At 60.8% G+C, this 52413-nt stretch carries 67 protein-coding genes and 2 tRNA genes (1 of these 69 running past the window's edge); 30 read left to right on the top strand and 39 right to left on the bottom strand.

The annotated features are described in order from the left end of the window. Nucleotides 1–91: 91 nt before the first annotated feature. The 15 genes from J2X35_RS19815 to J2X35_RS19810 form a co-directional block, all read right to left on the bottom strand. Nucleotides 92–703, bottom strand: coding sequence for an HNH endonuclease (locus J2X35_RS19815; RefSeq protein ID WP_405023179.1), 612 nt, complete (start codon nucleotides 701–703; stop codon nucleotides 92–94). 227 nt (nucleotides 704–930) lie between these two features. Then, complete coding sequence (locus J2X35_RS05525) at nucleotides 931–1554, bottom strand: hypothetical protein (protein ID WP_310182836.1); 624 nt, start codon at nucleotides 1552–1554, stop codon at nucleotides 931–933. After that, nucleotides 1487–1810 (bottom strand): hypothetical protein, encoded by a 324-nt coding sequence (locus tag J2X35_RS05520; RefSeq protein ID WP_310182833.1) that lies wholly within the window; start codon nucleotides 1808–1810, stop codon nucleotides 1487–1489. Before J2X35_RS05520 ends, J2X35_RS05525 begins: the two co-directional genes overlap by 68 nt. Before the next feature lie 238 nt (nucleotides 1811–2048). Further along, on the bottom strand, nucleotides 2049–2516 hold the full coding sequence (locus J2X35_RS05515; RefSeq protein WP_310182832.1) for a hypothetical protein: 468 nt from the start codon (nucleotides 2514–2516) through the stop codon (nucleotides 2049–2051). Beyond that, on the bottom strand, nucleotides 2513–3025 hold the full coding sequence (locus J2X35_RS05510; protein WP_310182830.1) for a helix-turn-helix domain-containing protein: 513 nt from the start codon (nucleotides 3023–3025) through the stop codon (nucleotides 2513–2515). The genes J2X35_RS05515 and J2X35_RS05510 overlap by 4 nt, the downstream gene beginning before the upstream one ends. Next, nucleotides 3026–3904, bottom strand: a complete 879-nt coding sequence (locus J2X35_RS05505; protein ID WP_310182829.1) for a hypothetical protein — start codon at nucleotides 3902–3904, stop codon at nucleotides 3026–3028. Then, nucleotides 3901–5457, bottom strand: a complete 1557-nt coding sequence (locus J2X35_RS05500) for a DnaB-like helicase C-terminal domain-containing protein (RefSeq protein WP_310182826.1) — start codon at nucleotides 5455–5457, stop codon at nucleotides 3901–3903. The genes J2X35_RS05505 and J2X35_RS05500 overlap by 4 nt, the downstream gene beginning before the upstream one ends. 310 nt (nucleotides 5458–5767) lie before the next feature. Then, nucleotides 5768–6514, bottom strand: coding sequence for a DNA methyltransferase (locus tag J2X35_RS05495; RefSeq protein WP_310182825.1), 747 nt, complete (start codon nucleotides 6512–6514; stop codon nucleotides 5768–5770). Then, nucleotides 6514–6678, bottom strand: coding sequence for a hypothetical protein (locus J2X35_RS05490; RefSeq protein WP_310182823.1), 165 nt, complete (start codon nucleotides 6676–6678; stop codon nucleotides 6514–6516). Before J2X35_RS05490 ends, J2X35_RS05495 begins: the two co-directional genes overlap by 1 nt. Next, a complete protein-coding gene (locus J2X35_RS05485) occupies nucleotides 6679–7410 on the bottom strand; it encodes a DUF5131 family protein (RefSeq protein WP_310182821.1) in 732 nt (243 codons plus the stop codon). Nucleotides 7411–7461: 51 nt separating this feature from the next. Continuing rightward, the gene (locus J2X35_RS05480) at nucleotides 7462–7788 is read right to left on the bottom strand and encodes a hypothetical protein (RefSeq protein WP_310182820.1); all 327 of its coding nucleotides are present in this window, start codon (nucleotides 7786–7788) and stop codon (nucleotides 7462–7464) included. 818 nt (nucleotides 7789–8606) lie between these two features. Then, complete coding sequence (locus tag J2X35_RS05475) at nucleotides 8607–8879, bottom strand: hypothetical protein (protein ID WP_310182819.1); 273 nt, start codon at nucleotides 8877–8879, stop codon at nucleotides 8607–8609. Next, entirely contained in the window at nucleotides 8876–9595 is a 720-nt protein-coding gene (locus tag J2X35_RS05470) for a hypothetical protein (protein WP_310182818.1), read from the bottom strand. The genes J2X35_RS05475 and J2X35_RS05470 overlap by 4 nt, the downstream gene beginning before the upstream one ends. Further along, nucleotides 9596–9895 (bottom strand): hypothetical protein, encoded by a 300-nt coding sequence (locus J2X35_RS05465; protein ID WP_310182816.1) that lies wholly within the window; start codon nucleotides 9893–9895, stop codon nucleotides 9596–9598. Beyond that, the gene (locus tag J2X35_RS19810; protein ID WP_405023178.1) at nucleotides 9892–10113 is read right to left on the bottom strand and encodes a helix-turn-helix domain-containing protein; all 222 of its coding nucleotides are present in this window, start codon (nucleotides 10111–10113) and stop codon (nucleotides 9892–9894) included. The genes J2X35_RS05465 and J2X35_RS19810 overlap by 4 nt, the downstream gene beginning before the upstream one ends. Nucleotides 10114–10206: 93 nt before the next feature. Here J2X35_RS19810 and J2X35_RS19805 point away from each other — a divergent pair, with 93 nt between their 5' ends. After that, the gene (locus tag J2X35_RS19805) at nucleotides 10207–10623 is read left to right on the top strand and encodes a helix-turn-helix domain-containing protein (protein ID WP_405023177.1); all 417 of its coding nucleotides are present in this window, start codon (nucleotides 10207–10209) and stop codon (nucleotides 10621–10623) included. Here the strand turns inward: J2X35_RS19805 and J2X35_RS05460 are convergent. Next, on the bottom strand, nucleotides 10520–10759 hold the full coding sequence (locus tag J2X35_RS05460; RefSeq protein WP_310182813.1) for a hypothetical protein: 240 nt from the start codon (nucleotides 10757–10759) through the stop codon (nucleotides 10520–10522). The two genes, J2X35_RS19805 and J2X35_RS05460, sit on opposite strands and share 104 nt — an antisense overlap. A 65-nt stretch (nucleotides 10760–10824) precedes the next feature. Here J2X35_RS05460 and J2X35_RS05455 point away from each other — a divergent pair, with 65 nt between their 5' ends. The 15 genes from J2X35_RS05455 to J2X35_RS05385 all read left to right on the top strand — a co-directional run bounded on the left by J2X35_RS05455 (nucleotide 10825) and on the right by J2X35_RS05385 (nucleotide 18592). Then, nucleotides 10825–11010 (top strand): hypothetical protein, encoded by a 186-nt coding sequence (locus tag J2X35_RS05455; protein WP_310182811.1) that lies wholly within the window; start codon nucleotides 10825–10827, stop codon nucleotides 11008–11010. Next, a complete protein-coding gene (locus J2X35_RS05450) occupies nucleotides 11010–11405 on the top strand; it encodes a hypothetical protein (RefSeq protein WP_310182810.1) in 396 nt (131 codons plus the stop codon). Before J2X35_RS05455 ends, J2X35_RS05450 begins: the two co-directional genes overlap by 1 nt. Before the next feature lie 192 nt (nucleotides 11406–11597). Further along, nucleotides 11598–11813: a hypothetical protein gene (locus tag J2X35_RS05445; protein WP_310182807.1), complete on the top strand. Its 216-nt coding sequence runs from the start codon at nucleotides 11598–11600 to the stop codon at nucleotides 11811–11813. Further along, a complete protein-coding gene (locus J2X35_RS05440) occupies nucleotides 11810–12082 on the top strand; it encodes a hypothetical protein (RefSeq protein WP_310182805.1) in 273 nt (90 codons plus the stop codon). The genes J2X35_RS05445 and J2X35_RS05440 overlap by 4 nt, the downstream gene beginning before the upstream one ends. Then, nucleotides 12079–12354, top strand: a complete 276-nt coding sequence (locus J2X35_RS05435) for a hypothetical protein (protein WP_310182804.1) — start codon at nucleotides 12079–12081, stop codon at nucleotides 12352–12354. The genes J2X35_RS05440 and J2X35_RS05435 overlap by 4 nt, the downstream gene beginning before the upstream one ends. Nucleotides 12355–12536: 182 nt before the next feature. Then, nucleotides 12537–12824: a hypothetical protein gene (locus tag J2X35_RS05430; protein WP_310182803.1), complete on the top strand. Its 288-nt coding sequence runs from the start codon at nucleotides 12537–12539 to the stop codon at nucleotides 12822–12824. A gap of 126 nt (nucleotides 12825–12950) precedes the next feature. Next, nucleotides 12951–13616 carry a hypothetical protein gene (locus tag J2X35_RS05425; protein WP_310182800.1) on the top strand — a complete coding sequence of 222 codons (666 nt, stop codon included), beginning with the start codon at nucleotides 12951–12953 and terminating at the stop codon, nucleotides 13614–13616. Next, nucleotides 13613–13930 carry a hypothetical protein gene (locus J2X35_RS05420; RefSeq protein ID WP_310182798.1) on the top strand — a complete coding sequence of 106 codons (318 nt, stop codon included), beginning with the start codon at nucleotides 13613–13615 and terminating at the stop codon, nucleotides 13928–13930. The genes J2X35_RS05425 and J2X35_RS05420 overlap by 4 nt, the downstream gene beginning before the upstream one ends. A gap of 14 nt (nucleotides 13931–13944) precedes the next feature. Next, the gene (locus tag J2X35_RS05415; RefSeq protein WP_310182795.1) at nucleotides 13945–14850 is read left to right on the top strand and encodes an ATP-binding protein; all 906 of its coding nucleotides are present in this window, start codon (nucleotides 13945–13947) and stop codon (nucleotides 14848–14850) included. Next, nucleotides 14850–15473 carry a hypothetical protein gene (locus J2X35_RS05410; RefSeq protein ID WP_310182794.1) on the top strand — a complete coding sequence of 208 codons (624 nt, stop codon included), beginning with the start codon at nucleotides 14850–14852 and terminating at the stop codon, nucleotides 15471–15473. The genes J2X35_RS05415 and J2X35_RS05410 overlap by 1 nt, the downstream gene beginning before the upstream one ends. A 2-nt stretch (nucleotides 15474–15475) precedes the next feature. Then, nucleotides 15476–15988, top strand: coding sequence for a hypothetical protein (locus J2X35_RS05405; protein ID WP_310182792.1), 513 nt, complete (start codon nucleotides 15476–15478; stop codon nucleotides 15986–15988). Beyond that, on the top strand, nucleotides 15985–16197 hold the full coding sequence (locus J2X35_RS05400) for a hypothetical protein (RefSeq protein WP_310182791.1): 213 nt from the start codon (nucleotides 15985–15987) through the stop codon (nucleotides 16195–16197). Before J2X35_RS05405 ends, J2X35_RS05400 begins: the two co-directional genes overlap by 4 nt. Before the next feature lies 1 nt (nucleotide 16198). Then, nucleotides 16199–16576, top strand: a complete 378-nt coding sequence (locus J2X35_RS05395) for an HNH endonuclease signature motif containing protein (RefSeq protein ID WP_310182790.1) — start codon at nucleotides 16199–16201, stop codon at nucleotides 16574–16576. Then, nucleotides 16573–17067, top strand: a complete 495-nt coding sequence (locus J2X35_RS05390) for a dATP/dGTP pyrophosphohydrolase domain-containing protein (RefSeq protein WP_310182789.1) — start codon at nucleotides 16573–16575, stop codon at nucleotides 17065–17067. Before J2X35_RS05395 ends, J2X35_RS05390 begins: the two co-directional genes overlap by 4 nt. Nucleotides 17068–17566: 499 nt before the next feature. Continuing rightward, nucleotides 17567–18592, top strand: coding sequence for a tyrosine-type recombinase/integrase (locus J2X35_RS05385; RefSeq protein WP_310182788.1), 1026 nt, complete (start codon nucleotides 17567–17569; stop codon nucleotides 18590–18592). 68 nt (nucleotides 18593–18660) lie between these two features. Here the strand turns inward: J2X35_RS05385 and J2X35_RS05380 are convergent. Together J2X35_RS05380 and J2X35_RS05375 are read right to left on the bottom strand one after the other, a co-directional pair. Beyond that, nucleotides 18661–18737: transfer RNA gene (locus tag J2X35_RS05380), tRNA-Arg, on the bottom strand. Nucleotides 18738–18775: 38 nt separating this feature from the next. Continuing rightward, complete coding sequence (locus J2X35_RS05375; RefSeq protein ID WP_056109506.1) at nucleotides 18776–19081, bottom strand: ETC complex I subunit; 306 nt, start codon at nucleotides 19079–19081, stop codon at nucleotides 18776–18778. A 130-nt stretch (nucleotides 19082–19211) separates the two neighbouring features. Between J2X35_RS05375 and J2X35_RS05370 the strand changes: the two genes are divergently transcribed. Beyond that, a tRNA-Pro gene (locus J2X35_RS05370) sits at nucleotides 19212–19288 on the top strand. 22 nt (nucleotides 19289–19310) lie between these two features. Here J2X35_RS05370 and hdaA read toward each other — a convergent pair. From hdaA to J2X35_RS05355, 3 genes are read right to left on the bottom strand one after another with little or no spacing between them, the layout of a single operon-like run. Then, nucleotides 19311–20000, bottom strand: a complete 690-nt coding sequence (hdaA, locus tag J2X35_RS05365) for a DnaA regulatory inactivator HdaA (RefSeq protein ID WP_310182785.1) — start codon at nucleotides 19998–20000, stop codon at nucleotides 19311–19313. A gap of 8 nt (nucleotides 20001–20008) precedes the next feature. Next, entirely contained in the window at nucleotides 20009–21181 is a 1173-nt protein-coding gene (locus J2X35_RS05360; RefSeq protein ID WP_056109502.1) for an AI-2E family transporter, read from the bottom strand. Next, entirely contained in the window at nucleotides 21156–21782 is a 627-nt protein-coding gene (locus J2X35_RS05355; RefSeq protein ID WP_310182783.1) for a CDP-alcohol phosphatidyltransferase family protein, read from the bottom strand. Before J2X35_RS05355 ends, J2X35_RS05360 begins: the two co-directional genes overlap by 26 nt. A 135-nt stretch (nucleotides 21783–21917) precedes the next feature. Here J2X35_RS05355 and purM point away from each other — a divergent pair, with 135 nt between their 5' ends. The 3 genes from purM (at nucleotide 21918) to J2X35_RS05340 (ending at nucleotide 24160) form a co-directional block, all read left to right on the top strand. Next, entirely contained in the window at nucleotides 21918–22982 is a 1065-nt protein-coding gene (gene purM, locus J2X35_RS05350; protein ID WP_056115474.1) for a phosphoribosylformylglycinamidine cyclo-ligase, read from the top strand. Next, complete coding sequence (gene purN / locus J2X35_RS05345; protein ID WP_056109500.1) at nucleotides 22979–23686, top strand: phosphoribosylglycinamide formyltransferase; 708 nt, start codon at nucleotides 22979–22981, stop codon at nucleotides 23684–23686. The genes purM and purN overlap by 4 nt, the downstream gene beginning before the upstream one ends. A gap of 69 nt (nucleotides 23687–23755) precedes the next feature. After that, the gene (locus J2X35_RS05340; protein WP_056115471.1) at nucleotides 23756–24160 is read left to right on the top strand and encodes a host attachment protein; all 405 of its coding nucleotides are present in this window, start codon (nucleotides 23756–23758) and stop codon (nucleotides 24158–24160) included. A 40-nt stretch (nucleotides 24161–24200) separates the two neighbouring features. Here the strand turns inward: J2X35_RS05340 and J2X35_RS05335 are convergent, their stop codons facing one another. Beyond that, nucleotides 24201–26312, bottom strand: a complete 2112-nt coding sequence (locus tag J2X35_RS05335; protein ID WP_310182781.1) for a molybdopterin oxidoreductase family protein — start codon at nucleotides 26310–26312, stop codon at nucleotides 24201–24203. Nucleotides 26313–26508: 196 nt separating this feature from the next. On the opposite strand from J2X35_RS05335, the gene J2X35_RS05330 reads away from it, so the two are divergent. Then, the gene (locus J2X35_RS05330) at nucleotides 26509–27750 is read left to right on the top strand and encodes a glycosyltransferase (protein WP_310182780.1); all 1242 of its coding nucleotides are present in this window, start codon (nucleotides 26509–26511) and stop codon (nucleotides 27748–27750) included. Between the two features lie 109 nt (nucleotides 27751–27859). Here J2X35_RS05330 and J2X35_RS05325 read toward each other — a convergent pair whose 3' ends face one another. From J2X35_RS05325 to J2X35_RS05315, 3 genes are all read right to left on the bottom strand, one after another. After that, nucleotides 27860–29737, bottom strand: coding sequence for an ABC-F family ATP-binding cassette domain-containing protein (locus J2X35_RS05325; protein ID WP_310183742.1), 1878 nt, complete (start codon nucleotides 29735–29737; stop codon nucleotides 27860–27862). Between the two features lie 116 nt (nucleotides 29738–29853). Next, nucleotides 29854–30519 (bottom strand): hypothetical protein, encoded by a 666-nt coding sequence (locus J2X35_RS05320; RefSeq protein ID WP_310182777.1) that lies wholly within the window; start codon nucleotides 30517–30519, stop codon nucleotides 29854–29856. 228 nt (nucleotides 30520–30747) lie between these two features. Continuing rightward, nucleotides 30748–31260, bottom strand: coding sequence for a DinB family protein (locus J2X35_RS05315; RefSeq protein WP_056109495.1), 513 nt, complete (start codon nucleotides 31258–31260; stop codon nucleotides 30748–30750). A 62-nt stretch (nucleotides 31261–31322) separates the two neighbouring features. Here J2X35_RS05315 and J2X35_RS05310 point away from each other — a divergent pair, with 62 nt between their 5' ends. Next, entirely contained in the window at nucleotides 31323–32012 is a 690-nt protein-coding gene (locus J2X35_RS05310; protein ID WP_310182774.1) for a glutathione S-transferase family protein, read from the top strand. 82 nt (nucleotides 32013–32094) lie between these two features. Then, complete coding sequence (gene ndk, locus J2X35_RS05305) at nucleotides 32095–32517, top strand: nucleoside-diphosphate kinase (protein WP_056109492.1); 423 nt, start codon at nucleotides 32095–32097, stop codon at nucleotides 32515–32517. A 68-nt stretch (nucleotides 32518–32585) separates the two neighbouring features. Here ndk and J2X35_RS05300 read toward each other — a convergent pair whose 3' ends face one another. The 6 genes from J2X35_RS05300 to J2X35_RS05275 form a co-directional block, all read right to left on the bottom strand. Then, the gene (locus tag J2X35_RS05300) at nucleotides 32586–33002 is read right to left on the bottom strand and encodes a YbaY family lipoprotein (RefSeq protein ID WP_310182771.1); all 417 of its coding nucleotides are present in this window, start codon (nucleotides 33000–33002) and stop codon (nucleotides 32586–32588) included. A gap of 101 nt (nucleotides 33003–33103) precedes the next feature. Continuing rightward, the gene (locus tag J2X35_RS05295) at nucleotides 33104–33598 is read right to left on the bottom strand and encodes a molybdenum cofactor biosynthesis protein MoaE (RefSeq protein WP_310182769.1); all 495 of its coding nucleotides are present in this window, start codon (nucleotides 33596–33598) and stop codon (nucleotides 33104–33106) included. A 4-nt stretch (nucleotides 33599–33602) separates the two neighbouring features. After that, the gene (gene moaD / locus J2X35_RS05290; protein ID WP_310182768.1) at nucleotides 33603–33854 is read right to left on the bottom strand and encodes a molybdopterin converting factor subunit 1; all 252 of its coding nucleotides are present in this window, start codon (nucleotides 33852–33854) and stop codon (nucleotides 33603–33605) included. 6 nt (nucleotides 33855–33860) lie between these two features. Further along, nucleotides 33861–34457: a CDP-diacylglycerol--glycerol-3-phosphate 3-phosphatidyltransferase gene (pgsA, locus tag J2X35_RS05285; protein ID WP_056109487.1), complete on the bottom strand. Its 597-nt coding sequence runs from the start codon at nucleotides 34455–34457 to the stop codon at nucleotides 33861–33863. Between the two features lie 146 nt (nucleotides 34458–34603). Continuing rightward, nucleotides 34604–36649 carry an excinuclease ABC subunit UvrC gene (uvrC, locus tag J2X35_RS05280; RefSeq protein ID WP_310182767.1) on the bottom strand — a complete coding sequence of 682 codons (2046 nt, stop codon included), beginning with the start codon at nucleotides 36647–36649 and terminating at the stop codon, nucleotides 34604–34606. Next, on the bottom strand, nucleotides 36646–37410 hold the full coding sequence (locus tag J2X35_RS05275) for an SDR family oxidoreductase (protein ID WP_310182765.1): 765 nt from the start codon (nucleotides 37408–37410) through the stop codon (nucleotides 36646–36648). The genes uvrC and J2X35_RS05275 overlap by 4 nt, the downstream gene beginning before the upstream one ends. Before the next feature lie 407 nt (nucleotides 37411–37817). Here J2X35_RS05275 and J2X35_RS05270 point away from each other — a divergent pair, with 407 nt between their 5' ends. Further along, complete coding sequence (locus J2X35_RS05270) at nucleotides 37818–38468, top strand: outer membrane protein (RefSeq protein WP_056109481.1); 651 nt, start codon at nucleotides 37818–37820, stop codon at nucleotides 38466–38468. 61 nt (nucleotides 38469–38529) lie between these two features. Here J2X35_RS05270 and J2X35_RS05265 read toward each other — a convergent pair whose 3' ends face one another. The 7 genes from J2X35_RS05265 to J2X35_RS05235 form a co-directional block, all read right to left on the bottom strand. Continuing rightward, nucleotides 38530–39126, bottom strand: coding sequence for a glutathione S-transferase family protein (locus tag J2X35_RS05265; RefSeq protein WP_310182762.1), 597 nt, complete (start codon nucleotides 39124–39126; stop codon nucleotides 38530–38532). 86 nt (nucleotides 39127–39212) lie between these two features. Continuing rightward, nucleotides 39213–39977 (bottom strand): ribonuclease T2, encoded by a 765-nt coding sequence (locus tag J2X35_RS05260; protein ID WP_310182760.1) that lies wholly within the window; start codon nucleotides 39975–39977, stop codon nucleotides 39213–39215. 14 nt (nucleotides 39978–39991) lie between these two features. Next, nucleotides 39992–40435 (bottom strand): hypothetical protein, encoded by a 444-nt coding sequence (locus J2X35_RS05255; protein WP_056109475.1) that lies wholly within the window; start codon nucleotides 40433–40435, stop codon nucleotides 39992–39994. Between the two features lie 51 nt (nucleotides 40436–40486). Further along, nucleotides 40487–41380, bottom strand: a complete 894-nt coding sequence (locus J2X35_RS05250) for a 23S rRNA (adenine(2030)-N(6))-methyltransferase RlmJ (protein ID WP_310182757.1) — start codon at nucleotides 41378–41380, stop codon at nucleotides 40487–40489. Beyond that, nucleotides 41380–41997 carry a hypothetical protein gene (locus tag J2X35_RS05245; protein ID WP_310182755.1) on the bottom strand — a complete coding sequence of 206 codons (618 nt, stop codon included), beginning with the start codon at nucleotides 41995–41997 and terminating at the stop codon, nucleotides 41380–41382. The genes J2X35_RS05250 and J2X35_RS05245 overlap by 1 nt, the downstream gene beginning before the upstream one ends. A 45-nt stretch (nucleotides 41998–42042) precedes the next feature. Further along, complete coding sequence (locus tag J2X35_RS05240) at nucleotides 42043–42492, bottom strand: DNA polymerase III subunit chi (protein ID WP_310182753.1); 450 nt, start codon at nucleotides 42490–42492, stop codon at nucleotides 42043–42045. Nucleotides 42493–42525: 33 nt separating this feature from the next. Then, a complete protein-coding gene (locus tag J2X35_RS05235) occupies nucleotides 42526–44013 on the bottom strand; it encodes a leucyl aminopeptidase (RefSeq protein ID WP_310182750.1) in 1488 nt (495 codons plus the stop codon). A gap of 325 nt (nucleotides 44014–44338) precedes the next feature. Here J2X35_RS05235 and lptF point away from each other — a divergent pair, with 325 nt between their 5' ends. From lptF to rsmA, 6 genes are all read left to right on the top strand, one after another. Beyond that, complete coding sequence (gene lptF / locus J2X35_RS05230) at nucleotides 44339–45538, top strand: LPS export ABC transporter permease LptF (protein ID WP_310182748.1); 1200 nt, start codon at nucleotides 44339–44341, stop codon at nucleotides 45536–45538. Further along, on the top strand, nucleotides 45535–46623 hold the full coding sequence (gene lptG, locus J2X35_RS05225) for an LPS export ABC transporter permease LptG (protein ID WP_200946442.1): 1089 nt from the start codon (nucleotides 45535–45537) through the stop codon (nucleotides 46621–46623). Before lptF ends, lptG begins: the two co-directional genes overlap by 4 nt. Nucleotides 46624–46784: 161 nt before the next feature. After that, a complete protein-coding gene (locus J2X35_RS05220; protein WP_310183741.1) occupies nucleotides 46785–49046 on the top strand; it encodes an LPS-assembly protein LptD in 2262 nt (753 codons plus the stop codon). A gap of 95 nt (nucleotides 49047–49141) precedes the next feature. Next, nucleotides 49142–50059, top strand: a complete 918-nt coding sequence (locus J2X35_RS05215) for a SurA N-terminal domain-containing protein (protein ID WP_310182746.1) — start codon at nucleotides 49142–49144, stop codon at nucleotides 50057–50059. A gap of 6 nt (nucleotides 50060–50065) precedes the next feature. Next, entirely contained in the window at nucleotides 50066–51082 is a 1017-nt protein-coding gene (pdxA, locus tag J2X35_RS05210; RefSeq protein ID WP_310182744.1) for a 4-hydroxythreonine-4-phosphate dehydrogenase PdxA, read from the top strand. After that, entirely contained in the window at nucleotides 51079–51900 is an 822-nt protein-coding gene (gene rsmA, locus J2X35_RS05205) for a 16S rRNA (adenine(1518)-N(6)/adenine(1519)-N(6))-dimethyltransferase RsmA (protein WP_310182742.1), read from the top strand. The genes pdxA and rsmA overlap by 4 nt, the downstream gene beginning before the upstream one ends. 10 nt (nucleotides 51901–51910) lie before the next feature. Here rsmA and gmk read toward each other — a convergent pair whose 3' ends face one another. After that, nucleotides 51911–52413, bottom strand: the 3' portion of a protein-coding gene (gene gmk / locus J2X35_RS05200) for a guanylate kinase (RefSeq protein ID WP_056109454.1). Its footprint extends 154 nt past the window's final position; the window shows 503 of its 657 coding nt (coding positions 155–657); its start codon lies off the right edge, out of view; it ends in the stop codon at nucleotides 51911–51913.

Here is a 52413-nt window from a genome sequence, read left to right as displayed (position 1 = left end):
GCTCAGTGGCTTCCGCCTGCCGTCATCCTAAGACCGGCGCATCTGTGTACCGTCATGGACGGTGAATGAATGGAACGCAGGACGGGCAGCGCTACCCTTTGACGTGCGCCCACAGCACCCTGCGGCCAATCTTGGATATAGTCATGCTGGAAACACCGTACACATTGGCAAGACTTCTGCATGAGTTTCCGTCAGCTAACTTCTGCCTGATGACGCGTACCGCGCTTTCGTCAAGCACAGCGCGTGTCCGAGCTAGTTTTGACGGGCCATTTCTCCTGCCCCGGTAGCTCGTTCCGTGAACAAGCCGATCCGCCTGGTTCTCAGCGGGCGTTGCCCAACGAAGATGTGAGGGATTGCAGCACCCGAGGTGTCCATTCCCGCAAGAATGTGCGGCTTGGAGTTCTGGTGTTGTGGGAGCCCCGTTTGCCTCCTCACAAACGATGCGGTGAACCCGATGGACGCGGCCGTCTATCCAGATTTGGCCGTAGCCATCGCTGTCCCTACCATACGGCCAGATCACACAGCCTTCGCTCGATCTGTCCCTAAGCACCGCACGTAAGTGCTCTATGGGCACTCCATCAGCAATCCTTCCCGCCAGAGGGTCACCGTGCCGCTGTAATCGATGATAATGGGCGGAACATAGGCCGCGTGTCTTTGTCGGCTTGCCGCAGCCAGGAATAGAGCATACTCTGGAATTAGTCATTTCGACCTCTCGTACAGGTTGGATTGGTTAGACCCCGTCGCAGCGCTCGTAACGCTCGGCGGGTTCGCTTTTTGCGGAAACTGGATTCCGATGTTGCCCGCTTGAGGCTTCACTCTTTGTACGGCGCTCGGAAAAACACGCCGGATTGGAATCACAAAGGCCACCGAAGCAGCCTTGAGGCGCAAATCAGCACCATACCAAAGGTATGGCATTTACGGTTACCGTGGTCAACCGCTTTTTGCACGACGCTCGCCTTTCGTTGTGCGCTGTGTATAGAGCGGCTGTTCGTGCTTCTTTGGCCTGTCATAGTTCCGGGAACGCCTGTCAGAAGCGGTCGCGGCGATCCCCCATATCCTGGCTAGGTCATCCAACGACGCCCTCAGGTTGTCCGTTGCCGTCAGCCTGTCGCGCTTCTCCTGATACAACTCCGTCATGGCGGACCCTTCCCCACACACCCTGCGGACCAACTCATAGTTCCTGGCCCCGAGGGTATGCTCTGCCTCTGCCAGCTTCCGAGCTGCCTTCATCTGCGCGATGTCGATGGGATCGGCAATCTGTCCGCCGTCTACCTTGTCGCGGCTGTAGTCGATGGCCTGCGCTCCGGCACCGCCGGTGGCTTCCCAATGGCGCCGGAAACGCGTGGCCGCCTCGGCTTGAGATGCGTCGATCAACTTGCGCGATGCCAGTGTCGCAACGGCGCTCTCCCGGACATTGACCTGAGCGGCAATTTTCCTCGGAACGCTCTTGAGATCGCCCTCCAAATCAGGCCGCCAGTATGGATTATCAACATACATCGATTGAAGCTCGACCTTGCCGAACGTCAGCGGGTTTCGTTTCTTCGCCTTGCCCATCTGGTTTCCTCGTGAAATGAGATTCAGCAACAGCTTTGGCGCTATCGCTGTTCATCAACCCGGTGAATGCCGGTACGCTGTTCAAAAGCTTCAGGAACTCGTTTGTCGCCGCGATATGTGCATCCATGGGATGAGCGAACAGGATTGGTGTTCCGCGGTCGTCCATGACAGCCTTGCATCCCGACCAATGTGCGAGGCGGTACTCGCCCCGGTATCGTGTTCCTTCACGGGAATAGCGGATGAGGAAGGTGTTCACTCAATGGCTCCGCAAAAAGGGGTTCCGTCTTTTCGCAGGCGAGGCGTTATCCCGCCGAACAGGCCAGCCTTGAGGTATTGGCATCCGGTGCCGCTATCGGTGTACAGGCCAAGCCCGGACCGTCCATGTGGTGGGTCTGTAGGGTCCTTCCCAACCTCGAAAAGCCAGATGATGACAGTGAGGAGGCCAAATATCACAATCCCCCAGTAGACATGCCGCGCCAATCTCTCGCCGTAGCTCATCCCCTTTCCTCCCCTTCGGAGAGAGCGGAGTCGTGCCAGCGCCGTTCAGCCATAAACCAGTCGCGAAGAGCGCGGGCGTCGGCTAACGCGTTGTGCCGACGTGGATTTTCTAGCTCCGGCACATCATCGAGCAGAATTGCTGTGCACGGCTTACTGAAGCTATGCAAGTGGTCGCTGCCGGCCATCGCATTGAAGAAGTGGGCTAGATCAGTGTACCAATCCGCGTAAATCGTCGGCTGGTCAAACTGCTCAAGGAAGACCTTTAGGGAGAGATGGAACTCCTCTTTCGAAACCGGCTCGGCATCCAATATCGGGAGTACGTTCTCGAATACCCATTTGTCGTAAATCCTGGGTTCTGGAAGCACCTTGTACCACTCTCGCCCGTCATCACTGACGAGAGCCATGGACATCAGTTCGCCACCAAACCCGTTGAACTCCGTGTCGATGAAAAGACGAACGCTCATTCGCCCCTCCCCTTATCAAGGGCGATGCTGCGGCGGCGCATCGCGTAGAGGATGACTGTATGGTCGCGTTTGAACGCACGACCCATCGAACACCAGTTGGGACGGCGACCTTCAAGGCGGCAGTTTTCCCAAACGGCAACGATGGCATCGTGTCTTGCCGCCGTTATCCGGTTCGTACGGCTAGGAGACATGATCTCCTCGTACGAAACCCCGTGCCATGCGCCCACCATGGAAATAATTTCCTGATGATGCCTTCGCTCTGGCTTTGCAGCTTTGATCGCTTCCAGCTTCGCATCCCACCGGGCCTTTTCGGCGGCAACGGCGGCTCGAATCTTTTCCTTGCGTGCCAGGTCAGCCCTAAGCTTCTCCGCCCGCTGTCGCTGCCATCGGATAGACGCAGCGATCAGCCTGTCCCGCTTCGATTCCTTTGCAGGAGCACGCTCGAAGAACAGCGGCTGATTTCTTTCTCTGATGCCCCGCTCTGTAGCGCGGCCACACACTGCAAACATTTACGCTGCCTCCGGTTTCCATTCGCGCCAGCCTTGGCCGTCGCTCGGTTGAAGAAGATGCTCGGGAACGCGGCATCCGGGCTTCCCCGGCATCGGCCCCCATGCGTGGGTTAGCCAGTCCTGGGCACTGCGCCGGCATAGATTGAGGCGCCCCCGCCAATGGTGCTCCAGTTCCTCTGGCGTTCTGTCGCTGTCGGTCTTGGATGCCTTTGGCTTGGAGAGCCCCGTACCGGCGGCAATCCTCGCCTCGTAGGCTTCCCTGATTGGCTGGACGAAATAGGCCCATGAGCCTGCAGGGCGCGTCAGTTTCGCCGCTCGCGCCCGGATCGTCGGAAGAATATCCGTTTCGAGATCGCAGCCGGCATCGATCAACCCGAGGATAGGGGCAAGGACGATGGAGCCATGGGGCTGGATTTTGTCCCCGGCAGCTTCGCGCAACTTGTCGCTCATGCTTTCGAGATCGGATTTCCCGCGCGCGGCTGCTACCTCTGTATCTGTATCTGTATCTGGGGGCGTTACAGAAACGTTTCGTTCCTGTTTCTCTTGTGAAGCCTTTGATTTCTCGCGATGTTTCCGAACGCGCTCGGTGCTGGTGTCGCTGGTGTATTGGAGCGCGTCCCATGCGACCGGGTGCATGTTTTCATCGATCAAGCCGACCTCGAACAGGCGTCTTCTGATCTCGTCAAGCTCTCGGGTTTGCACTCCGATCTTGACGGCAATCTTGCGCTCTTTCAGGCTGCTCTCAGGCTCGTCAAGAAGGCCGTCGGCCTTCAGGCTGCATAGGGCGATGAAGTGCCACCGATCCTCAAACGCGAGTAGCCTGATCTTCTCGTCATCAATGATCCGGTGATACAGTCGAAACCACTGCAACTTGCTCATCTCTGAACTCCATTCCTGACAGCGGCGCAGGCCATGTCCGCGAACAGATCGATTGTCGCCAGCGGGCCGTTGCGCTGCTTTGCGATGATAAATTCGAGCTTGTTTTGGCAGTCGATCAGTTTGCTCGTCCGATCAGCCTGGGCCTCAACTGAACCGCCCTTTTCCCGCTCCATGTAATAGGCTTCCCGGTAGAGAAAGATGATCGTGTCGGCGTCCTGCTCAATCGAACCGGAATCGCGAAGATCGGAGAGCTGCGGGCGTTTGTTGTCCCGGCCCTCCACGGCACGATTGAGCTGCGATAGCAGGACAACAGCAATGTCGTACTCGCGGGCTAGCCCCTTGAGCAGTCCGGTCATTTCTGTGACTTCATGAACGCGGTTGCCCGAATATCTGGACGATGCCCGGATCAAGCCGAGATGGTCGATGAACAGCGCGCCAAGCGGGTTTCCCGCCTGCTGGCACTGTTCCATCATGATTTCCGTCTTGATACGAATGTCCGTGATGGAAAGGCCAGACTGATCCTCGATCATCAAAGGAAGATGGCGCATGTCTTCGGTCGCAGCGTCTAGCGATGACAGGATTTGATCATCGACCTTGCCGCGAATGATGTCGGCGTAAGGAACAGCAATGCCGCGGTTAAATGCGAGGTCGGAAATACCTCTAGCCGCCAGCTTGTCGGCGTCCATTTCGAGAGAGATGAAGCCGACGCCGGTCTTCGACCGTGCTGCGCTGATCCCAACGGACAGACCAAGCGTTGTCTTGCCCATGGACGGGCGCGCACCAATCAATGTCAGGTCACGGCGCTGGATGCCGCCAGTGAGGCGGTTTACGTCCGTCAGGCCCCACGTGATGCCGGTAAGTCCCGAACCGCGCTGGCGGGCCGCTTCAGCGGCGGCAAAGGCATTTCCGGCGGCTTCCGAGAAGGCGATACGCGTCTTGCGCTTTGGTCCGGCCTTCACATCGGAGGCGATATCATCAAAGGCCCGCCCGCATGAGTTGATCAGCGTCATCGGATCGCTGTTCGGATCGTTTGCAGCCTCAGCGAGGCGCTTGGCCTCGTCGCCAATCTTGAGGCGTCCCCATTGCTCGACAACCTTCCTGGCGCTTCTCTCGATGAACTTGCCACCGGACATGCAGCCGGCGATCAGGCTCGCCAGATAGGCGGACAGGTTGATCTCGTGACGGGCCTCAATCGCGCGCCTGTCGTCCTCGGGAATAAGTTTGTAGACGACAACCGGCTTGACCGATCCATACCGCTCCGAAGCTGACTGGATATAGCCGTACAGAAGCGCATGGATAGGCTCTATGAAATGATCCGGTCGGATAATGCCCGACACTCGCGACAGTTCACCGGATTGCATGATGGAGCCGAGCAAGTCTTGCTCGATCTCGACAACGAAGCTTTCTGCATTCGGCAGGGCTGTCATGCTGCACCACGCTTTGGAAAAGGAATGGTGCTCAGGATGCGCGAAACTGGCTTGCTGATATGCTCCCATGTATCGACAGGCTCTAGAACGATGCGCACGTTGCCGCCTGGACGCGGGATGCCCCACACAGGAGCCTGATGCTGGAATCGGCTGTCATCGATCCCTATGGCGTCTGCGATGCCATCGAAATATGCTTTGCAGCTTGATAGAAGCCCGTCGAGATCGCGGTTGCGCGGCGGCGGCGGCGGCGAGAAGATGCACGTCACCTTGACGCTGGACGCCTCAATCTTACCGATAGGCTTGGCCATCAGGCTTGCAGCAGACCGCGCCGCCTTCAGCGCGGATGCTTTCTTAGCCCAGTGGGGCCGCGCATTCGGATGCAGCGTCCGCGAGGGCCACGGAAGGTCGATCGCCTGAGCTGCGCTTAGTCTTTCCATCAGGCGGCGACCTCCGATGTGGAGGCGAACATGTCGGGACGCTCATGGGCGGCTCGAATGCGAGCGACTGCCATGTCAAAGAATGGCTCGTGAAGCTCGATGCCAACGAACTTGCGGCCCAAATGAGCCGCCGCAACGCCAGTCGTTCCCGATCCCATAAACGGGTCAAGGACCGTCTCGCCACGCTTGGATGAATTGCGCACGTATTCGGCCATGAGATGAACAGGCTTTTCGGTAGGATGTTCGGTGGCTTTGTCGATCCCGCCGCGCAGCAATTGCTTGGAGGACGGATCATTGATCGTCCGCGCCCTGCCCTTCCAGAGGTACAGCGTGAACTCGACGTTCTTCATGTACCAGCGGTTCGCAGTCGGGGTTACCTTGTCCCAGACCAGAAGGTTGTGAAGACTGAAGCCGGCGCCAAACGCGGCGTCCATCAGGGGATGAACGTTCTTGTCGTTGGCCATGACATAGCAGTCGGCGTCCTCGACCAGCGCGCCATGGAAAACCGCCATCATCTCCGGGAACGGGACCGTGGCCATGATGAGCTGGCCGTCGTTACGGTAGTTGTGCGAGGCGAAGATCCCCGACATCGTTTTCGAGGATTTCGAGACGCCGCCGGTCGTCAGCGCATAAGGCACATCCGAGACGATCAGATCGGCACTTGGCAGCGACGGAAGGATCGCCATCGCATCGCCCAGGATCAGCCGGCAATCGCCTATGACGATCTCTTTGCGGATAGCGTTCATCACGCACCCGTCACGCGCATGAACGCCGCCACGACCGCCAGAAGCACCAGCAGGGCGATTACGATGGTGGCGGACCAGACCAGCACCTTCACGAAGGTGGAAGGCTCAGGAAGGCCTGCATAGGGATCGAAGTCAGGATCGTTGTCGAAGATGGGGGAGCGCATCTATGCTGCCTCCGGCCATTGACGGACCAGCAAGTCAGCCGGAATCGCCGCCTTGCGGGTCATCTGCTTCATGAAGAACTTTCGGTCGAGACGAACGCACTGGTTGCGGATAGACCGGAACCAGTCCGGATCGGCCATGCGGGCCTTGTGCTGACCCTGATCAGTTTCACCGCCGACGATGATCCAGTCCGGAGCGTTCTTGTCGAGGATGATAGGACCAAGCAGCGGTTCAAAACTGCCGAAAGTGAAAGCTGGAGACAGAGATACCTTGACCGCAGCCAACTTCATGCGGTCACGGTCGTATTCCTCTTGTGTGACCATCGTCGCGCCGATGGCGGCATTGCGCGGCAGCTTCGTCACCATCTTCATGACGTTGCCGATGCGCTTGGTCAGCAGCAGCCAGACCAGGCTCGGCGTAGCTTCGATCAGTGCAAACAGGTCGGCGCGCCAGAGTGGATCGACCTCGTTGTCAAACACATCTGCCAGAGAGGCGCAGAACACGAAGGGTCGGTCGGCTTTGCCAAGAGCCATTCTGTTCCACTGGTGCGGCTTCTGCCAGTTCCCGGCACTTGTGCGTACACGCGGTTCGCCAGCGCCCCACCGGGCACGGCCATAGCGGTGATCCATCATCGCTTCGGCGTAGCAGCCATCGCATCCTGGCCCGACCTTCATGCAGCCAATCCACGGATTGAACGTGTGATCGGTCCATTCGATCTTGCTATTTTCAGCCATCACTCACCTCTCAGCTCTGGCGCAATTGCCTCAGCCCATCCGGCGCGGCGCTTACCGACCGCGATCCAATGACGCGCCAGAAGCCGCCTGATCGGCCACGGCAAGAAAGGTCTCAAGCCGCGCAAGGCGACTGCGAAGGGCTTCATATTCATTCCGGGCTTCCTCGATTTGTGCTTGCCGCAACGCATCCTTTTCTTCCCCATCAACACGGGTGGCTCTGCCTTCCCACAGTTGACGGATGCGGCGTAGTTTCAGGTCTTTGTTTACGCGCCCCTTCATGAAGTCATAAGCAGCGATCTGCGCAGCTTTGACGCTCCCATACCGTCGAGGCGAGAACACCTCCGGCAAGTTATTCTGCATGAATGTCGTGTCACTCATTGACTTACTCTTGTCATCGTTTGACAGCACTTTGTCTAATCCTTCTGACATGGTTCCCCACATCAGGAAGGAGCGACGAAACACTATGGAAAGACTGTTCGATAATCCGATGCGCAGAGTTTTGGCGAACTGTAGGCGCGCTATGGACGAGAACAGGGATAAGGCTTCGGAGCAGCCTCAAAACGGCTCCGAGAAATTGAAGAAAATGCCGGGAGCCGCGCGTAAATCGCAGCAGACTCCCGGCAACTACGCCGACGAGGGAGGACACGTCAGCGATCACGCCATGGAGAGGGTGCAACATGGCGGATTGGATAGCAGGCAGGTTGTTTTCCCAGTTACGCGCCGGGTGCCCGGAGAGGGGCCGAACACATTGGCTATCGCCTGCCTGCAACCGGACGCGGACACGATAACCGGCAATTCTCGATGCTGTGCGAGCAACGCGCGTCGATCCGTGAAATTGAGATGCGCCATGGTGGCGCTGCGGCTGGGCGTAACGCCCTCGTCCCTTCGTCCAGCCGCTTTGAATGATGATGGTCATGCGGATTTCTCCGCGCGAAGGCAAAGCTCGGACGGCTCCCGATGCCAACGCTTTGCCGGTCGCGACATCCTCGACCACGTAGGCCAGAAGATGCCCTGGATGGCGATGGAGGACACAGCCATCGAATGCAGGCTGCTTACCAACTGCGGCGCTTGTGACGGCCTTGCCAATCCACGGATCAACGCGCTCCATTATCCCCGCCCCCGTATCCAGAAGATGAGCGGAACAGCCATGGCGAGGTACGGAGCTATCTCAGTCCATGTCCATGCGTCGGAGGGGGTCATGCTGCCACCGCCTGTTGGCCGAACCGAGAATGCCAGTGCCGTTCCAGAATGAAGGGGAGCAGTCCGTCTGGTACTTGTTCGAGACCATGGCCACTTGCGGCTAACGGCAGTGCAAAGGAATGAAAAACAACCAGTCTTCGCACTTCGTAGGCGAAGTCTTCCGCCGCCAGAACGCTAGTCCGGTCGCACGCGCGAAGAAACGCCTTCGCCGCGATCTCGCAATCAAGCCCCTCGATGATATTGCGCTGAAGAATGGACAGGTTGCTCATGCTGCCACCGCCTTGCGTCGGGCGATCTGCCAAGCCGTCGTGCATGTCGAGCAGGTGACCTTTTGCGGATGATGACCGAACTGACAGGTGAGCGGCTTTTCGCATCGCTCATTCCGTTCTGGCCGATCCTTGGCTACGAAAGCAGGAGGCGTGAAGTCATCGTCGGGAATGGTGGCCGATCCAGCGGGTTCCGTGCGCATGGGCGCCAGATCGGCCTTTTCCGCTTCCGGGGAGGAGGTCGGTTGCGGATTGGAAATGGTGGGGAGGTCAGCCGAAGCCGCCCCCCCTGCATCCGTTCGCCCGGATGCGAGCCTACTCACCTCTCCCGCCACAGGGCCGGCCCCGCCGGTGATCCTGCCGTTGTCTTCGGAGGTTTTCGCTTGGAATCGGTTCGCCGTTTCCGGCTGTTCGGTTATCTCGCCTGTTTCGGCAGAAAAATTTTTCTCGTTCATATTCGCCAGACCGAGCATGTCGGCGTAGGCAGAAGTACTATCCGCCTTTTCGCGGATTTTCTGAACGCGCTTGCCCTCGCCCGTCTCGTCGTTCTCGTCTTCGACGTGAGCCTTGATGAGAGCTTTGAGCGCGCCCCAGTCGCCACCGGCGTTTGCAACGACAGTGCGGAGTCCGGCGATGATCGCGGCGTCATTCATCTGGCGCTCGATGATCGGGCGCGCTTCGGCCATGATGTTTTTGAGGAATTGGGCGGTGATGGTCATCTATTCGCCCTTCCGGTGAGGAACGGCGATATCGAGATACCGCTTGACCGTAGTGCTGTGGTCGGAAAGGCTGTCCGAATTGCTCTGCGGCATGTAGCGTATTGCCCGGATCGCTGCCTTGAGAGCACCAATATCGACATTCGCCAGCTTCGCTTCTGCGAAGATCAGCGACTTCATCTTGTTCTCGGCGTCGATACGATCTTCGACAGCAAGGAGCCTGTAGACCAAGCTCTTGATGTCCACATCGACGTTGGTCCGAACTTGCGGTTCAGGATAGATGACGCGAATGTCCCGGCTCATGCTGCTTCCCCTTCGGAGGGGGCGCGCGGAAGCAACTCACTGACCGGAACGGCTCCACCAGTTGCGGAACTCACTCGCGAGAGCAAGTCGATTGTCGCGTTCTGCTCACCCTTCATCAGCCGATAGAGCGTCATGCGACTGACGCCAGCTTTCTCAGCGATGGCGGCGATTGACACGTTCGTTTCCGACGAAAATTTAGCGAGCGGATGCTGTTCCATAGCCCGTTGTAACGCTTGGCGTGACAACAATCAAGCGAAATCTGTCACGTCTGGCGTGACCACGCCGTGACAATCTGCTGCTACATTGACCGAATGGGCGAACGACCTCTTGGCACTCATTTCTTGAAGCAATGGCGCGAGCATCAGGGCTTATCTCTGCGCAAGCTCGCGAGCGCCATGGTCCCCTCGACCTCCCATGCGAACATAGGGCGCATCGAGAACATGCAGCAGCCATACTCCCAAGAGATTATGGAAGCTGCGGCGACTGTGCTGAAATGCTCTGTGGTCGATCTTCTTACCGTAGATCCCACTACCTCTGCCGAAAGCGCACCGGATCGGCAGCTTCGATCAGCGCTACTGGCCTACGGAATAGATGGTGAAGACTTGCCCGCCGTGATGAGGGCAATCAGCGGATTCGTTTCTGACGCCGACGAGCCACAACCACAAGACCGATTTCATGATCAATCTGAACTCGCCAGTCGCCGCCGTGCAAAAGCGCCATCTGAATAGCTGTTTCTGCGGTTAGGCGCTTTATCCTCATGGCCGGATCGATGGGTGCCCCGGCTCCCGCATCCTCCCGCAGCCGGGCAACAATCGCTTCGTTCCTGGTCTTGTATTTCGGCCTAATGCGGTGCTCAATCGCCATGCGCCCAACCTCCAAAGAATGTAGGAAGCAGTTCCTAGCTTGAGAGTCAAGAACGGATAGGGAACATGACCGACGATCCCGACCTCATCACCGAGCTAGCCTACATGGCCGCGCACCCGGAACTGTTCACAAAGAAGGAAATGGCGGCGATGATGTTGGAGGCGGCAGAGGCCATCGGCACACTGCGCCAGCTTGTCGGCATCCGACGGGAGATAGAGCTTGAGGACGCCGAGCCGGAGGGGAATGCGTGATGGCGCTAAACGTTAAGAAGGCCGCTCGATTTGTCGCAATTGACGGCAGTCACGCCAATATCAAAGGACGGTCCGTCGATCTGCTTTTCATAGGACAAGACGGTCAGCGCTACGCAATTGAACTGGACCCCGCCGTCATTCCACCGATGATCGCGACCATATCGGCCCATTCCAATGAACTTCGCGCCAGCCTACCTCAACCAGAGACGTTGCCGATTCAGGCTCTGGAGGTGCGGACCATGAGCGTGTCGATGAATCCAGCCGGCGATTTGGGCTGGATGATCGAATTAAACAGCGGGGTGCAAGTTGTTCTGCAATTTGCACCGAGCCAGTTTGCGGCGCTTGACGCCATGATGAACGAGGCTCGGCAATTGACGGGTCGCACGATACAGTAACCGCGCCGCCATCTTTTTCCATAGCCACTCTCCAGCCCGCCTAGCGCGGGCTTTTTCATGCCCATGATTCGCACAGACGGACCACGCTGTCAAAAATAATGTCACGTTAAGCGTTACAAGCTGTTGACTTCTGTCACGCCATGTGTGACAACTACTCCATCAAACGGGCGCTGCCCCTGATGGAGAGAGACGATGATCAAACTGTTCGAAGTCAAGGTTCCGGTCGATGGCTACACGATGTCGGTGCTTATGGCATCGCCGGACGCAGAGATCGCCAAATCCGAGGTAGCGAAACAACTCCGGGCATCTGCGGAACCGAGACGTGCCGGCGACTGCATGCAGTACAATTGGCGGCAGGACGAAATGACCGCAGTTGAGGTCTCTGTGTCCGAATTGGCGGAGGCATGACCATGACCGCCTCCAGCAATGAAAAGCAGACGCATACGCCGGGGCTGCGAGCCGTCTGCTCAAATCGGCCGCGTCCATCTGTCCAGAAAGGCCCAAAGGGCAATCAATGGTGGAAACGGGATGTATGGCATCTTGCCGATACCAGCATCGCCACGCTTTGCGGCGTTCGCTGCGGCGACTGGCTGACCATCACACCGACGCCTGCAATTAACTCGGATTGCTGTGTGCGATGCGCCGCCATCGCCAAAGCCACTGGAGCGGCATCATGACCGCCTCCAGTAAGACCGATACGACGATGGCGCATACGGCGGAAGTAGCCCGCATTATCGCAGATGCGGTGTGGCGAGCGAACAATGCCCGCAACCTCGCCGCACGTTCCCGCGACAACCTCTTCGCGGCAATTGATGGTGTGCCGGATCACGGCAATTTCACATGGGCTGAACGCGCCATTCTTGATCAGCGGGCTTCAGAGCGTGAAAGCGCCAAGGCGCGTGCGGATATGGAAGCAGCCCGCGCCGCCATCGCCAAAGCGGAGGCCTGACATGACCGCCTCCAGCAAGAGCGACCAAGGCCTCGAAGTCTACGATTACCCCGACAACATGGAAGACGAATACGACCCCGGCGACGAGTGCGGTCGGTGGGACAACGGCAGACTTGGACGTTCTTGCGCCCTCGCAGGAACAGAGTTCTGCGACTTCGAATGTCCATACAGGGATTGATGACATGACCGCCTCCAGCCAGTTCTCACCCGATCAGTTTCTCGTCTTCGATCCAGAAGACAGGCTTCATTCCAGCTTGTGCTTCGGTGAGGCAGAAACCCGCGAAGTCATCGACCAGTTCGGATCGGTTGCCGGCCTCAAGGTCTGGCGCGTCACGCCTGATGAAATGTCCCGCGATGTGACGGACGACTTCATCGAATGCCCGGACGACATTGCCGAGCGGCTTCGTGACGAGCGGATCGATGCCCGTATGTGGGCGCGTCACACCGCGTCCTATTCCCGGCCAGCCTGACATTCCATAGAGGACGAGAACGATGGACCGCACCCCCTACCACCTCACCAACTTCTTGTTCGGGAAACACCCGTTCGCAACCTTGCTCGCCTGCATCTTTGCCGGCCTGCGTATCGGGGGAATGTGATGGCGACCCTGACCACGAAATATTCCGTTGGCGATGTTGTCTACCACGCGAGCACTACCTCGGAGAAGAAGCGCCACCCTTGCCCCGATTGTTTGGGTACTACGAAGTGGAAGGCGACTTCGCCGGCTGGTGGTGAATATGAGTTCGCCTGTCCTAGGTGCGCAGCGCAGTACAATTCTGATCGTGACCTGATGCTCGATTACTCGGCTTTCGTGCCGTACGTGCAGAAGCTGACAATCGGCAGCATTCAGGTCAATACCGCCAAGGGCGCTTACGACGAAGGCGCGCGGTATATGTGCCTTGAGACCGGCATCGGTGGCGGTTCAGTTTATGACGAGGCGCGGCTGTTCCCTTCGGAGGATGAGGCCACGGCGGCGGCACAGGCCATCGCAGACGGGCAGAACGTCAGTGTCGATTGGGTTGCGAAACTCTACGACAAGACGCTTCGGGTTTGCGATTACCAGCTTGAGAACGCCGCTCTGAAACAGGCGGCAGATGACAAGCGCGCGGCCCGCTCCATGCTCTACGGGCTTGGCGATCTATTCCAGCAGATCAAGGACGCGTCCGACAGAGACGAAATCATAGAGGCTGTCGAAGCCTACAAAGAATACGACTGGTCCCGCGACAAGGAAGAGGCTGACAAGGCGATGGAGCCCCAGCCATGACCGCCATACCAGCAGAGGCGGGACGCCAACTGTGGCAGCCAACAGCGCAAGAGCAGACCCGCGCGGCTGAGTTAGCGCTTTGCGGGGAACTTCATCGGGACGCCCGTCAAGCGGTTCGTGACCGGATGCAGGCTTGGCTTATCCATGCCAAGGGCTGCCGCCGCCGCGCCCATGAGTACAAGCGTTGGGCACTGGAATACGAGCTTTCCGGCAACCTCCCCAAATACCGGCATTACCGCCAGCAATCAGACCGCTCTTGGGTGAGCGCAAAGGATGCGCTGATCCACGCCCGTCGCGAATACGAAAGCCTCTGAAAAGGAGAAATCCAATGCCTCTCAAGATCACCAAAGCTTCCGAGCCTATCACTGTCGAGCGCCTTAACACCGTCATCTATGGCCCGCCCGGTCTCGGCAAGTCGTCGCTCGCGTTCACTGCCGACGCGCCCCTTCTCCTGGACTTCGATCAGGGGTCGCATCGCGCAGCCAACCGCAAGGACACTGTGCGGATTTCGGATTGGTCAGATGTTGCCGGCATCACCGCAGACGATCTCGTCCCCTTCAAGACGGTCGTGGTCGATACCGCTGGCCGCGCGCTCGACATTCTCACCGCCGACATTATCCGGGTCAATCCGAAGCATGGTCGTGGTGGCGCCCTCACCTTGCAGGGCTATGGTGAACTCAAGAGCCGGTTCACGTCCTTTCTCAAACTCTTGAACAGCTTCGGCAAGGACGTTGTTCTGATCGCTCATATGGATGAGCAGCGGAACGGCGACGACATTATCGAGCGCCTTGACGTGCAGGGTGGATCGAAGGGGGAAATCTACAAGGCCGCCGACGCAATGGGCCGTCTGGTCATCGCCAACAACAAGCGCTGGCTCCGGTTCTCTCCAACAGATGCTGCGTTCGGCAAGAATCCCGGCCAGCTTGAGCCGCTGGAAGTGCCGGACATGGCAGCGGCCGAGTTCGATGGGTTCCTGGCTTCAGTCATTGAGCAGATAAAGGATCGCCTCAACGAACTCACCGAGGAACAGCGCGAAGCCATGGCGGAGCAGCAGTGGTTCCGCGATACACTGCCGAAAGTGACCGACGCCGAAGGCATCAACGGTCTTCTCGACCGTGCCAGCGATGGCGGAACCGTCTGCAAGGGTCTGCTGCACAAGCGCGCCACCGAACTCACCTTGGCATTCGACAAAACCGCCGGCGCTTACGTCGAGCGTCAGCAGGAAGCCGCGTGATGCTGGCCCGCGTATCGAACATCGAAGCCTATCGGCAGTGGGTGAACTGGCAGCCTCTCTTTGAGGGCCAGGACGAACCCACCGTCGAAGACTTGGTGCGGTTCATCACTGTTGATGAGCCGTCCGAGGCCATGAAGGCCGGGACGGCCTTTCACAGGGCGATGGAACTTGCGCCGGACGGCTCGCACGACACATTCGAGGCGAACGGCTACCGATTTATCCTGCCGGATGCTGAGATCGAATTGCCTTCTATCCGTGAGATGCGGGCTTTCGGTGAGTACGGCGGGTTGACCGTCACGGGCCAAGTGGATGCGGTCGAGGGCAGAATTGTATTTGACCACAAAACCACGGGCAAGTTCGACCCAGAACGCTATCTCAACGGCTGTCAATGGAAGTTCTACCTCGACCTGTTCGGTGCCGATGAGTTCCGTTGGAATGTCTTCGTCCTGAAAGAGCTTGAGGAAAAGGTCTACAGCGTGGCCGCACCGCAGGTTCTTCGCGCCTGCCGATATCCCGAACTGCATGACGATTGCGAAAAACTGGCGGCAGACTATCTCGGTTTCGCGCGACGACACCTTCGGGAGGAAATCCCGGAGGCCGTCAAGATGATCATGGCAGGCTGACCATGGGAACCGTACCTCTGCTTTTCCGATACGAAGGCGAAGGGGAGTTCAAGCCGGCAACGCCATACTGGGGCCGGCGCGCGGACCTGTCCTATGTCGTTGGTGAGGTCTATCGCCTGATTACGTTCGAGGAACGCAGCCAGGCATCGCACAATCATTACTTCGCCGCGCTCCAGAGCGGTTTCGACAACATGCCTGACGCCATGCGGGATCAGTTCCCGACCGTCGAGCATATGCGCAAGAAATTACTCGTCCGCGCCGGATACGCCGATGAGAGGTCAATCGTCTGCGCCTCAAAAGCAGAGGCCGAGCGTATGGCCGCGTTCATTCGCCCGGTCGATGAATATGCCATCGTAACCGCCCGCGAGGCTGTGGTGCGCGTCTTCACTGCGCAGAGCCAGTCCATGAAGGCCATGGGCGCTAAACGGTTTCAGGAATCGAAGCAAGCCGTTCTGGATCAGCTTGACGACATGTTGGGCGTGAGCCGCGGCGAAACGTCGAGGTCGGCAGCATGACCCTCTCCGCAACCATCCGCCGCACTGTTACCAAATGGCTTCTCTGGCGTGCCCACAAGGCTATCCGGCGCGAGTTCCCTGATCTGGTCGAGATTGACCGCCAGCGGGAAGCCCGCCGCAAGGCTCACAAGAAGGGCGTTGCCGATCTGGACCGCCGTGCCCGTTCGATCATCCATGCCGGTCTCGCAGGCCGGAAGGCAGGAGGCTGAGATGCGCTCTGTCACCGAATGGATCGGACGCTCGGACGATAGCGTTCCGCCCGATAGCTGCAAGCTCCGCATCCTGGATCGTCAGGAATGGAAGTGTGCCGCTTCTGGCGTCATCCTCGATGCCAAGGGCGTCGAGTTCGATCATATCGTCCCGCTCTGGCTTGGAGGCCGTAACTGCGAGTCAAACTTGCAGGCCCTTCATCCTTCCGCGCATTCCCGGAAGACCAAAGCGGAGGCGACGGTGCGGGCGAAGATTAATCGCAATCGCATCAAGCGCGTCCTGAAAAAGAAATCACGATTTGCTGGCTCCAGAGACGATTGGCGCAAGAAGCGCATCGACGGCTCTGTCATCGACCGGCGGACAGGAGAAGTGCTGTGACCTTGATTGAAGAAGCCATAGTCGAAGCATTTGGAGAGCGCTGCCCTGAAACTGCCGAGGGCTGCGCCTGTTGCGAAGTATGGGCAGAATACGACAGCCTCACTGCTTCCGAAGCAGCAAGGGAGAAGCTGGAGGCGACAGCAATCGAGGATTACTACGCCCGACAGATCAAATGGTCGCGCGAGACGTTCGGCCCTGCCCTTCGCACAAACGGCGTTCTCGACCACATCCGCAAGGAACTCAAAGAGATCGAGGCCGACCCGCACGATCTGTCCGAATGGGTCGATGTCATCATTCTGGCGATGGATGGCTTCTGGCGGCACGGCGGCAGCGCTGCTGACCTGATGCCGCGCCTGCTCGCCAAACAGCAGAAGAACATGGCTCGGACATGGCCCGACTGGCGCACCATGTCGGAAGACCAAGCCATTGAACATGATCGTTCTGGCGAAACCCTCGCAACCCTCAACACCAGTGAGGCCCACCATGGCTGATCTGGATGAGAAGGGACTGGAAGCGGCACACGACGCGTATGACTCATCGGCGGCAAGCGCGCCACCCACATGATGATGGCGGATGGCTGCTGCATGAGCACTGGTTGCGAATTGCTGGCCCGCAGGTGGGTTCGCAACCCAGTCGATGCATGGCTCACACGCTGTCGCACGGTTGCGAAGGACAGCGCATTACTCTGCACCTGCCCGCCAGCCGACAAAGGCCACGCCTACGGCAAGATCACTGCCGGCTGTCCAGTCCGTGCACAGCCTGTGGAGTTCCTGTTTAATCTGCCCGGCGAAGCCAAGGACGGTGCAGGATGAGCAGACCGCTCAAACTCCGCCAGAACCAAGTCACGGCCATTTGCAAAGGCGCAAAGGCGGCTGGGTACGTTCCGGTGATCGAAATCGATGGGGCTGTTGTCCAGCTTATCCCCGAAGACCACGCTATTCTTGTGTCCAGGCGCAGGCCCGCTGTTGACGAAGACGAGGACATTCGCCTTTGAATGAGGACATGCCCCGCAAACGGCCCCCGTTCCTGTCGCGCGAGAAGACCCGCCACGGTCGGCATGTCTGGTATTTCAAGCGGGCGGGAAAGCGCGTTAGGCTCCCCGACGAGTACGGATCGAAAGAGTTCAACGAAGCTTACGCCGTCTGCCTGACGGGCGAAAAGCCGCTGAAAATAGAACCTGCATCGTCGTCTCTGGCGTGGCTTGTGGGCCGGTACAAGGAAAGCAACGATTTCAAGAGCCTGCGGCCCTCAACGCGGCGGATGCGCGACAATGTGCTGAAAGCGGCCTGCGAAAACGCCGGCAAGAACAGCTTTGCCAAGATCACCCGGAAGCATATTGAAGAAGCCATGGGGAGGCGGAAGCCCCATGCCGCGAACAATTTCCGCAAGATCATGTCGAGGGTGTTTCAATGGGCGGTCAAGCAGGAACTACTTGCCATCAACCCATGCGATTCCGTCGATCCCGTGAAGGCGCAGACTGACGGGCATCACACATGGACCATCGAGCAGGTGGAGAAATACCGGAAAAAGCATGCAGTGGGGACCAAGGCCCGACTGGCGCTCGATCTACTGCTATTCGTCGGGCTTCGTCGCTCGGACGTGGTTCGGGTCGGCAAACAGCACATGAAGAACGGCGTCATCTCGATTAGGACAGAGAAGACCGGATCATGGGTTCACGTCGCAGTGTTCAGCGCCTTGCAAAAATCGATAGACGCCACGGAAACCGGCGATCTGGCTTTCCTGACCACGGATTGGGGACAGCCATTCAAGTCTGCCGCGTCGTTCGGCAACTGGTTCCGGGATCGCTGCAATGAGGCTTTCTTGCCTATCGAGTGCCGCGCGCACGGCTTGAGGAAGGCAGGAGCGACGATTGCCGCAGATAACGGCGCGACCGTTCATGAGCTGATGGCGATGTACGGTTGGTCAAAGAGTTCGATGGCCGAAGTGTACACGCGCGAATCGGATAAGCGGCGGCTGGCAAGAGGCGCGGCTGAACGAATTGCGAACAACGTCTAGTCGCACCTTTTATATGGTGCGACTTTGAGATAAAATAAAGCAGTCAAATCAGTATCTTAAAAATTGGATGGCGATCCCGGCAGGATTCGAACCTGCGACCATCGGCTTAGAAGGCCGGTGCTCTATCCGGCTGAGCTACGGGACCGCTGGCCGGACGTGCCGGCGTGACTTCGATGAACGCTGTCAATGCGTCCAGGGCGTGCGGCGGTCATAGCGGAAATTCTCCGCGTAGGACATCTGGCGCCGCTTGGCTTCCTTCGGTTCATCAACGCGATAGGCGATACCCTGCTTCTCGGCATAGGCGATCGCCTCTTCCTTTGTCTCGAAGGACAGCCGTATCTGGCTCTTCATGTCCCTGGACGTCGTGTAGCCCATCAGCGGATCGATTTTCCGCGGCGTTTCGGGGTCGAATTCCAGGACCCAGTAGCCGGTCTTGGCCTTGCCGGACTGCATGGCGGTCTTGGCGGGGCTGAAAATGCGGGCGGACATGGCAAACCTCATCGATGACCGGCGGTGACGCCGTTGGACCGTGCTTACTGTGCAATTGCGGGAACGGCAAGCCGACAGCTCTTTTTGCCCTTGCCATGTCGCACCGAAATCAATAGGCACAACGCGGCCTCGGAGTGTAGCGCAGCCTGGTAGCGCATCTGGTTTGGGACCAGAGGGTCGGGAGTTCGAATCTCTCCACTCCGACCAATCCTTCCTCATCCAGCCTTGCCTAAATATCGAAATCCCACTGGCCTTCGTCGAGGGCGCTGATGGTTTCGGCGGCGAGCGCGCGCGTAATGCGTGTCTTGAGCTCCATCGCCTTGCGGTCGAGCCGATCGACGACGTGTATCGCCGTCGAAAGCGACCGTTCGATACGCCGGACTATGTACTGCACGACATGCGGCTCGACCTCGATCTGCCGGTCGGCGAACAGTTTTGTCACCACGCCTGTGAGCAGCAGATCGTCCGGCTCATGGATCTCGACCGTAGCGGCAGCTTTCAGCCGCGATTCGAGGTCCGGCAAAGTTATCCCCCATGCCGCGGGAAAACGGCGGGCGGTGATCAGAAGCTGCGTGCCGGCGCCGCGCACCGCGTTGATCAGATGGAACAGGCCTGCTTCATCGACAGGCGCCGCGTCGATGTTGTCGATGAGAACCGGGCCGGCGCCGAGTTTTGCCGCGCCGCTGCCGATGCTCGCCCCGTTAAATTGGACAGCGCCTGTCTCTTCGCGCCAGATCGACGCCAGATGCGTCTTGCCGCAGCCGGGCGGTCCGGCGAACACCACGACCGGCGACGGCCAGTCCGGCCAGCGGTCGATGAGCGCCACCGCCTCTTCATTCGCCGGCGAGGTGATCAGGTCATCGCGCGAATAGCCGGTGCCATGACTGAGTTCGAGCGGCAACTGGCGCGGTTTTTCCATTGTCCGTGTCAACGGCTGGCGACCCGCTGTCCCTTGCGGCGCGGCTGCAGGGGCGGCGGCGGTTCGGTGGAATTTCCCTTGTAGAGCGGCGATTCCAGATAGCGGCCGATGGCGAAGCGGACGAGAACGCCGACAGCGGCCGCTGCCGGAACCGCGATCAGCAGGCCGACGAAGCCGAACAAAGCGCCAAACGCAAACAGCGAAAACATCAGCCACACAGGATGCAGGCCGACGCTCTTGCCCACCAGCTTCGGCGCAAGGATGTTGCCTTCGATGAACTGGCCGACGAAGAAGACGGCGGCGACGGCCACAATCATGGTCCAGTCCGGCCAGAACTGGACGAAGGCGACGCCCACCGCCAGCACCAAGCCGGTCAGCGATCCGACATAGGGAATGAAGCTGATCAGCCCGGCGAACAGGCCGATCAGGATGGCGAAATTCAACCCAGTGATCGTCAGGCCGACGGCGTAGATAGTGCCCAGGATGAGGCAGAGCGTGCCCTGCCCGCGCACGAAGCCCGCAGTCGCCGAATTGATGTCGGCGGCGATCTGCCGGACGGTGCGCACATGGTCGCGTGGCACCCAGCTGTCGACGACGGCGACCATGCGGTCCCAGTCGAGCAGCATGTAGAAAGCGACGACCGGCGTGACGACGAAGAGGCTGATGACCGACACCAGCGCGACGCCGGAGCTCCAGATCGAGGTGAAGACCGTCGTCAGCAGGCCGAACCCGGAGGTCAGGAGCGAGTTCAGCCCCTCACGCAACCCGTTGGCATCGACGCCGAAGCGTTGCTTCAGCCATTGCGGGTCATAGCTGGTTATCAGTTGCTGGAGACGGGTCAGATACTCCGGCAACTTGGCGGCGAAGTCCGCCATCTGCGAGGCCAGCACCGGCACCAGGATGACGAACGCCAGAACCAGGACGATGATGAAGGCAAACAGGATGACGACCGTCGCCCACAGACGCGACAGCCCAAGCCGTTCCAACCGGTCGGCGACCGGATCTAGGAAATAGGCCAGCACCATGCCGGCGACGAACGGAAGCAGTACGTCGCTGAAAACATAGAGGAAAAGCGCCAGACCGAAAGCGCTTACCAGCCAGAAGAAGACTTGCCGGCGGAAAGCGGTAGACATTGCCGCCTCGGCTTCGCTGCCGTCAGGTACCCGGGGTGCCTTCGCCATAACCACTCATATGCCTCAGCCAAGCCACGAGATAGGCCGCGGCCGAAGCCACGGTCAAGAGGCCGCACAGGATTATCAGCGCCTCCCGCAGCGGGCCGAAGTCCGCCGTGAACGCCAACTCGGCCAAGACTTCCGCGGCCAGTATGATCTGGAAGGTCGTGTTGACCTTCGAAACCATCAGCGGCTTCATTTCCACGGGATGCCCCATGACGGACGAAAGAAGCACTGCGCAGATGATCAGTCCGTCGCGCGAAACCATCGCCACCACCAGCCACAGCGGCAGCTGGCCGATGATGCCCAGCACGACGAAAACACTGACCAGCAGCAATTTGTCGGCGACCGGGTCGAGATAGGCGCCGAGTTGCGAACGCTGATTGAACTGGCGGGCGATGAAGCCGTCGACGCCATCCGAGACGCCCGCCACCACGAAGCCGGCGAAGGCCCAGTCCCAACGGGATTGAAGCATGGCGAGCACGACCGCGGGCACCAGCACGAAGCGCAGGATCGTTATAAGGTTCGGTATCGTGACCACGAGGTTCAGGGCTAGGTTCTTTTCGACGACAAGCTGCTTTCCGATTAGATGGGCGGAAGTCTCGGCCATCGCAATGGCTCAGACAAGGATGCGCGCTATCCACGGTTTTGTAGCGTGTGCAATGTCGCAATGGACCCTTCCTGTTGCGGGGCCGGACGGTTCATGCGAATAGCGCCAATTGAAGGCCTTCAAGCAGGAACAATGATGAGCGAGCAGAAGAACGGGCTCACATACGCTGAGGCGGGCGTCGATATCGATGCCGGCAATCTGATGGTCGAGAAGATCAAGCCTCTGGTGCGCGCCACGCGCCGGCCGGGAGCTGACGGCGAGATCGGCGGTTTTGGCGGATTGTTCGACCTCAGGGCGGCTGGCTTTTCGGATCCGGTTCTGGTAGCCGCCAATGACGGCGTCGGCACCAAGCTCAAGATCGCCATAGACGCCGGCAAGCACGACACGATCGGCATCGACCTTGTGGCAATGTGTGTCAACGACCTCGTCGTGCAGGGCGCCGAGCCGCTTTTCTTCCTGGATTATTTCGCCACCGGCAAGCTCGATCCTGACCAGGGCGCAGCCATCGTCGGCGGCATCGCCAAGGGCTGCAAGATGGCCGGATGCGCGCTGATCGGCGGCGAGACCGCCGAGATGCCCGGCCTCTATCAGGAGAAAGACTACGATCTCGCCGGCTTTGCCGTGGGCGCGGCCGAGCGCGGGCAGCTTTTACCCACCGACGACATTGTCGAGGGCGACGTGCTGCTCGGCCTCGCCTCGTCGGGCCTTCATTCCAACGGCTTTTCGCTGGTGCGACGTATCGTCGAGGTCAGCGGTCTGAAATGGGATGCGCCGGCGCCGTTCGACAAGGATCGGACGCTCGGCGAAGCGCTGCTCGAACCGACGCGCATCTATGTCAAATCGGTGCTCAAAGCGGTCCGCAACACGCATGGGCTGAAGGCCCTGGCGCACATCACCGGCGGTGGTTTCCCGGAAAACATCCCGCGCGTCCTGCCGAAGGATTTCTCGGCTGAACTCGACCTCGACGCCATCGACGTGCCGCCGGTGTTCTCCTGGCTGGCCAGGACCGGCGGGGTGTCGCCCGAGGAAATGATGCGGACCTTCAATTGCGGCGTCGGCATGATCGTGGTCGTCGCCTCCGGCCAGGCCGCGCAGGTCGCGGCCGTGTTGCAGGAAGCCGGTGAAACCGTGACGCCGATCGGCCAGATCGTGCCGCGCCGCGACGCCGGTGTCATCTACCGGGGCAGGATCGATCTATGACGCGCAAACGCACAGCCATCCTGATCTCCGGCCGCGGCTCCAACATGACGGCGCTGATTGCCGCCGCGTCCGATCCGGCCTTCCCGGCCGAGATCGTCGGCGTCATTTCCGACAAGGCCGATGCCGCGGGTCTGGGCATAGCCATCGCGCGGGGCATCCCCACGCAGGTGGTCGCCCGGAAGGATCATGCCAGCAAGGAAGCGCATGACGCGGCGATCGACACAGCGCTTGCGACGCTTGACGCCGAGATCGTCGCACTGGCCGGTTATATGCGGCTTCTGACTGCGTCCTTCGTCGAAAAATGGCAAGGCCGGATGATCAACATCCACCCTGCCCTGCTGCCGGCCTTCAAGGGGCTCGACACCCACAGGCAGGCGCTGGATGCCGGACTTCGTATCCATGGCTGCACCGTTCACTTCGTCACGCCCGAGATGGATGACGGCCCGATCATTGCCCAGGCGGCGGTGCCGGTCATGATCGATGACGACGAGGCAGCGCTCGCCGCCCGGGTGCTCAAGGCGGAGCATCACCTCTACCCGCTGGCGTTGCGTCTGGTGGCCGAAGGCAAGGTGGCCATGCAGCAAGGACGCGCTGTGTTCCCGGGCGTATCGGACGACAGAGACAATGCCATGGTGTCGATCATGGCCCCGCGCCCGCTGCGGGACGATTTCAATCTCGAGCAACTGGCGCGGATCACGCCGTAGCAGTTGCCTCCTGCATCCAAACAGGCCCTGAAGCGTTGTCGCTGCATCACCCTAACACCGGAGATGCAAATGCTGCTTCCAAATGGCGCTCTTGTCGCGGTTGCCGACGGCGAGAAACTGAATCTGTTCCGGAATACAGGCGACGAAGCCAACCTCGCGCTAAAGGCTGTCCCGGTCGGTGAAGTCGATACTGACAACAAGAGTGGCGGCGCGCGCCACCAGAGCAGTTCGGCCAATCCGGACGCCAGCCAAGGCGAGGAAGATGGGTTTGCCGCCGGCATCGCCGACCTGCTCAACAAGCGGGTGTTGCAGAACAAGGCAGACGCTGTCGTGGTGATCGCCGCACCGCGCACGCTGGGCGAGCTGCGTAAAAATTATCATAAACAGCTACAGGCTGCCCTGATCGGCGAAATCGCCAAGGACCTGACCGGACACTCGCTGCAGGACATCGAAAAGGCGCTGCAAGCGGCATGACAACACCGCCCATGGCGTCCTGAGGATTCCGTGGGCGGATTTATGCAAGCGCCCTCACCCACACCTTGTTGTCGTGGACAGCCGCGCCGCCATAGGGCGCGGGCGCGTCGGCGCCAGTCAGCACGTTGATGCCTTCGCCGCGCTCATGCGCGCTGTTCGGCCAGATGCCTTCGGCAATGACGACGCCGCGCCGCACACCGTCGAAAAGCCTGGCGTGCAGCACGACTTCACCGCGTGTGTTGCCGATTTCGACGCGGTCGCCTTCCCCTATTGAAAGGGCCGAGGCGTCCAGCGGGTGGATCAGCAATTCCGGCCTGCCTTCCTTGGCTTTCGAAACGGGTGTTTCGGCAAAGGTGGAATTGAGGAAGTTCCGCGCCGGCGAGGTCGCCAGCCGGAACGGATGCACCGCGTCCGCGACCTCGATCAGATCGACATGGTCCGGAAATTCCGGCAGTCGGTCATAGGGGCCGAAGGCGACGCCCATGTTGCTGGGCGGCTTGTTAGGGGCCGCGCCGCCAACCCATTGCGGCTTGAAGCGGAACTTGCCGTCGGGATGACCAAAGCCGTCCAGGAAATGCGCCGTGTCGAAATCCGGCTGCAGATCGGCCCATCGCCCTTCCCTGAACGTCTCGAAGGTTCCAAGGCCGCGGCTTTCCAGCATGATGTCGATGTGCTGGCGTTCGGTCAGCCCGAAGCCGGGCATATGCGCGACGCCCAGCCGTTTGGCCAGTTCCTCGATGACGTAATGGTTGGGGCGCGGCCCTTCCGGAGGGTCGATCAGCCTGGGACCCAGGATGATGTGCTGGTTGCCGCCGGCTTTGTAGATATCGTCGTGCTCCAGAAACATCGTCGCCGGCAGTACGACATCGGCGAGCCTGGCCGTATCGGTCATGAACTGCTCGTGCACGCAGGTGAACAGGTCCTCGCGCAGGAAACCCTGCTTCACCAGCCGCTGTTCCGGCGCGACATTCGCCGGATTGGTGTTCTGGATCAGCATGGCCGTGACCGGCGGGCCGCCATAGAGCGCGTCTGGCGCGTTGGTGAGCACAGGGCCGATGCGTGAATGGTCGAGATAGCGGATACCGGGATCGCGCAGCCGCGCACCCTTGACGACGTCGCTGTGCAGCTTGAGCACGCCGGAGTTGGAATGGAAGGCACCGCCGCCCTCATACTGCCAGCAGCCGGTGACGGCGGCGACGGACAGGGCGGCATGCATGTTCACCGAGCCGTTGCGCTGGCGCGCGAAGCCATAACCGAGGCGGAAGAAGGTTCGCTTGGTGGTGCCGACCAGCCGGGCGAAGGCCTCGATCTCCTCCACCGGCAGGCCGGTGATCGCCGCCGCCCATTCGGGCGTTCTGTCCCGCAGATGCGCTTCCAGGCCTTTCGGGTCGTCGGTGTATTTTTCCAGATAGGCACGGTCGGCAAGATTGTCGCGGAACAGGATGTGCATGACCGCGCAGGCCAGCGCGCCATCGGTGCCGGGCTTGAGCACGAGGCCGATGTCAGCCTGTTTGACCGTGGCGTTCTCATAAATGTCGATGACGACGATCCTGGCGCCGCGCTCCTTGCGGGCCCTGATCGCGTGGGTCATCACATTGACCTGTGTGACGACGGCGTTGGTGCCCCAGATCACGACGCAGTCCGATTTCGCCATCTCGCGCGGGTCGGCGCCGCGCAGCGCCCCTGCCCCCATGAACCAGCCGGTCCAGGCGAGATTGGTGCAGATCGAATCGAAGAAGCCGGAATATTTCTTGGCGTGCCGCAGCCTTTCGATGCCGTCGCGCTGCACCAGCCCCATGGTGCCGGCATAGAAATAGGGCCACACCGTTTCCGAGCCGTAGTTGGCTTCCGCGGCGTCGAACTTTTCGGCGACGAGATCGAGCGCCGCTTCCCAACTCGCCTCCTTCCAGACGCCCTCGCCCTTGCTTCCGGCGCGTATCAGCGGTTTCAGCAGGCGGTCGGGATGATGGATGCGGTCGGCATAGCGGGCGACCTTGGCGCAGACGACACCGGCCGTGTAGCTGTTGTCCCTGGCGCCGTGGACGCGGCCGATGCGGTCAGGCCCGAGCAGCTCGACATCGAGCGCGCAGGTCGATGGACAGTCGTGCGGACAGGCGGAGTGGCCGATGCGGAGCGGAGCATGCTGGTTCATGCATCGAAACTAGCGGGAAATAAGCGCAACGGGTAGAGCCAGCGTCTGCGCCAAATTCGTTGCTTGCCGGAGTCGGGACGGCCATCCAGCCGATATTCTCCCCTCCATGCCATAGATATGGCGCAGTGGGGACTTGCGGCAAGACCCATGCCCGGCTGTATGAACGCGTCCCTGAACCGGAAAGAAGGGATAGCGAATGCGTGTATTGCTTTCGACATATGGATCGCGCGGCGACACCGAGCCGTTGGCCGGGCTGGGCGTCGCCTTGCAGGCACTGGGCGTCGAGGCCGTGGTTTCGGCGCCGCCCGACGATGAGTTCGTCGACCTTCTGGCGCGCGCCGGCGTCCCTCTGGCGCCTGCCTTCACCTCGGTCCGCACCTGGATCAAGGACAAGGCAAAACCATCGGCGCCGGCGGATTTCAACCAGCTGGCGACGGAAATGATCGCCGGACAGTATGAGGCGGTAGGCGCGGCGGCCGAGGGATGCGACGCCATCTTGGCGACCGGCCTGATGCCGTCGGCGGCGGCGGCGCAATGCGTGGCCGAAAAAATGGGCGTTCCTTATTTCCACGCCAGCTTCTGCCCGCTGTTCCTGCCGTCGCATCATCATCGGCCTTACCGCTATCCAGGCGACCCGCTGCCGCCCGAGGTCAACGACCCGCGAGCGCTGTGGGATCTGAACGCCAGCGCCATGAACGCGCGGTTCAGCGGCGCTGTAAACGCCCACCGTGCCGCGATCGGCCTGCCTGAAATCGATAACGTCCGCGACCATGTTTTCACCGATCGGCCGCTGCTGGCTTCCGATCCAGTCCTCTGGCCCTGGCAGCCGACGGACCTGTGCGCCGCGATACAGACCGGCGCGTGGGTACTGCGGGACGAACGCCCGCTGCCAGCCGATCTTGACGCTTTCCTGGAAAAGGACAGCCCGCCCGTCTATGTGGGTTTCGGCAGCATCGCCTTGCCGACCACGAGGGATGCGGCGCACACCGCGATACAAGCCGTGCGTGCACAGGGCCATCGTGCGGTCGTGGCGCGCGGCTGGGCCAACGCGGCCCTGCTCGACGACGGCGACGACTGTTTTCTCGTCGGCGAGGTCAACCAGCAGGCGCTGTTTCGCCGGGTCGCCGCGATTATCCACCATGGCGGCGCGGGGACGACGACAACGGCGACGCGGTCGGGCAACCCGCAGGTGATCGTGCCGCAGATCGTCGATCAGCCCTATTGGGCGACGCAGGTGGCCGCGCTGGGGGTGGGGGTCGCGCATGACGGCGCGGTGCCGACGCTCGAATCCCTGTCGGCAGCGCTTGCAAAGGCGCTGGCACCCCGGACGCGCGCACGCGCCAGCGCCGTCGCGCTCACCATGAATGCCGATGGTGCAAAAACGGCGGCGAAACTGCTGTTTGAAAGGATTGCACGAGAACCGGCGGAAGCCGTTTAAGCCGTTGAGCCCGTGACGGAAGGAGGTAGACGAAACTGTCCCACATCTCTCCGGCGGTCCACGGGAGGAAGGGTTTTCGGGCGAGGCAGCGTTGCCCCGACCCGAAAGCCTATTCGGCTATCCCCTCTTCATACTCAGCGCTCATCGACAGCCAGCGTTCCTCATGCCCGGCGAGCTGTGACGATAGCTGCGAGCGCTCCTTGGCGAGCCTTGTGGCGCCGACCGGGTCCTTCTCATAGAGCGCTGGATTGGCCAGCTCGTCCTCGATGCTGTCGAGGCGCTTGCGCAGCCGATCCATCAGCCCTTCGGTGGCGCGGATTTCCTTGGCCAGCGGCTCCAGTGCGGCGCGGCGGGCGGCGGCTTCGCGACGCCGGTCGGCCTTGGACGCTTTGTCCGCCTCGCGCTTCTCGCGGCTGTTGGAGGAGACTCCGGTGACCAGCGTCTTGTAATCGTCGAGATCGCCGTCATAGGGATGGACCGCACCGTCCTTGACCAGCCAGAGCCTGTCGGCGGTGGCTTCCAGCAAGTGGCGGTCATGCGAAATCAGGATGACAGCACCGGGAAAATCGTTCAGCGCATGGACCAGCGCCTCGCGTGAATCGATGTCGAGGTGGTTGGTCGGCTCGTCGAGGATGAACAGGTTCGGTCCATCGAAGGCTGCCAATCCCATCAAAAGCCGGGCCTTCTCGCCGCCGGACAAATCCTTTGCGGCGGTGTTCATCTTCTCGGTGGGAAGGCCAAAATTGGCGACCTTGGCCCGCACTTTTGATTCCGGCGCCTCCGGCATCAGCCGGCGAACATGCTCGTAGGCGTTTTCCTCGGGGCGCAGGTCATCGAGCTGGTGCTGGGCGAAGATTGCGACCTTCAGCCCGGGGGCTACGGTCATCGTTCCCGTACCGGCCTTCAGCCTCCCTGCCAAAAGCTTGGCGAAGGTGGACTTGCCGTTGCCGTTGGCGCCGAGCAAGGCGATGCGGTCGTCGGCGTCGATTCGCAGCGTCATCTTCTTCAAAATGGCCTGTCCCGGCGCATAGCCGACATCAACGCCGGACAGCGCGACGATCGGCGACGCCACGGTCTTGACCGGCTCCGGAAATGAAAACGGGCGCACATTGTCGTCGAGAATCGCGCCGATGGGCTTCATCTTCTCCAGCGCCTTGATGCGCGACTGCGCCTGCCGCGCCTTGGAGGCCTTTGCCCGGAAACGATCGATGAAGGATTGCAGGTGCTTGCGGTGCGCCTCCTGCTTGACGCGGCCCTTCTCCTGCAGCTCGCGCTGTTCGGAAAGCTGCCGCTCGAACTGGTCGTAGCCGCCGCGCCAGAAGGTCAGTTTCTTCTGGTCGAGATGAACGATCGAATTGACGGCGCGGTTGAGAAGATCGCGGTCGTGCGAGATCAGCAGAACCGTATGCGGATATTTCGCCACATAGTTTTCCAGCCACAGCGTGCCTTCGAGATCCAGATAGTTGGTCGGCTCGTCGAGCAGCAGCAAGTCCGGCTCGGAAAACAGCACCGCGGCGAGCGCGACGCGCATGCGCCAGCCGCCCGAAAAGGACGCCGCCGGTCGTTTCTGCGCGTCATCGTCGAATCCGAGGCCAGCCAGAATGGTGGCGGCGCGGGATTCGGCCGAATGCGCATCAATATCGGCCAGCCGGATATGGATCTCGGCGATGCGGTCGGGGTCTGTCGCTGTTTTTTCCTCTTCCAGCAAGGATGCCCGTTCCTTGTCGGCCTTGAGCACGATCTCGATAAGCGGCTCTTCGGTTCCCGGCGCTTCCTGGGCCACCTGTCCGATTCGGGTATTTTTCGGGATGCTGACGGAACCAGTCTCGGATGACAGGTCTCCGGTTATGGCGCGAAACAGCGTCGTCTTGCCGGTGCCGTTGCGGCCGACAAGGCCTGCCTTGGTGCCCGCAGGCAGCGTCAAGGAAGCATGGTCGAGGAGAAGGCGTCCGGCGATGCGGAGTGAAAGATCGTTGATTGCAAGCATGGCGCGGCGGTTTTGCACGGCGAGGCCGCATTGCGCAAGACTGTGCGCCACGAAAGAAATCGGCCCGCCGAAGCGGGCCGTTTCAGGATGTTCACTGTGAACCGAGGGGTTCAGCGTTAGCGGAGCTGCCGCAGCATCATGCAGAGCTGGCGCAGGCTGGGATCGTAGCCGCCGCCACCGCTCAGCACGTCGACACAGCGGCGCTTCAGCCTCGTCACCTCGCCGGCAGAGAGATCGGCAATGACACTCGGGGTGTTCGGGTTCACACCCGGCCCACCAGGACCGCCAGGGCCGCCAGGACCTCCGGGGCCACCAGGTCCACCAGGTCCGCCAGGGCCGGTGGGGCCGCCGATGCCTATATCGATACCCAGATCGACGGTCTTCGGTCCGCCGACATTGGCATTGACATTGGCATTGATGCCATTGGTGCCGCCGATCGAAGCGGTGACGTCTGCATCCGCCAGACCCTTGCTGGTGGCGACATCGGCGTTTGCCTTGGCGTTGATGCCGTTGGCGCCGCCAACAGAGGCGGTCGTACGGGAGACGGCCAGACCCGAGCTGCTACCCACCTTGGTGTTGGAATCGACATTGATGCCGTTCGTCCGGCTTCCTACCGTGGCGCCTACATCGACGCCGAGGCCGTTGGAACCGCCTATACCGACAGACACACCGAAACCTCCGTCGCGGTTGCCGATGTCGATTGCATAGGCCGGAATAGAAACCGCAGCGACAATCACTCCCGCCGCCAGCGTACCGGCTAGTCTTTGGATGACGTTTGCCATGATATTCTCCATAGGTTGCCTCAAAATCACGACGAGCGATGGCCCCTCGCACATTTGACTACGAATAAAGAATACTTTTGGTTTCTTCTTAGAAGTCTAATTGCTGGTTCTTGGTTTTTTGCGGTTTTACGAATGCCGTAAACTTATATTTAACATATATTTAATTTGAATCATTCTGTCCAAAGACAAGGTCACCCTGCATATAAGTCTATATGACCGTCGACCTTATCAAGCGAATGCGCGACCGTCTTCGGTCCGCTGGAAATAAATCAGGTCCAGCTGGACGGAGGACTTTCCAAGGACGGTCAGGATCATATGGGCCTGGCCACGATGATGCGTCTGATGATTGAAAAGGTGGTCGAGCGCTGGTGACAGCCGTTGCGAGATGGTCCGCATGTCGGTCGCCGTCATATAGGTGAAGCGGCCTGCAAGCGCCTTGGCATCGAGGGAATCGACCCAGTCGAGGATGCGGCGATCCTCGTTTTCGCGCATGGTGCGCAGGACCGGGAATGCCTTGTGCAGGATCGCATCCAGCCGGGACGGGGCGTCCCCCTCGCCCGTAAACCGCTTCATCCAGATGCGGTCAGTCACCAGGAGGTGGTTGAGCGTGCCCATCATCGAACCGAAGAACGCGCCGACATCGCGGCTGAACTCCTCGTCGGTCAGCTCGGCGGCAGCATCGTATATCCTGTTGTTGGCCCATTGATTATAGGCCGCAAGCATCATGAAATGCTGTTTCACCGTTTGTCCCTCGCAGGCTGGCGCTTCGGCGCACTACCTAGCCTCGGCAGTCAGGAACGCCAATGACCATTTTACTCTATGACCTCGTCGGCAAGAACGTGTCGCGCCCTTTCAGTCCGCATTGCTGGAAGGCAAGAATGGCGCTCGCGCACAAGGGGCTCGACTTCACAGCAGTGCCGACCCGGTTCCTTGAGGTTCCTCATGTCGAAGGCGGAGCCAAGATCGTTCCCGTCATCCGCGACGGCGACAAGATAGTAGCCGATTCGTTCGCCATCGCCGTCTATCTGGATGACGCCTATCCCGAACGGCCAACGCTTTTCGGCGGAGAAGGCGGCAAGGCCTCGGCGCGTTTCATCGAACGCTGGTCGCAGACGCAGCTTCACCCCTTCCTGGGATCGGTTGCGCTGATGGATATCTACCGCCTGCAGGATGCGGAAAACATGGTCTACTTCCGCCAAAGCCGCGAAGCGCGCTACGGCAAGCCGCTCGAGCAAGTGGATGCCGAACGCGACGAACATCTGCCGGCATTCCGCAAGCGGCTGGATCCCGTGCGCGAAACGCTCAAATATCAACCTTATATCGGCGGATCGTCGCCACTCTTTACCGACTACATCGTTTTCGGCGCGTTGCAGTGGGCGCGCGTCTCGACCTCGTATCCGTTACTGGAGGACGGCGATCCGGTGAATGCCTGGTTCGAGCGCTGTCTCGATCTTTTCGATGGACTGGGGCGAAGGGTCGCGGCCGCCGCGTGAGGGAATCGAGGCCTTGGCAATGGGCCGGGCGGCTTGTATAGAGCGCGCCACTCAGCAATTCCTATCCGCACAAGGACAGACCATGGCGCTCGAACGCACCTTTTCGATGATCAAGCCGGACGCGACCCGGCGCAACCTGACCGGCGCAATCACCAAGATGCTGGAAGATGCCGGCCTGCGCGTTGTGGCTTCAAGGCGCGTGTGGATGAGCCGTCGCGAGGCGGAAGGTTTTTACGCCGTGCACAAGGGCCGGCCCTTCTTCGAAGAACTGGTCGAGTCCATGTCGTCCGGCCCGACCGTGGTACAGGTTCTCGAAGGCGAGAACGCCATCGCCAAGAACCGCGAAGTAATGGGAGCCACCAATCCGGCCAATGCCGACGAAGGCACCATCCGCAAGGTCCACGCGGTTTCCATCGGCGAGAACTCGGTCCACGGCTCCGATGCGCCGGAGACCGCCGCGCAGGAAATCAAGTACTGGTTCTCCGACACGGAAGTCGTCGGCTAAGGTCGCAAACGTTCAACAAAAAAGCCGGGCTTCTGCCCGGCTTTTTTGTTGTCCGTCGTTCGCTGCGATCAGTTTTTCACCATCTTCAACATGATCTTCTGTGGCCCGGCCGTGAGCGGATCGACCTGCAGGCGCTCATCGTTGATGAACATCAGCTTGTCGTCGACGGTGATGCGGGCCTGCAGGGCATAAGTCATTTTGGGCTGGATGGCGGAAGAATCGAACTTCAGCTCGAATTTGACCGGCACCTGGCCGGCCGGACGAAACTCCCGTTCAGCTACCACGGCGGCAGGCGCATCCGCCAGTGAGACATCGGCAAGCTGGACGGTAAGCACGGCATTCGGCGGCAATGCGATCCGTTCGCGATATGTGGCCTCGCCGGTCAGCGTCTGTTCGGCGGCCATGGAGAAATCCGGCGTCGCCAGCATGCCGACGGCGAGTGGCGCAAATCCGAAGATGAAGAATTCCGCGATCCGGTCCAGCATTGAGGTTCTCCTTTGCCACTAGATGGCAGAAGGAATGCGGACAATCCAAGGCGGGCCGGCGGCGTTCTTCGGGTATGTTCGAGAACGGCGTTCCCGCCGTTCTACGCCTTCCTGTCCAGTGGGGAAGTCCTGTCCCAACGCGCTGTAGCCCGTTCATCCGCCTCCTTGGCGTCGATCCACGCGCCCTGCGTTCCGTCGACACGATGCTCTTTCTTCCAGAAGGGCGCGCGCGATTTCAAATAATCCATCAGGAAACTGGCGGCCTCGAAAGCCGCCTGACGATGCGCGGAAGCCGCAATCACAAGAACGATATTCTCGCCCGGCCTGACCTTGCCGTAGCGGTGGATCGCCGTCAGGCCTTGCAGCGGCCAGCGCGCCATAGCTTCCATAGCGATGCGTCCGATCTCGGCCTCGGCCATGCCCGGGTAGTGTTCCAGCTCAAGCGCAGCCAGCGCGCCGGCCTCGTCGCGGCAAAGCCCCGAAAAGGTAACGATGGCGCCAATGTCTTTGCGGCCGGCCGCGACGCGGGCCATCTCCGCGGCAAGGTCGAAATCCTCGGCCTGGATGCGCACGCTCGGCAAGACCGGAGCGGTCATGGCGTCAGCCGCCCGTCATCGGCGGAAACAGCGCGATCTCGCGGGCGCCGCCGATCTTCTCGCGATGATCGACGTGCTCCTGGTCGATGGCGACGCGGATCACTTCGGGAAACTGCAAAGCGTGCTCGTATTCGTCCCCCTGCCCGCGCAGCCAGCGCAGGAGATCGGACACGGTTTCGATACCGGCGGGAAGATCGACTTCCTCTTCCGGCTTACCGATCCGTTCCCGGACCCAGGCAAAATAGATCAGTTTCATGACCGTCTATTCGTCGACAATGTGCTTCAGACCGGCACGGAAATAATCGTAGCCCGTATATAGGGTGACCACGGCGGCGATCCAAAGCAGCACCAGTCCGATCTGTGTCGTGAGCGGGAAGATCTTGTCGCCAGCCGGACCGGCGAGCAGGAAGGCGATGGCGACCATCTGGATGGCTGTCTTCCACTTGGCCAATTGCGTGACCGGCACAGAGACTTTGAGCGCCGCCAGATATTCGCGCAGCCCCGACACCAGGATTTCCCGGCACAGGATGATGATCGCAGCCCATAGAGACCAGCCGGCTATCCCGGCATGGCGGTCGGTATCCGCGGCGAGAAGCAGCAGGCATGTAGCGACCAGCAGCTTGTCGGCGATCGGGTCCAGCATCCTGCCTATGTTGGACGTCTGCTGCCAGGCCCGCGCCAGGTAGCCGTCAAGATAGTCGGTCACGGAAGCGAGCAGGAAGATCAACAGCGCCAACCAGCGGGCGAAGTCGCTGGACTTCAAGTGCCCTTCGAGGAAAAAGCACAGCACCACCAGCGGCACCGCCACGATCCGGGCATAGGTCAGCATGTTGGGAAGATTGAATGCGCGTTTGGCCATGGGTTCCTGATCTTTCTTCCGCCTCGGTACTCAAATCAGAAGCGCATGTAGCGGGTCAACTGGCGAAATTCGGCTGACCAGACGAAACAGACAGCCGTCCGTCAATTGTGGCGAGAGCGATGTGTCGCATTCATGACCGCATCCCCTCATGTTTCATGGAAATGGTTGTACACCAGCCGCGCGACGGATTCGGAAATTCCATCGACGCTCATCAGATCCTCCATCGCCGCGCGACCAACAGCCTTGGCCGTGCCAAAGTGCAGGAGCAAGGCGCGCTTGCGGCCCGGGCCAATTCCGCTGATTTCGTCCAATGGGCTCTTTATCATCTCTTTCTTGCGCCGGGCGCGGTGCGAACCGATGGCAAAGCGATGGGCTTCGTCGCGCAGCCGCTGGACGAAATAAAGCACCGGGTCGCGAACTGGCAGCGAGAAGGACGGCTTGCCCTCGACAAAGAACCGCTCGCGCCCGGCTTCCCTGTCCTGGCCCTTGGCGACGCCGATGGCGACGACCCGGTCCTCGATGCCAAGATCGGACAGGATCTTGCGGACAGCCGACATCTGGCCCTGCCCGCCATCGATCAGGATGACGTCGGGCCAGGCCGGGAAGGAGGCGGAGACATCGTCGCTGTCCGAGCCAGCGCCGGTCTCCTCGCCATGCTCCTTCAGCAGCCTTGAAAACCGCCGTTCCATGACCTCGCGCATCATGCCGAAATCGTCGCCCGGCGTGATGTCGGTCGAGCGGATGTTGAATTTTCGATACTGGTTCTTCACGAACCCTTCCGGCCCCGAGACGATCATGGCGCCGACAGCGTTCGTGCCCATGATGTGGGAGTTGTCATAGACCTCGATGCGTACGGGCGGCTTTTCGGTGCCGAAGGTTTCGGCGAAGCCGGTCAACAGGCGGGCCTGCGTCGACGTCTCGGCCAGCCGGCGGCCCAACGCTTCCCGGGCATTCTGCAGCGCATGGTCGGTCAGATCCTTCTTCTCGCCACGCTGCGGGACATTGATGGACACCCTGCGCCCTGCCCGCGTCGAAAGCGCTTCGACGAGCAATTCCTGATCCTGCACTTCCTGCGACAACAACACGGAACGAGGCGTCGGCTTGTCGTCATAGAACTGCGCCAGGAAGGAACCCAGCACCTCCGATGCTTCCAGCGCCGGATCGGCCTTGGGGAAATAGGCGCGGTTGCCCCAGTTCTGTCCTGTCCGGAAAAAGAACACCTGGATGCACACCTGCCCGCCCTCCTGATGGATGGCGAAGACATCCGCCTCCTCGACGGATTGCGGGTTGATGCCCTGATGGCTTTGCACATGCGCCAGGGCCGCCAGCCGGTCGCGATAAACGGCGGCGCGCTCGAAATCGAGGTCTGCCGACGCTTCCTGCATGGCGGACGACATTTCCGTCTTCACTTTCTGGCTGCGGCCGGAAAGGAAGCCCTTCGCCTCGCCGACCAGTTCTGCGTAGGCAGTGTGAGAAATCTCACCGGTACAGGGGCCGGCGCATCGCTTGATCTGGTAGAGCAGGCACGGCCGCGTGCGGTTTTCGAAAAAAGAATCGGTACAGCTGCGCAGCAGGAAAGCGCGCTGCAATGCATTGATGGTACGCCCGACCGCCTGCGCTGAGGCGAACGGGCCGAAGTACTCGCCTTTACGCGAACGGGCGCCGCGATGCTTGTAGATGCCCGGAGACGCATGGTCGCCGGTCAGAAGGATGTAGGGGAACGACTTGTCATCCCGCATCAACACGTTGAAACGCGGACGCAAGCGTTTGATAAGATTGGCCTCCAGAAGAAGCGCTTCGATTTCGGTCCGGGTGACGACGAACTCCATCGTCGATGTTTCGCGCACCATCCGGCCGATGCGGTTGGTGTGGAACCGTCCCTGCGCATACTGCGTGACGCGCTTCTTCAGGCTGCGCGCCTTGCCGACATAGAGCACGTCGCCGGTCGCATTCATCATCCGGTAGACGCCCGGCGCATTGGGGAGGCGCTTCACCAGCGTCTGGATCACCTCGGCGCCGATCATGCCGTCGGCATCGCCGGCATGCGGCGTCCAGTCTATGGCCGTGAAAGCGATATCGGGGCCGGACGAAACTGGTGCTTCGACTATTTCATCGTCAATGGCATCGACCTCGGGAAGATCGTCCGCCGCGGTCAGGCCACGCGCTCCACTTCTGACGTTTGCAGGACTCATTCCACCATGCCTGTCACATCCGGCGTCTGCCAGGCAAGATGCTGGCCGCCGTCGAGGGCGATCATCTGGCCGGTGATCGAGCGCGCCTCCCAGAGATAGCGGATCGTTGCGCCGAATTCGGGCAATTCCGGGCCACGCCTCAACATCAGATTGTCGACCTGGTGCTGGAAGTCCTGATCCGACTGGCGCGCACTGCGCAGTGACGGGCCCGGGCCGATAGCGTTGACCCGGATGCGCGGCGCCAGCGCTTGCGCCATTGTCCGGGTCGCCGCCCACAGTGCCGATTTGGAAAGCGTATACGAGAAATAGTGTGGCGTCGGCCGCCAGACGCGCTGATCGACAATGTTGACGACAAGCCCGTCCAAAGCCGCCGGCAACGCCTTGGCGAAGGTCTGCGTCAGGATGGCCGGCGCTTTCACATGGATGGCGAAGTGCCTGTCCCAATTTTGCCAATCGAAATCCAGAACGGAATCATTTTCGAAGATCGACGCGTTGTTGACGAGAAGCGAAATCGGCCCGAGCTGGCGGGTGGCTCGGTCGATGAGCCCCGCAGCGGCGGCCATGTCGGTCAGATCGGCGCCGATTGCGGCGGCGCGGCCACCTGCAAGGTTGATGTCCGCGGCCAGAGCCTCGGCCGTATCCAGAGAGATGTTCGCATGAATCGCGACGGCAAAGCCGTGCGCCGCCAAATCCTCGACAATCGCCCTGCCAAGCCGCTTCGATCCTCCCGTTACCAGCGCCGTTCCGGCGGCTTCCTTCATCTGTCAATCCTTGTTTTGTCCCGCAAAAGCCCGGTTCGGCCAAATTTGACCGGCCAACCGTTAATTGCCGTTCTTACCTTGGGCAGCATTGTGGCAAAGGGCACTCGAAACGCTCGAATCCGCTGAAGGATTCGGCAGGCTGAAACCCAATATAGGCTTTCGGACGCCTTGCTCCAAGCCGGCTTGCGACCCCCATCCTCCAGTCTGCTGACAAAACATGTTGCACAGATGCAACGTCCATTTTCCGCCTCATTCGCGCCGGGGAATGACCCAAGTTCAGGTTCGCTTCAGCCGCATTTGGCCACCACATTCCGGAACAGATGAACGCCGGATCCGTTACTCCCCTCGGACGGGTCGGAGGTGTTCATGACAACGAGCCCATGTGCTGTGGCTTAAGGAGTAAAAGAATGAAAACGAACCTCAAATTTGCGAGGCCGACTGCAGCGGCGCTTGGAATTCTCGCCCTTGCTACCGCGATGCCTGCTTTCGCCGCCGACGTGGTCTCGGAAGAGCCCCCGGCTCCGGCTCCCATTGCTGAGCTGCCGGTTGCCTCCTGGGCTGGCCCCTATGCCGGTCTGACCGTTGGCTACGGCTTTGCAGGCACCACGCATACGCCGGGCAACGACATCGATACCGATGGATTCCTCGGTGGCGCGTTCGCCGGTTATAACTGGCAGTCCGACAACTTCGTCTACGGCGTTGAAGGCGATGTCGGCTACAACGGCGAAAAAGGCAGCAATGCCGGCGAAAACTCCAAGTCGGGCGTCGACGGATCGCTACGTGCCCGTCTCGGTTACGCTGTCAGCCCGGACATCCTCGTCTATGGCACCGCCGGTGGCGCTGCACAGAGGCTGAAGGTCTCCAACGCAGCTGGTCGCGACACCAACACCATGCTTGGCTGGACGGCCGGCGTGGGTACGGACATCAAGATCACCGAGCAGGTCTTCGGTCGTGTCGAGTATCGCTACACCGATTACGGCGACAAGGACTTCTCGAATGCCGGCAACGTCGAGTCGAGCGACAACCGCGTCAACTTCGGCGTGGGTATGAAGTTCTGATCTGACGATCGGACGAAAAGAAAAGCCGGGCTTCGCGCCCGGCTTTTTTATTGCCTGCCGATCAGGACGGTATGGCTGGCTTGAGCTGCGGGAATTTTTCGTCGAAGCGCGCAGCCCATCGAACCAGCCGCGACCGGCCCTTCTCCCACTTTCCCGGAAACCGCAGCGCCAGATAGCCGAGCGTCGCCCGCAGCGCGATCTGGCCGACGGTTATCCTGGCCGGCAGTTTCGGCGGGTTGGCGTTGAACACATCCAGGCCCCGGGTGATCTTCGACCACTGCTTTTCAAGCCATTCTTCCGAAATCTTGTCTTCGGAACGGAGACGCCGCTCATAGACCATCGACAAAGCGCTGTCGCAGATGCCGTCCGCAAGCGCCTCGAGAACTTCGGCGTCCAGCCGTTTTTCCGGATTGCGTGGAAACAGCACGTTCCTTGAAAGCCGGCCGAGATACTGGGTGATCGCCCTGCTGTCATAGACAGCGCGTCCATCGTCCAGAATCAGGGTCGGTATTTTTCCCAGCGGGTTGGCGTCGATGAGCAAGGAAGGTTCGTCATCCGTTTTCACCGGAACGGCCTCGATGGCGATGCCGGCATAGAGCGCCGCCATGCGCACCTTTGCGCTGTAGGGCGACGCGGAAGCGTAGAGCAGTCTAGGCATGGGAGCATCCTGTTTTTGGTTGGCGGCACTGTACGGTGCGGCGTACCGAAGGCAACAGCCGGATCGGCGCAATCATTGTTCGCACATTACCGGGTGTTCGATGACGCACGCACCGGTGGCATTACAACCTTAGACGCCCGGCAGGCCTTGCGATCGATTTCCGGGCAGGCGCGGAACTCGAGGTTTCTGGTCAGGCAGATGCGGACCTCACGCAGATAGCGGCGGTCGCAGGTAACGGCGATCGCGTCGGGCGGCAGGTCGGGGTTCGATTCCTGAAAAGCCGTTTCGGCGTCCTGCGGCGAAAGCGTGCGATAGTCGTTAAGCCGGCGAAAAGCCGGCGGTATGGCGACCTTTTCGCGGGCGGCGCGCAACACCCGGAAATAATCCTGCTGGCCGAGGCCGCTGCAAGTGCCATGCGTCTGCCATTCGTGACGGATCAATCCAGCCGAGGGCATCAGGTCGTAAAGACTACGCACCGTTGCATCCGGCACCTTGGAACGGTCGGTGGGGCAATCCTGCGGAAAGCCGCGTTCGAATTGCGGCCACAGACCATGCACGATGAACGCATAGGGACGCGCCGCGCCGCATTGCTGACGGTTGGCGTCGGCGCCTTCGGCCTCGCAGTAGCTCGGCGACCAGGACAGCGACAGCACGTAGAAATCGAAACCGCTGCCGGCTGGGATGCTCTCCCCTTTGACTGGTGCTTGCTCTTTCGACGATGTCTTTTGCCCGGGTCCAGCAGGAGCGTTTTTTTCCCGCGGTTTCCCGTCATCGGCCGGAGCGCAGGCTACCGCCAGCAGGGCAAGCGACGCCAGAACCGCCGGCAGCAATCTCCGGCGCAACCCCGACATCGGAAACTTCCGTCCTAGCGCAGAATGCGACAACGGCCGTTGTAAACCAGCCAGCGATCGAAGCCCGCGACGCAGAATTCGACATTGTTGCCGATGGACGCGAAGCCCTGGCCTTCCTCGATAAGATACCAGACGGTGCGATCGTGACCGTCCGAAAGCGCGACGGTCGCGCCGCAGTAGCGGCGGCCAATCGGGCGATCCTCGCGCGCCGGCAGATAGCGGCGCTCGTGAATCCTGCGGAAGTCGACAATGTTCACATCGCCCAGATGCGGAACATGGGTGACTTGATAACGGAAGCGGCTGGTGATCTTGTTGAGAACCCAGGCTTCGCCGCACACGCCCGGATCGCTCTCATAGACGGAGGATTGCAGATCGGCGGACGAGGCCATCGGAACGGCAGCCAGCGGCGATGCCAGGCCGGTCAGCAGGGCAAGCAGGGTTTTGACGAAACGAGTCATGTCGGCCTCTTGGAAAATCTGAAAGCACTGTGAGGTTTCGTCCGGTCGCGGTCAAGCGCCGTCGAATTGTGGGGCGCCGTCGGATTTGGCGGCAGGCGCTTCACCGGCAAGCCATTCCAGTTTCCACGCCGAGCCATCGTCAACGGCCATGATGGCGCACAGTTCGGGCAGGATGACACGCAATTCGCGTTCCAGCGTAAACGGCGGATTGACGACGATCATGCCGGTCCCGTCCAGTTTCGGCTCGCCAGATGACGTCCTGACATCAAGGGTCACGTCCAGAATATTGGCGATGCCGGAATTGACCAATCCCTTGCGGAACCCCGCAACCGCCACCCGGTCCTTGATCGGATACCACAGCGCGTAGATCCCGCTTGGCCAGCGCCGGTGTGCCTTGGTGAGCCCTTCCGTCAGGCGCAGGAACTCCCCACCCTCCTCGAAAGGTGGATCGATGAGCACAAGTCCGCGCTTTTCCTTCGGCGGCAGATGCGCTCCGAGCGCCAGCCAGCCGTCGAGCTGCATGACCCGCACCTGGAAATCGCCGTCGAACAGCGCTTTCAACCGCGCCGCGTCCTGCGGATGCAGTTCGATCGCCGAGAGCCTGTCCTGCTTGCGCAGGAGATGCCTGACGATCGCCGGGGAACCCGGGTAACGTTTCAGGCCGCCCTTCGGATTGGCTGCGCGGACTGCGTCCAGATAGCCCGCCAGCAATGGCGTGCCGGCCGGTCCCAGTCGGGCGTCGATCAGCCTGCCGATGCCGCCCTTCCACTCGCCGGTCTTGGCGGCCGCCGCAGCGGACAGGTCGTAAAGCCCGATGCCGGCATGGGTATCGATGACCCTGAACGCCTTGTCCTTCTGCTTCAGATACTCGACCAGCCGCGCCAGCACGGCGTGCTTGACCACATCGGCGAAATTCCCGGCGTGATAGGCGTGGCGGTAGTTCATCAGGAGACCGAGCCGCCCCTGCCCCAGCGCGGTGGCGGAGGCTGCGAGTTCGGGTTTTCGGGCTGTCCGCCGCGGCCGCCCCGAAAGGCAAGCACCAGGCCGATGAAGCCGATGGCCATGGCGGCGAAGCCCAGCGGCTGCACGCGGGAACCCGGGAAAGGCCCGGCGGTAGCGAGGATCAGGTCCACCGATTGAATGGGCACCGTCTCGGCATCGCCCTTGCCGACGGTGAAGAGATAGGCACCGTCTTCGACAGGGTCGATCACGCCGGCGCGGGCGCGATAAACCCGCGCCTGCATCTGCGGGTTGGTGTCGGTCGCGGTGGCGTCGGCGAAGGTCATGGCCTTGGCCAGCACGGTCTTGCCGTTTACCGAGGCGGTCAGGGTGAGGATAGCCGAGTCCGGCGGCAGTTTGCCGATGCCGGTGGTGGCCAGATCGACCATAATCTTGAGCGGCGCGTCCGCTTCCTTCAACCTCGGTTGCGCCGGCACATAGCCGCCGGCGGCGTCGTAGACGCGCCACTTGCCGACCTCATGCTCAAGCATGTTGGCCGACAGCCAGGGATAGGCCGCCATGCCGCCGCCGGCCAGGAATATCAGCAGAAAAAGAAAACGCATTCTGTCTCTCTCAGGGTCGCCAGTTGCCGAGCGCGAGTGCGGCCTTCACGCCTTGCGCTCCCAGCGGCGATCGGGTGTCTGGTGCCAATAGGTGACGTCGTGACCGGCCGATTTCATGACCTTCCAATGCTCGCGCGCCGCATCGACCTGTCCCGCATCGTGGCCGTCGAACAGGAAGACGGCACGCTCATAAGCACCGAGATCTGGCGGCGATGCACCATCGACGAGGAAGCGTATGTTGGCCTGGTTGGGGTTGTCGTCGTCCGTCGTCAGCAGGATCGGCTGCTCGGCGGGATAGGGTTCATTCGATCTGGCGTGCGCCAGGAACGCATCGTCGCGGAACGTCCACAAATGCTGGTCGAGCGCGTCGCGGCGTTCCTCGGTGCCGGTCTGCACGATCGCCCGCCACCCTCGCCCGACACTGCGTTCGAGCAGGCCCGGCAGCGCGTCCTCCAGCGTCGATTCGGTGAGGTGATAGAACAGGACTTCGGTCATGGCTTCAGCGGAACGATCTGGGGTGCAGGCGGACTATCCCTCATAGTGATCCCGAACGAGACGGTCGAGCAATCGCACGCCGAAGCCCGAGCCCCATGACTGGTTGATTTCACTTCCCGGCGCCCCCATCGCCGTGCCGGCGATATCAAGATGCGCCCAGGGCGTATCCTTGACGAAGCGCTGGATGAACTGAGCCGCGACGATGGCCGAGCCATAACGCCCGCCAATGTTCTTCATATCGGCGTTCTTCGAATCGATCAGCTTGTCGAATTCCGGGCCGAGCGGCATCCGCCACAGCCGCTCATGCGTTGCCGCGCCGGCGTCGATCATCCAGCCGGCCAGTTCGTCATTGTTGGAGAACAATCCGGCATAATGCTGGCCGAGCGCGATCATGATGGCGCCGGTCAGTGTTGCCAGATTGACCATCGCCTTCGGCTGGAACCTGTCATTGCAGTACCAGATGGCGTCAGCAAGAACGAGACGGCCTTCGGCGTCGGTGTTCAGCACTTCGATCGTCTGGCCCGACATGGACGTGACGATGTCGCCCGGGCGCTGGGCGTGACCGTCCACCGCGTTTTCCACCAGGCCGATGACGCCGACCACATTGACCTTGGCTTTACGGGTCGCCAGGGCATGGATGAGCCCGACTACCGCCGCGGCGCCACCCATGTCGCCCTTCATCTCCTCCATGCCGGAAGCCGATTTGATGGAGTTGCCGCCGGTATCGAAAGTCACGCCCTTGCCGATGAAGGCGACGGGCTTGTCCTTAGCCTTGCCACCATTCCACTGCATGACGACAACGCGGGCGCCGCGGGGGGAGCCTTGCGCGACGCCGAGCAGCGCGCCCATGCCGAGCTTCTTCATCTCCTTCTCGGTCAGCACGTCCACCTTGACGCCAACGTCGGCGAGCTTCGCTGCCTCCGCTGCGAACTCCAGCGGCCCGAGGATATTGGCGGGCTCGTTGACGAGGTCGCGCGCCAGCAGCACGCCGCTAACGACGGCCTTCGCATCGGCGAACGCTTTCCTGGCAGCGGCCGGGTCGGCGGTGTGGATGGCAATTTTCGCCGGCTTCCGGGGCGATTTATCGCCATTGTCTTTCCTGGTCTTGTATTTGTCGAAAGCATATGTCCTGAGCATCAGGCCGGCGGCGAGATTTGCCGCAGCCGAAGCGCCTGCCTCGGCATCGGCAATATCCAACACGATGGAGACGTCCTGCGCCGTCCGGATGGCCGCGCCGATGATGCCGCCGAGTTTCATCCAGGCGTATTCCGTCAATTCCTCCTTGCCGGCGCCGATGGCGACAAGGCGGTCGAGCGAAGTGCCTTCAGGGGCGAGCAGATTGACGGAAACGCCGAACTGGCCAGAAAAATCCGCGACGGAAAAGGCGCGGTCGAGCACTCCGGCGGGGTCACAGCTTCTGGCGACTTCGGTCAGGCCCTGACTTTCCCTGGCAAAAAGAAAGACTGTTCCCCTGGACGGCGTTGACGGTTTTGCGAAGGAAATTGCGGGTATTGAAGCCACTGAAACCTGCTTTCGGGACATATCGGATAATGCGCGACATTTCGCGGTTTTGCGCCGGTTGGCAACCCGCTGCCGGTTCCGGCCCCCCCAAAACATCGTCGCCAGCCCGGACGATTGGTCGCGCCTGGCCATGGATTTGCCCTACAACAGTCTGTTAACCATCTCTTTTCGTCCTTTTTTATCCCTTAGCGTCGAGACTCCCCCTCGCCGGCAAGCACGATGTGGGACGGGAACCAGGTCGCACCGGTTGTGTGGGCGTCACCGGGCGGGTAGCTTTGTCCGGAGTACGATGTCTGAAAGTTCCAATCGAGAAGAGCGAGCCTGAATGAAGGTAGTCGAGCGCTACATTATGCGTCGCGCTTTCACGCTCTTTGTCGGGGCGCTGGCGTGGACGATGGCGATCGTGTGGACCACCCAGGTGCTTGCGCGCATCGACCTCGTCACCGACAACGGCCAATCGGCGCTGGTGTTCTTCGAAGTCGCCACGCTGATCCTGCCTTCCGTGCTGACCATCGTCGTGCCCTTTGCGCTGATCCTAGCCGTCGCGCAGACGCTGAGCGCGATGAATTCCGATTCGGAATTGGTAGTCATCAACGCTGCCGGCGCGTCGCGACTCGCGGTGATACGTCCGATCATCCTGCTGGCACTCGGCGCCAGTGTCCTGTGTTTCGTCGTCCAGAATGGCGTCGACCCCTACGCCCGTCAGCGCAATCGCGAGCTGGTTGCCGATTCGCGCGCCGACTTCCTCTCTGTCATCATTCAGGAAGGCACCTTCCGCAAGGTCGATGATGGCTTGTTCGTCCAGATCGGCGAGCGCTTCGCTGACAATCGCCTTGGCCAGATATTCGTCGCCGACTCCCGCCAGGAGGGCATCGATCTCGTCTACTACGCCAAGACTGGAGCCATCGTGGAACGCCAGGGCGAGAAGGTTCTGGTGATGAACGACGGCGTCGTTCACCGCAAAACGCCGTCCGGAGACGTTTCGGTCATCACCTTCACCTCCTATGCCTTCGATCTCTCGGCATTCGACGATGACGTGTCGGGAGTGCGGCTGCTGCCCAAGGACCAGACCACACAATATCTGCTCAACCCGAGCCCGAATGATTCGATCTCGAAGAAAAATCCCAATCTCTACAGGACGGAACTGGCGAAACGATTCTCGGAATGGCTTCTGCCGCTGGCCTTCGCCTTCATTGCGCTCGCGGTGGCGGGTGACGCACGGTCGCATCGCGAGGCTCGCGTCAATCCGCTGATAACGGCGGTCAGCATCGCCCTGATCGTGCGGTGGATCTGCTTCTTCGCCGAAGGCCGCGCCCGGATACAGCCGTCGTTCATCTATGTAATGTATCTGGCGCCGATCGTCATCTCGCTGGTTGCGATATGGTTCATCAGGACTCATCGCACCATGAGCCTGCCGGTAAGTTGGGCGGAAACGCTGTCCGGGTTCGGCCGGCGCGCGCTCGCCTATCTCACGGCGATCCGGAACCGAATCTTTGGCGGACCGGCACCGAAGGGAGCCGCCTGATGGGTTGGACTCTCGGCCGATACTTCTTCATCCGTTACGTCACCATTACGCTGTGGTTCTTCCTTGGCTTGTTTGCGCTCGTCTTCCTGATCGATTTCACGGAATTGACCAGCCGCACGGCACGCCTGCCCGGATTCTCCTACCAGATCGGTCTCGCAATCTCCGCTCTGCGCGTGCCGATGATCATGCTGCAGACGATACCGTTCGTGGGGCTTTTCTCGGCCATGGCGATGCTGGTTTCGCTGAACCGGCGCTATGAGCTGGTGATTGCCCGTGCAGCGGGCATATCCGCGTGGCAGTTCCTGCTGCCCGCCTGCGTCGGCGCGCTTCTGTTCGGCATACTGGCCGTGGGCGTTCTCAACCCTCTGGCGGCTGCCGGGTTTTCTCATTCCGAGCAGATCGAGAGCCAGTTGCGTTCCGGGAAATCCAACGCGGTTTCCGCCAACGCCGCCCCATGGCTCCGTCAGAAGACCGATTCCGGCGATACGATCATCGGCGCCCGGGCTATCCTCAATCAGGGCCTGGAAATGGCCGACGCCTCTTTCTTCATCCTCGATCGCGAGGGCGATATCGTCGAAAGAAAGGACGCCAAGCGCGTTTTCCTGCGCGATGGTTACTGGGAGCTTCAGAACGTCAGGATCATGAAAGGCGCCGATGCGCTGGTGACGAAACAGACCGACAGAATCCCCACCAATCTCAAGCCGGAATTTGTACAGGAACGTCTTGCCCGACCGGAAACGATCCCCTTTTACGAGCTGCCGGCGAAGATCGAGGTCGCCCGCTCGTTCGGCCTCAAGGCCAATGCATTCGCGATGCAATTTGATTCTCTGGTGGCCATGCCTTTCCTGCTAGTCGCCATGACACTGATCGCCGCTACAGTATCGATGCGTTTTGCGCGGATGGGGCAGTCGGCTACGATGATTCTGGGTGGCATATTGGCCGGCTTTCTGCTTTATGTCGTTTCGGTTCTCGTGAAGGCTTTTGGGGTTGCGGGATTCGTACCAACTGTTGTAGCGGCATGGTTTCCCGTTGTCGTCGCGATGTTCTTCGGGATAACGTTCCTGCTGTATAAGGAAGATGGCTAGTGGAGGGGGCGGTTCTGCAAAACCGTAGGCCAACAAGGTTGACGCTCCTGAGCGGTGTCAGCGCCTTGGCGTGCCTGATCGGCTGCTCCCTGATCGCCGGCCCGGCGTTGGCTCAGGAAGTCGGCGATCTGGCGTCCGCAAGCGTGCCTGCCGGCTCGCAGATGCTGCTCGAGGCCGATACGCTGGTCTACGACAATGACGGCCAGACGGTGACGGCTGTCGGCGGCGTGCAGATCGAATATGGCGGCAACCACCTGGTCGCTCAGCGCGTCGAATACAACCGCAAGACCCAGCGTCTCGTCGCCAGCGGCAATGTCGAGCTGGTCAACAGCGACGGCACCAAGATCAGTTCCGACCATATCGACATCACCGATGATTTCGCCGACGGTTTCGTCAACGCGCTGCGGGTCGAGACGGTCGATAAGACTTATTTCGCTGCCGAGAGCGCGGAGCGCCAGGGCGGCGTCCTCACCACGTTCAACAATGGCGTCTACACGGCTTGCGAACCCTGCGAGGAACAGCCCGACAAGGCTCCGGTCTGGCGCATCAAGGCGCGCAAGATCATCTGGAACGGCGAAAAGAAAACGGTTCGCTTCGAGAATTCCAATTTCGAGTTCTTCGGCTTCCCGATCGCCTATCTTCCTGCCTTCGAGATCGCCGACCCGACGGTCAAGCGCAAAAGCGGTTTCCTGATTCCCGGCATCACCTACAAGGACACGCTGGGCGTCGGCGTGAGGGTGCCTTACTATTTCGCCCTGTCGCCCACCTATGACCTGACGGTGACGGGCACCGGCTTCACCAAGCAGGGCTTCCTTGGCGAGGCCGAGTGGCGCCAGAAATTCAACAATGGCGAATACACGCTGAAGATGGCTGGTATCAGCCAGAACGATCCGAGCGCCTTCGATCCGAATACCGTGGACGCAGGACCCAAGGGTGATCCCAACAAGCTGCGCGGGATGATGGGCAGCAAGGGCCAGTTCGCCATCAATGAACGTTGGGATTTCGGCTGGAACATCTTGGTTCAGTCGGACAAGAATTTTTCCAAGACCTATGGCATTGGCGGCTTCCAGGACTCTGTGATCCGCTCCGAGGTTTACCTGACGGGACTGAACGACCGGAATTATTTCGACCTGCGCGGCATGCATTTCGACGTTCAGGAAAATCTTCTGGACACCCACCCTTCGGCCCGCGATGCCGAGCAACCCTGGGTGCTGCCGTCGCTGGACTACGCCTATATCCCAGACACGCCGCTTTATGGCGGGCAACTCTCGCTCAACGTGAATGCGCGCGCGCTGCGGCGGGACGACCTTGATTCCTCGAGCGGATTCTTGCCCGATCCTCCTGCTGCCCCTCCTCTTAACGGCGTGTTTCGCGTTCCCGGCGTCGAAGGCGATTCCGGCCGCCTGACCGGCCAAGCCGAGTGGAAAAAAGACATCATCACGGATGGCGGCCTGGTGTTCACGCCGCTGCTGGCTTTCCAGGCAGACGCCAACTACCTGAACGCGTCACAGGATTCGTTGAACGCAATCAATGAGATGGCCACTCGGCTCGGTACCACCGAGGACACGCAGTCTTCCTTCTTCCGGGCGATGGCGACGCTGGGTCTCGAGATGCGCTGGCCGGTACTGTTCTCAGGTGTTGGCTCCTCGCATGTCATCGAACCCGTTGCGCAGCTGTTCGTGCGCCCGAACGAGCAGTATGTCGGCGGTCTCGCGGTTCCGAACGAGGATGCGCAGAGCTTCGTCTTCGATGCCAGCACCCTGTTCGAGCGTGACAAGTTCTCCGGCTACGACCGCATCGAAGGCGGCAGCCGCGCCAATCTCGGCTTCCGCTATTCGGGCAGCTACGACAATGGCTGGGGTACGAACGCGCTGTTCGGCCAGTCCTACCAGTTGGGTGGCCGCAATTCCTTCGACAGCCCGGACCTCGTGAATGTCGGCGCCTATTCCGGCCTTGAGACCGACGTGTCGGATTTCGTCGGCCTGATCGGCGTGTCCAGTCCCGTAGGCTTCTCGTCTTCGCTCAGCGGCCGGTTCGATGAGAACACGCTCGAAATGCGCCGCGGCGAGGTCAAGATGGCCTATAGCGGCGCCTCGCCGATCAGCGTTTCGGCGAAATACGCCTATATCCAGGCGCAGCCGCTCTACGGCTTCACGACAGATCGCCATGAAATCACGCTTGCCGGCTCCGCCCGCTTCGCGGAGAACTGGCGCGTCTTCAGCGCGGGAACCTATGACCTTGAGAACAGCGTCCTGATCAAGGACGGCATCGGCTTCGCCTATGACGACGAATGCTTCTCCTATCTGATGACGTTCTCCGAAACGCGCAGCCAGACCACGAAGGAAGTATCGCAGAGCGTCGGCTTCAACATCTCGTTCCGCACGCTGGGCGATTTCGGGTCGGCGACGTCGGCCTTCGAATAGTCCTGCCGGGACATGGTTTCGCCGCATAATGCATGCACGAAATCCTTCATATCCCCAGGTAGCAGCTAAGGCCGAAACCAGAACGAGTGCTTTCGATGAGACGTTTTCTTTTTTCCGCGAGCTTCGCGTTGCTTGTGATGGCAACATCCGTTTTGGTGATTGTTCCGACGCCGCCGGCTTTTGCGAGTTCCATCAAATACGTCATCAACGACATCGCCGTCACCACGGGTGACATCCAACACCGCGCGGCTTTTCTGAAGCTGCAGCGCAGGAAGGGCAATGCCGAAGACGAAATGGTCGAGCAGGCGCTGAAACTGGCCGAAGCGCGCCGCATCGGCGTGCGCATCAGCGACAAGCAGGTCAATGATGCGTATGCGCGCTTCGCCTCGTCCAACAAGATGCAGTTGCAGCAGCTTGACGGCGTCATGGCGCAGTCGGGCGTGACCAAGGAACACTTCAAGGAGTTCATTCGCACGCAGATGGCGTGGAACCAGGCGCTCTCGGCACGGTCGCGGTCGGAAAGCGGCGGGTCAAGCCAGCAGGACCTTGTGCGGAAGATGCTCGACAAGAACGGAAACAAGCCGACCGCCACCGAATACATGCTGCAGCAGGTCATCTTCGTCGTTCCAGCCAGCGAACGCGGCGCCATCCTCGGCAAGCGCAAGCGCGAGGCGGAAGCCATGCGCGCCCGCTTCAACGGCTGCGCCACCAGCCGCGAATTCGCCAAGGGACTGATCGACGTGACCGTGCGCGATCTCGGTCGGGTGCTAACGCCGGAACTGCCTACAGAGTGGGCAGAGCAGATCAAGAAAACCAATGTTGGCGGGGCGACGGGCGTGCGGGAGACGGAACGCGGCGTCGAGTTCATCGGCATCTGCAGCTCGCGCGAGGTGTCCGACGACAAGGTCGCCAAGATGATGTTCGAAAGCGAGGGTGCGTCAGGCGGTTCCGAGGAACTCAGCAAGAAGTACCTCGAAGAGATCAGGGCCAAAGCCCGCATCGTCAAGCGCTGAGCCGACGTGCTGCACGCTGGCCTTCCGCTGGCTCTCAGCGTCGGTGACCCCTCAGGCATCGGGCCTGAAATCGCGATAGAAGCATGGCGTAGACGTGCGGAGAACGGCGTTCCCCCCTTCTACTTGCTTGCCGATCCCGCGCTGGTTGCTGCGCGTGCAAAAGCGCTTGGCGTCGACGTTCCAATCATCGAGGCCGATCCCAGCCAGGCTATGGCGGCATTTCATAACGCGCTGCCGATTCTGCCGCTTGCAGCCCGTTTCACCAATACGCCCGGGCAGCCAGATATTGCGAACGCCGCAGGCACGATAGAGGCCATAGAAAAAGCCGTGGCCGACACGCTGACAGGAGTCGCCGCGGCCGTCGTCACCTGCCCGATTGCCAAGAAGCCGCTTTACGACGCCGGTTTCGGTTTTCCCGGCCATACGGAATATCTGGCCCACCTTGCCTCCCGACATCTCGGCGAAGTGGTCACGCCGGTGATGATGCTGGCCGGACCCGACCTGCGGACCGTGCCGGTGACGATCCATGTCCCGCTGTCGGATGTGCCCAGGATGCTGACCACCGAGTTGATCGCCGCGATCGGGCGTATCACGGCACGTGATCTGAATGAACGATTCGGCATACAAAGCCCGAGACTGGCCATTGCCGGGCTCAACCCGCATGCCGGCGAAGGCGGATCGATGGGACTGGAGGATGACCGGATCGTGCGGCCTGCCGTCGAGCTGCTTCGCAGCGAGGGTATCGATGCCGTCGGCCCGTTGCCGGCCGATACGATGTTCCATCCGCGGGCGCGGGCCACCTATGACGCGGCGCTGTGCATGTATCACGACCAGGCGCTGATCCCGGCCAAGGCGCTGGCTTTCGACGAAGCGGTGAATGTGACGCTGGGCCTGCCTTTCGTGCGGACATCGCCAGACCATGGCACGGCTTTCGACATCGCCGGCAAGGGCATCGCCCGGCCTGACAGCCTGATCGCAGCGCTGAAGCTGGCGCGGCATCTTGCTGCTGGAAAGCCGGCATGAGCGCGGACGGCCTGCCGCCACTGAGGGAGGTCATCGAGAAGCATGGTTTGCAGGCGAAGAAGTCGCTCGGCCAGAATTTCCTGCTCGACCTCAACCTGACCGGCAAGGTCGCGCGCGCGGCAGGCGAGTTAAAGGACGTCACGGTCATAGAAGTGGGTCCCGGCCCGGGAGGCCTGACACGGGCGTTGCTCATGCACGGCGCCAAGCGCGTTGTCGCCATCGAACGCGACGAACGCTGCCTCGCGGCGCTGGCCGAAATTGCCGGCCACTATCCGAACCGGCTTGAAATTATTGCCGGCGACGCGCTCAAGGCCGATTTCGCTGCAGTGGCCGACGGACCGACCAAGATCGTCGCCAATTTGCCTTACAATATCGGCACCGAATTGCTGGTGCGCTGGCTGATATCGAAAGACTGGCCGCCTTTCTACCGGTCCATGACGCTGATGTTCCAGCGCGAGGTAGCCGAACGCATCGTCGCCAAGCCGGGCAGCGACGGCTACGGGCGGCTTGGCGTCCTGGCCGGCTGGCGCACCGAGGCGAAGATCGTCTTCGATCTGCCACCGCAGGCGTTTACGCCGCCGCCGAAAGTCACGTCTTCGGTCGTACATCTCGTGCCGCGTTCGTCGCCCCTGCCGGCCGATGTGACGAAGCTCGCGCGGGTCACGGAAGCCGCCTTCGGGCAGAGACGCAAGATGCTGCGGCAGAGCCTGAAAAGCCTTGGCGGTGAAGCGTTGCTGACGAAAGCGGGCATCGACCCGACGCGCCGGGCCGAAACGCTGGACGTCGAGGAATTCGTCCGGCTCGCCAATTTGATCTGAGGCTTCGGACTCAACCGGTCTTTTCGTCCAGCAGGCCCGAAACGAAATCGAACAGTCCCGGACGCCGGTCACGGCGCAGCCGCTCCGCGACGACGATGGCGCGAACTTCGGCAAAGGCCCTGTCCAGATCGTCGTTGATGACGACGAAATCGTATTCGGTCCAATGCTCGATTTCCTCGCGCGCATTCTTCAGCCGCGTCTCGATGACCTTTTCCTGGTCCTCGGCGCGGCGCTTGAGCCTGGCTTTCAGCTCGCTCATCGACGGCGGCAGAATGAAGACCGAAACGATGTCGCCACGCATCTTTTCCTTGAGCTGCTTGGCGCCTTGCCAGTCGATGTCGAACAGCATGTCGCGGCCTTCGGCCATGGCGCGTTCCGCCGGCTCGCGCGGCGTGGCGTAAAAATTGCCGTGAACTTCCGCCGATTCCAGCAGTTCGTCATTGTCGCGCAGAATCTCGAATTCCCGCTTGGAGCGGAAATGGTAGTGAATGCCATCTATCTCGCTGCCCCGGC

This window comes from Mesorhizobium sp. BE184, assembly GCF_031457045.1.
Taxonomy (GTDB): domain Bacteria; phylum Pseudomonadota; class Alphaproteobacteria; order Rhizobiales; family Rhizobiaceae; genus Mesorhizobium.
This window is presented reverse-complemented; position numbering and strand designations above follow the sequence as displayed.

Excerpts from the sequence above, each read along its gene's own strand:
- J2X35_RS05330 (WP_310182780.1), top strand. The coding sequence starts at position 26,509 with ATGCGTGTATTGCTTTCGACATATGGATCGCGCGGCGACACCGAGCCG.
- J2X35_RS05275 (WP_310182765.1), bottom strand. The coding sequence starts at position 37,410 with ATGAAGGAAGCCGCCGGAACGGCGCTGGTAACGGGAGGATCGAAGCGG.
- purN (WP_056109500.1), top strand. The coding sequence starts at position 22,979 with ATGACGCGCAAACGCACAGCCATCCTGATCTCCGGCCGCGGCTCCAAC.
- J2X35_RS05360 (WP_056109502.1), bottom strand. The coding sequence starts at position 21,181 with ATGGCGAAGGCACCCCGGGTACCTGACGGCAGCGAAGCCGAGGCGGCA.
- J2X35_RS05485 (WP_310182821.1), bottom strand. The coding sequence starts at position 7,410 with ATGGCTGAAAATAGCAAGATCGAATGGACCGATCACACGTTCAATCCG.
- J2X35_RS05300 (WP_310182771.1), bottom strand. The coding sequence starts at position 33,002 with ATGCTGGACCGGATCGCGGAATTCTTCATCTTCGGATTTGCGCCACTC.
- J2X35_RS05335 (WP_310182781.1), bottom strand. The coding sequence starts at position 26,312 with ATGAACCAGCATGCTCCGCTCCGCATCGGCCACTCCGCCTGTCCGCAC.
- J2X35_RS05475 (WP_310182819.1), bottom strand. The coding sequence starts at position 8,879 with ATGAGCAACCTGTCCATTCTTCAGCGCAATATCATCGAGGGGCTTGAT.
- pgsA (WP_056109487.1), bottom strand. The coding sequence starts at position 34,457 with ATGGCCAAACGCGCATTCAATCTTCCCAACATGCTGACCTATGCCCGG.
- J2X35_RS05450 (WP_310182810.1), top strand. The coding sequence starts at position 11,010 with ATGGCGCTAAACGTTAAGAAGGCCGCTCGATTTGTCGCAATTGACGGC.
- moaD (WP_310182768.1), bottom strand. The coding sequence starts at position 33,854 with ATGAAACTGATCTATTTTGCCTGGGTCCGGGAACGGATCGGTAAGCCG.
- J2X35_RS05470 (WP_310182818.1), bottom strand. The coding sequence starts at position 9,595 with ATGACCATCACCGCCCAATTCCTCAAAAACATCATGGCCGAAGCGCGC.
- J2X35_RS05400 (WP_310182791.1), top strand. The coding sequence starts at position 15,985 with ATGACCCTCTCCGCAACCATCCGCCGCACTGTTACCAAATGGCTTCTC.
- J2X35_RS05525 (WP_310182836.1), bottom strand. The coding sequence starts at position 1,554 with ATGGGCAAGGCGAAGAAACGAAACCCGCTGACGTTCGGCAAGGTCGAG.
- J2X35_RS19810 (WP_405023178.1), bottom strand. The coding sequence starts at position 10,113 with ATGGAACAGCATCCGCTCGCTAAATTTTCGTCGGAAACGAACGTGTCA.
- J2X35_RS05240 (WP_310182753.1), bottom strand. The coding sequence starts at position 42,492 with ATGACCGAAGTCCTGTTCTATCACCTCACCGAATCGACGCTGGAGGAC.
- J2X35_RS05265 (WP_310182762.1), bottom strand. The coding sequence starts at position 39,126 with ATGCCTAGACTGCTCTACGCTTCCGCGTCGCCCTACAGCGCAAAGGTG.
- J2X35_RS05375 (WP_056109506.1), bottom strand. The coding sequence starts at position 19,081 with ATGTCCGCCCGCATTTTCAGCCCCGCCAAGACCGCCATGCAGTCCGGC.
- J2X35_RS05510 (WP_310182830.1), bottom strand. The coding sequence starts at position 3,025 with ATGTTTGCAGTGTGTGGCCGCGCTACAGAGCGGGGCATCAGAGAAAGA.
- J2X35_RS05405 (WP_310182792.1), top strand. The coding sequence starts at position 15,476 with ATGGGAACCGTACCTCTGCTTTTCCGATACGAAGGCGAAGGGGAGTTC.
- J2X35_RS05420 (WP_310182798.1), top strand. The coding sequence starts at position 13,613 with ATGACCGCCATACCAGCAGAGGCGGGACGCCAACTGTGGCAGCCAACA.
- hdaA (WP_310182785.1), bottom strand. The coding sequence starts at position 20,000 with ATGGAAAAACCGCGCCAGTTGCCGCTCGAACTCAGTCATGGCACCGGC.
- J2X35_RS05215 (WP_310182746.1), top strand. The coding sequence starts at position 49,142 with ATGAGACGTTTTCTTTTTTCCGCGAGCTTCGCGTTGCTTGTGATGGCA.
- J2X35_RS05260 (WP_310182760.1), bottom strand. The coding sequence starts at position 39,977 with ATGTCGGGGTTGCGCCGGAGATTGCTGCCGGCGGTTCTGGCGTCGCTT.
- J2X35_RS05505 (WP_310182829.1), bottom strand. The coding sequence starts at position 3,904 with ATGAGCAAGTTGCAGTGGTTTCGACTGTATCACCGGATCATTGATGAC.
- J2X35_RS05255 (WP_056109475.1), bottom strand. The coding sequence starts at position 40,435 with ATGACTCGTTTCGTCAAAACCCTGCTTGCCCTGCTGACCGGCCTGGCA.
- J2X35_RS05515 (WP_310182832.1), bottom strand. The coding sequence starts at position 2,516 with ATGAGCGTTCGTCTTTTCATCGACACGGAGTTCAACGGGTTTGGTGGC.
- J2X35_RS05220 (WP_310183741.1), top strand. The coding sequence starts at position 46,785 with ATGCTGCTCGAGGCCGATACGCTGGTCTACGACAATGACGGCCAGACG.
- J2X35_RS05270 (WP_056109481.1), top strand. The coding sequence starts at position 37,818 with ATGAAAACGAACCTCAAATTTGCGAGGCCGACTGCAGCGGCGCTTGGA.
- J2X35_RS05415 (WP_310182795.1), top strand. The coding sequence starts at position 13,945 with ATGCCTCTCAAGATCACCAAAGCTTCCGAGCCTATCACTGTCGAGCGC.
- J2X35_RS05250 (WP_310182757.1), bottom strand. The coding sequence starts at position 41,380 with ATGAACTACCGCCACGCCTATCACGCCGGGAATTTCGCCGATGTGGTC.
- J2X35_RS05480 (WP_310182820.1), bottom strand. The coding sequence starts at position 7,788 with ATGAGTGACACGACATTCATGCAGAATAACTTGCCGGAGGTGTTCTCG.
- J2X35_RS05430 (WP_310182803.1), top strand. The coding sequence starts at position 12,537 with ATGACCGCCTCCAGCCAGTTCTCACCCGATCAGTTTCTCGTCTTCGAT.
- J2X35_RS05460 (WP_310182813.1), bottom strand. The coding sequence starts at position 10,759 with ATGGCGATTGAGCACCGCATTAGGCCGAAATACAAGACCAGGAACGAA.
- J2X35_RS05465 (WP_310182816.1), bottom strand. The coding sequence starts at position 9,895 with ATGAGCCGGGACATTCGCGTCATCTATCCTGAACCGCAAGTTCGGACC.
- J2X35_RS19815 (WP_405023179.1), bottom strand. The coding sequence starts at position 703 with ATGACTAATTCCAGAGTATGCTCTATTCCTGGCTGCGGCAAGCCGACA.
- ndk (WP_056109492.1), top strand. The coding sequence starts at position 32,095 with ATGGCGCTCGAACGCACCTTTTCGATGATCAAGCCGGACGCGACCCGG.
- J2X35_RS05490 (WP_310182823.1), bottom strand. The coding sequence starts at position 6,678 with ATGCGCTCCCCCATCTTCGACAACGATCCTGACTTCGATCCCTATGCA.
- J2X35_RS05355 (WP_310182783.1), bottom strand. The coding sequence starts at position 21,782 with ATGGCCGAGACTTCCGCCCATCTAATCGGAAAGCAGCTTGTCGTCGAA.
- lptF (WP_310182748.1), top strand. The coding sequence starts at position 44,339 with ATGAAGGTAGTCGAGCGCTACATTATGCGTCGCGCTTTCACGCTCTTT.
- purM (WP_056115474.1), top strand. The coding sequence starts at position 21,918 with ATGAGCGAGCAGAAGAACGGGCTCACATACGCTGAGGCGGGCGTCGAT.
- J2X35_RS05340 (WP_056115471.1), top strand. The coding sequence starts at position 23,756 with ATGCTGCTTCCAAATGGCGCTCTTGTCGCGGTTGCCGACGGCGAGAAA.
- J2X35_RS05425 (WP_310182800.1), top strand. The coding sequence starts at position 12,951 with ATGGCGACCCTGACCACGAAATATTCCGTTGGCGATGTTGTCTACCAC.
- J2X35_RS05245 (WP_310182755.1), bottom strand. The coding sequence starts at position 41,997 with ATGCGTTTTCTTTTTCTGCTGATATTCCTGGCCGGCGGCGGCATGGCG.
- uvrC (WP_310182767.1), bottom strand. The coding sequence starts at position 36,649 with ATGAGTCCTGCAAACGTCAGAAGTGGAGCGCGTGGCCTGACCGCGGCG.
- J2X35_RS05395 (WP_310182790.1), top strand. The coding sequence starts at position 16,199 with ATGCGCTCTGTCACCGAATGGATCGGACGCTCGGACGATAGCGTTCCG.
- J2X35_RS05495 (WP_310182825.1), bottom strand. The coding sequence starts at position 6,514 with ATGAACGCTATCCGCAAAGAGATCGTCATAGGCGATTGCCGGCTGATC.
- J2X35_RS19805 (WP_405023177.1), top strand. The coding sequence starts at position 10,207 with ATGGGCGAACGACCTCTTGGCACTCATTTCTTGAAGCAATGGCGCGAG.
- J2X35_RS05310 (WP_310182774.1), top strand. The coding sequence starts at position 31,323 with ATGACCATTTTACTCTATGACCTCGTCGGCAAGAACGTGTCGCGCCCT.
- rsmA (WP_310182742.1), top strand. The coding sequence starts at position 51,079 with ATGAGCGCGGACGGCCTGCCGCCACTGAGGGAGGTCATCGAGAAGCAT.
- J2X35_RS05445 (WP_310182807.1), top strand. The coding sequence starts at position 11,598 with ATGATCAAACTGTTCGAAGTCAAGGTTCCGGTCGATGGCTACACGATG.
- J2X35_RS05410 (WP_310182794.1), top strand. The coding sequence starts at position 14,850 with ATGCTGGCCCGCGTATCGAACATCGAAGCCTATCGGCAGTGGGTGAAC.
- J2X35_RS05435 (WP_310182804.1), top strand. The coding sequence starts at position 12,079 with ATGACCGCCTCCAGTAAGACCGATACGACGATGGCGCATACGGCGGAA.
- J2X35_RS05455 (WP_310182811.1), top strand. The coding sequence starts at position 10,825 with ATGACCGACGATCCCGACCTCATCACCGAGCTAGCCTACATGGCCGCG.
- J2X35_RS05320 (WP_310182777.1), bottom strand. The coding sequence starts at position 30,519 with ATGGCAAACGTCATCCAAAGACTAGCCGGTACGCTGGCGGCGGGAGTG.
- J2X35_RS05325 (WP_310183742.1), bottom strand. The coding sequence starts at position 29,737 with ATGCTTGCAATCAACGATCTTTCACTCCGCATCGCCGGACGCCTTCTC.
- J2X35_RS05440 (WP_310182805.1), top strand. The coding sequence starts at position 11,810 with ATGACCATGACCGCCTCCAGCAATGAAAAGCAGACGCATACGCCGGGG.
- J2X35_RS05295 (WP_310182769.1), bottom strand. The coding sequence starts at position 33,598 with ATGACCGCTCCGGTCTTGCCGAGCGTGCGCATCCAGGCCGAGGATTTC.